Annotated in this window: 61 protein-coding genes and 1 pseudogene (1 of these 62 cut by a window edge); 25 read left to right on the plus strand and 37 right to left on the minus strand. The window is 32.9% G+C overall.

The window, feature by feature from the left end:
- The first annotated feature begins 62 nt into the window (after positions 1-62).
- On the plus strand, positions 63-575 hold the full coding sequence (locus ACFSSE_RS14475) for a site-specific integrase (RefSeq protein ID WP_379047854.1): 513 nt from the start codon (positions 63-65) through the stop codon (positions 573-575).
- A gap of 91 nt (positions 576-666) precedes the next feature.
- Here the strand turns inward: ACFSSE_RS14475 and ACFSSE_RS14480 are convergent, their stop codons facing one another.
- The 5 genes and pseudogenes from ACFSSE_RS14480 to ACFSSE_RS14500 form a co-directional block, all read right to left on the minus strand.
- Positions 667-1,146 carry a nucleotidyltransferase gene (locus ACFSSE_RS14480; RefSeq protein ID WP_379047857.1) on the minus strand — a complete coding sequence of 160 codons (480 nt, stop codon included), beginning with the start codon at positions 1,144-1,146 and terminating at the stop codon, positions 667-669.
- A 493-nt stretch (positions 1,147-1,639) separates the two neighbouring features.
- Positions 1,640-1,891: pseudogene (locus ACFSSE_RS14485) on the minus strand (YWFCY domain-containing protein); the annotation flags it as partial.
- 469 nt (positions 1,892-2,360) lie between these two features.
- Positions 2,361-3,284 carry a HipA domain-containing protein gene (locus ACFSSE_RS14490; RefSeq protein ID WP_379047860.1) on the minus strand — a complete coding sequence of 308 codons (924 nt, stop codon included), beginning with the start codon at positions 3,282-3,284 and terminating at the stop codon, positions 2,361-2,363.
- A 2-nt stretch (positions 3,285-3,286) separates the two neighbouring features.
- The gene (locus ACFSSE_RS14495) at positions 3,287-3,610 is read right to left on the minus strand and encodes a HipA N-terminal domain-containing protein (protein WP_379047863.1); all 324 of its coding nucleotides are present in this window, start codon (positions 3,608-3,610) and stop codon (positions 3,287-3,289) included.
- Positions 3,603-3,806 (minus strand): helix-turn-helix transcriptional regulator, encoded by a 204-nt coding sequence (locus ACFSSE_RS14500; RefSeq protein ID WP_379047866.1) that lies wholly within the window; start codon positions 3,804-3,806, stop codon positions 3,603-3,605. Before ACFSSE_RS14500 ends, ACFSSE_RS14495 begins: the two co-directional genes overlap by 8 nt.
- Before the next feature lie 507 nt (positions 3,807-4,313).
- On the opposite strand from ACFSSE_RS14500, the gene ACFSSE_RS14505 reads away from it, so the two are divergent.
- Together ACFSSE_RS14505 and ACFSSE_RS14510 are read left to right on the plus strand one after the other, a co-directional pair.
- Positions 4,314-5,261 (plus strand): Smr/MutS family protein, encoded by a 948-nt coding sequence (locus ACFSSE_RS14505; protein ID WP_379047868.1) that lies wholly within the window; start codon positions 4,314-4,316, stop codon positions 5,259-5,261.
- A gap of 45 nt (positions 5,262-5,306) precedes the next feature.
- Positions 5,307-6,083, plus strand: coding sequence for a TerC family protein (locus ACFSSE_RS14510; protein ID WP_379047870.1), 777 nt, complete (start codon positions 5,307-5,309; stop codon positions 6,081-6,083).
- Between the two features lie 38 nt (positions 6,084-6,121).
- Here the strand turns inward: ACFSSE_RS14510 and ACFSSE_RS14515 are convergent, their stop codons facing one another.
- Complete coding sequence (locus ACFSSE_RS14515; protein ID WP_379047873.1) at positions 6,122-7,192, minus strand: DNA topoisomerase IB; 1,071 nt, start codon at positions 7,190-7,192, stop codon at positions 6,122-6,124.
- 53 nt (positions 7,193-7,245) lie between these two features.
- Entirely contained in the window at positions 7,246-7,449 is a 204-nt protein-coding gene (locus tag ACFSSE_RS14520) for a hypothetical protein (RefSeq protein ID WP_379047876.1), read from the minus strand.
- 191 nt (positions 7,450-7,640) lie between these two features.
- Here ACFSSE_RS14520 and ACFSSE_RS14525 point away from each other — a divergent pair, with 191 nt between their 5' ends.
- Positions 7,641-8,666, plus strand: coding sequence for a sensor histidine kinase (locus tag ACFSSE_RS14525; RefSeq protein ID WP_379047879.1), 1,026 nt, complete (start codon positions 7,641-7,643; stop codon positions 8,664-8,666).
- Position 8,667: 1 nt separating this feature from the next.
- A complete protein-coding gene (locus ACFSSE_RS14530) occupies positions 8,668-9,396 on the plus strand; it encodes a LytR/AlgR family response regulator transcription factor (RefSeq protein WP_379047882.1) in 729 nt (242 codons plus the stop codon).
- 57 nt (positions 9,397-9,453) lie between these two features.
- Here the strand turns inward: ACFSSE_RS14530 and ACFSSE_RS14535 are convergent, their stop codons facing one another.
- Genes ACFSSE_RS14535 through ACFSSE_RS14560 form a run of 6 tightly spaced genes read right to left on the minus strand, consistent with a single transcriptional unit; the run spans position 9,454 to position 14,700 of the window.
- Positions 9,454-10,188: a lysophospholipid acyltransferase family protein gene (locus ACFSSE_RS14535; RefSeq protein ID WP_379047885.1), complete on the minus strand. Its 735-nt coding sequence runs from the start codon at positions 10,186-10,188 to the stop codon at positions 9,454-9,456.
- A gap of 16 nt (positions 10,189-10,204) precedes the next feature.
- The gene (locus ACFSSE_RS14540; protein ID WP_379047888.1) at positions 10,205-10,753 is read right to left on the minus strand and encodes an NUDIX domain-containing protein; all 549 of its coding nucleotides are present in this window, start codon (positions 10,751-10,753) and stop codon (positions 10,205-10,207) included.
- 5 nt (positions 10,754-10,758) lie between these two features.
- Positions 10,759-11,664, minus strand: coding sequence for a prohibitin family protein (locus tag ACFSSE_RS14545; protein ID WP_379047891.1), 906 nt, complete (start codon positions 11,662-11,664; stop codon positions 10,759-10,761).
- A gap of 10 nt (positions 11,665-11,674) precedes the next feature.
- Complete coding sequence (locus ACFSSE_RS14550) at positions 11,675-11,902, minus strand: DUF6358 family protein (RefSeq protein WP_379047894.1); 228 nt, start codon at positions 11,900-11,902, stop codon at positions 11,675-11,677.
- On the minus strand, positions 11,902-12,219 hold the full coding sequence (locus ACFSSE_RS14555; RefSeq protein WP_379047897.1) for a rhodanese-like domain-containing protein: 318 nt from the start codon (positions 12,217-12,219) through the stop codon (positions 11,902-11,904). Before ACFSSE_RS14555 ends, ACFSSE_RS14550 begins: the two co-directional genes overlap by 1 nt.
- Before the next feature lie 39 nt (positions 12,220-12,258).
- A complete protein-coding gene (locus tag ACFSSE_RS14560; protein WP_379047900.1) occupies positions 12,259-14,700 on the minus strand; it encodes a PIG-L family deacetylase in 2,442 nt (813 codons plus the stop codon).
- Positions 14,701-14,896: 196 nt separating this feature from the next.
- Between ACFSSE_RS14560 and ACFSSE_RS14565 the strand changes: the two genes are divergently transcribed.
- The 3 genes from ACFSSE_RS14565 to ACFSSE_RS14575 all read left to right on the plus strand — a co-directional run bounded on the left by ACFSSE_RS14565 (position 14,897) and on the right by ACFSSE_RS14575 (position 18,983).
- A complete protein-coding gene (locus tag ACFSSE_RS14565) occupies positions 14,897-15,619 on the plus strand; it encodes a DUF6503 family protein (protein ID WP_379047903.1) in 723 nt (240 codons plus the stop codon).
- A gap of 143 nt (positions 15,620-15,762) precedes the next feature.
- Positions 15,763-17,691 carry a DUF1800 domain-containing protein gene (locus tag ACFSSE_RS14570; protein ID WP_379047906.1) on the plus strand — a complete coding sequence of 643 codons (1,929 nt, stop codon included), beginning with the start codon at positions 15,763-15,765 and terminating at the stop codon, positions 17,689-17,691.
- Between the two features lie 23 nt (positions 17,692-17,714).
- The gene (locus tag ACFSSE_RS14575) at positions 17,715-18,983 is read left to right on the plus strand and encodes a DUF1501 domain-containing protein (protein WP_379047909.1); all 1,269 of its coding nucleotides are present in this window, start codon (positions 17,715-17,717) and stop codon (positions 18,981-18,983) included.
- Positions 18,984-19,054: 71 nt separating this feature from the next.
- On the opposite strand, the gene ACFSSE_RS14580 is transcribed toward ACFSSE_RS14575, so the two are convergent.
- Both ACFSSE_RS14580 and ACFSSE_RS14585 read right to left on the minus strand, forming a co-directional pair.
- A complete protein-coding gene (locus tag ACFSSE_RS14580) occupies positions 19,055-20,758 on the minus strand; it encodes a S41 family peptidase (RefSeq protein WP_379047912.1) in 1,704 nt (567 codons plus the stop codon).
- Positions 20,759-20,907: 149 nt separating this feature from the next.
- Positions 20,908-21,123, minus strand: a complete 216-nt coding sequence (locus ACFSSE_RS14585) for a hypothetical protein (RefSeq protein WP_379047915.1) — start codon at positions 21,121-21,123, stop codon at positions 20,908-20,910.
- A gap of 133 nt (positions 21,124-21,256) precedes the next feature.
- Between ACFSSE_RS14585 and ACFSSE_RS14590 the strand changes: the two genes are divergently transcribed.
- Positions 21,257-21,838, plus strand: coding sequence for a porin family protein (locus tag ACFSSE_RS14590; RefSeq protein ID WP_379047918.1), 582 nt, complete (start codon positions 21,257-21,259; stop codon positions 21,836-21,838).
- Positions 21,839-22,124: 286 nt separating this feature from the next.
- Here the strand turns inward: ACFSSE_RS14590 and moaA are convergent, their stop codons facing one another.
- The 7 genes from moaA to ACFSSE_RS14625 are packed head-to-tail and all read right to left on the minus strand — an operon-like array spanning position 22,125 to position 27,079.
- Complete coding sequence (gene moaA / locus ACFSSE_RS14595) at positions 22,125-23,144, minus strand: GTP 3',8-cyclase MoaA (protein ID WP_379047921.1); 1,020 nt, start codon at positions 23,142-23,144, stop codon at positions 22,125-22,127.
- Positions 23,122-24,036, minus strand: a complete 915-nt coding sequence (gene moaCB, locus ACFSSE_RS14600) for a bifunctional molybdenum cofactor biosynthesis protein MoaC/MoaB (protein WP_379047924.1) — start codon at positions 24,034-24,036, stop codon at positions 23,122-23,124. The genes moaA and moaCB overlap by 23 nt, the downstream gene beginning before the upstream one ends.
- Positions 24,037-24,038: 2 nt before the next feature.
- Positions 24,039-24,485 carry a molybdenum cofactor biosynthesis protein MoaE gene (locus ACFSSE_RS14605; protein ID WP_379047927.1) on the minus strand — a complete coding sequence of 149 codons (447 nt, stop codon included), beginning with the start codon at positions 24,483-24,485 and terminating at the stop codon, positions 24,039-24,041.
- Between the two features lie 16 nt (positions 24,486-24,501).
- Complete coding sequence (locus ACFSSE_RS14610) at positions 24,502-24,744, minus strand: MoaD/ThiS family protein (protein ID WP_379047930.1); 243 nt, start codon at positions 24,742-24,744, stop codon at positions 24,502-24,504.
- A gap of 45 nt (positions 24,745-24,789) precedes the next feature.
- A complete protein-coding gene (locus tag ACFSSE_RS14615; protein WP_379047933.1) occupies positions 24,790-25,536 on the minus strand; it encodes a sulfite exporter TauE/SafE family protein in 747 nt (248 codons plus the stop codon).
- Positions 25,533-25,862, minus strand: coding sequence for a winged helix-turn-helix domain-containing protein (locus tag ACFSSE_RS14620; protein ID WP_379047935.1), 330 nt, complete (start codon positions 25,860-25,862; stop codon positions 25,533-25,535). The genes ACFSSE_RS14615 and ACFSSE_RS14620 overlap by 4 nt, the downstream gene beginning before the upstream one ends.
- A gap of 47 nt (positions 25,863-25,909) precedes the next feature.
- Positions 25,910-27,079: a molybdopterin molybdotransferase MoeA gene (locus ACFSSE_RS14625; protein ID WP_379047938.1), complete on the minus strand. Its 1,170-nt coding sequence runs from the start codon at positions 27,077-27,079 to the stop codon at positions 25,910-25,912.
- A 182-nt stretch (positions 27,080-27,261) separates the two neighbouring features.
- On the opposite strand from ACFSSE_RS14625, the gene ACFSSE_RS14630 reads away from it, so the two are divergent.
- Positions 27,262-28,197: a hypothetical protein gene (locus ACFSSE_RS14630; RefSeq protein ID WP_379047941.1), complete on the plus strand. Its 936-nt coding sequence runs from the start codon at positions 27,262-27,264 to the stop codon at positions 28,195-28,197.
- Between the two features lie 182 nt (positions 28,198-28,379).
- On the opposite strand, the gene rsgA is transcribed toward ACFSSE_RS14630, so the two are convergent.
- On the minus strand, positions 28,380-29,300 hold the full coding sequence (rsgA, locus tag ACFSSE_RS14635) for a ribosome small subunit-dependent GTPase A (protein ID WP_379047944.1): 921 nt from the start codon (positions 29,298-29,300) through the stop codon (positions 28,380-28,382).
- A 110-nt stretch (positions 29,301-29,410) separates the two neighbouring features.
- On the opposite strand from rsgA, the gene ACFSSE_RS14640 reads away from it, so the two are divergent.
- Positions 29,411-30,328 carry a hypothetical protein gene (locus ACFSSE_RS14640; protein WP_379047946.1) on the plus strand — a complete coding sequence of 306 codons (918 nt, stop codon included), beginning with the start codon at positions 29,411-29,413 and terminating at the stop codon, positions 30,326-30,328.
- 114 nt (positions 30,329-30,442) lie between these two features.
- On the opposite strand, the gene ACFSSE_RS14645 is transcribed toward ACFSSE_RS14640, so the two are convergent.
- From ACFSSE_RS14645 to ACFSSE_RS14660, 4 genes are read right to left on the minus strand one after another with little or no spacing between them, the layout of a single operon-like run.
- On the minus strand, positions 30,443-33,880 hold the full coding sequence (locus tag ACFSSE_RS14645) for a T9SS type A sorting domain-containing protein (protein ID WP_379047949.1): 3,438 nt from the start codon (positions 33,878-33,880) through the stop codon (positions 30,443-30,445).
- Positions 33,881-33,892: 12 nt separating this feature from the next.
- Positions 33,893-34,420, minus strand: a complete 528-nt coding sequence (locus tag ACFSSE_RS14650; RefSeq protein ID WP_379047952.1) for a hypothetical protein — start codon at positions 34,418-34,420, stop codon at positions 33,893-33,895.
- 11 nt (positions 34,421-34,431) lie between these two features.
- Positions 34,432-34,959, minus strand: coding sequence for a DUF6252 family protein (locus ACFSSE_RS14655; RefSeq protein ID WP_379047955.1), 528 nt, complete (start codon positions 34,957-34,959; stop codon positions 34,432-34,434).
- Positions 34,960-34,979: 20 nt separating this feature from the next.
- Entirely contained in the window at positions 34,980-35,306 is a 327-nt protein-coding gene (locus ACFSSE_RS14660; protein WP_379047958.1) for a hypothetical protein, read from the minus strand.
- Between the two features lie 277 nt (positions 35,307-35,583).
- Here ACFSSE_RS14660 and ACFSSE_RS14665 point away from each other — a divergent pair, with 277 nt between their 5' ends.
- A complete protein-coding gene (locus ACFSSE_RS14665; protein WP_379047961.1) occupies positions 35,584-35,754 on the plus strand; it encodes a hypothetical protein in 171 nt (56 codons plus the stop codon).
- An 11-nt stretch (positions 35,755-35,765) separates the two neighbouring features.
- Here the strand turns inward: ACFSSE_RS14665 and ACFSSE_RS14670 are convergent, their stop codons facing one another.
- On the minus strand, positions 35,766-36,053 hold the full coding sequence (locus ACFSSE_RS14670; protein ID WP_379047964.1) for a YtxH domain-containing protein: 288 nt from the start codon (positions 36,051-36,053) through the stop codon (positions 35,766-35,768).
- 335 nt (positions 36,054-36,388) lie between these two features.
- Positions 36,389-37,084: a hypothetical protein gene (locus ACFSSE_RS14675; protein WP_379047967.1), complete on the minus strand. Its 696-nt coding sequence runs from the start codon at positions 37,082-37,084 to the stop codon at positions 36,389-36,391.
- Between the two features lie 156 nt (positions 37,085-37,240).
- On the opposite strand from ACFSSE_RS14675, the gene ACFSSE_RS14680 reads away from it, so the two are divergent.
- From ACFSSE_RS14680 to ACFSSE_RS14710, 7 genes are all read left to right on the plus strand, one after another.
- Positions 37,241-38,512, plus strand: a complete 1,272-nt coding sequence (locus ACFSSE_RS14680; protein ID WP_379047970.1) for an FAD-dependent oxidoreductase — start codon at positions 37,241-37,243, stop codon at positions 38,510-38,512.
- A gap of 172 nt (positions 38,513-38,684) precedes the next feature.
- Positions 38,685-39,425 carry an MlaE family ABC transporter permease gene (locus tag ACFSSE_RS14685; RefSeq protein WP_379047973.1) on the plus strand — a complete coding sequence of 247 codons (741 nt, stop codon included), beginning with the start codon at positions 38,685-38,687 and terminating at the stop codon, positions 39,423-39,425.
- A gap of 4 nt (positions 39,426-39,429) precedes the next feature.
- Positions 39,430-40,200: an ABC transporter ATP-binding protein gene (locus ACFSSE_RS14690; protein ID WP_379047976.1), complete on the plus strand. Its 771-nt coding sequence runs from the start codon at positions 39,430-39,432 to the stop codon at positions 40,198-40,200.
- A 6-nt stretch (positions 40,201-40,206) separates the two neighbouring features.
- Positions 40,207-41,193: an MlaD family protein gene (locus tag ACFSSE_RS14695; protein WP_379047979.1), complete on the plus strand. Its 987-nt coding sequence runs from the start codon at positions 40,207-40,209 to the stop codon at positions 41,191-41,193.
- 3 nt (positions 41,194-41,196) lie between these two features.
- Positions 41,197-41,685 carry a cupin domain-containing protein gene (locus ACFSSE_RS14700; protein WP_379047982.1) on the plus strand — a complete coding sequence of 163 codons (489 nt, stop codon included), beginning with the start codon at positions 41,197-41,199 and terminating at the stop codon, positions 41,683-41,685.
- Between the two features lie 88 nt (positions 41,686-41,773).
- A complete protein-coding gene (locus ACFSSE_RS14705; protein ID WP_379047985.1) occupies positions 41,774-42,748 on the plus strand; it encodes an NAD-dependent epimerase/dehydratase family protein in 975 nt (324 codons plus the stop codon).
- Between the two features lie 63 nt (positions 42,749-42,811).
- A complete protein-coding gene (locus ACFSSE_RS14710; protein WP_379047988.1) occupies positions 42,812-44,101 on the plus strand; it encodes an HAD-IB family phosphatase in 1,290 nt (429 codons plus the stop codon).
- A 181-nt stretch (positions 44,102-44,282) separates the two neighbouring features.
- Here the strand turns inward: ACFSSE_RS14710 and ACFSSE_RS14715 are convergent, their stop codons facing one another.
- Positions 44,283-45,284, minus strand: coding sequence for a hypothetical protein (locus tag ACFSSE_RS14715; RefSeq protein WP_379047991.1), 1,002 nt, complete (start codon positions 45,282-45,284; stop codon positions 44,283-44,285).
- On the minus strand, positions 45,281-45,994 hold the full coding sequence (locus ACFSSE_RS14720; RefSeq protein ID WP_379048119.1) for an SAM-dependent methyltransferase: 714 nt from the start codon (positions 45,992-45,994) through the stop codon (positions 45,281-45,283). Before ACFSSE_RS14720 ends, ACFSSE_RS14715 begins: the two co-directional genes overlap by 4 nt.
- Before the next feature lie 239 nt (positions 45,995-46,233).
- On the opposite strand from ACFSSE_RS14720, the gene ACFSSE_RS14725 reads away from it, so the two are divergent.
- The 5 genes from ACFSSE_RS14725 (at position 46,234) to ACFSSE_RS14745 (ending at position 52,198) form a co-directional block, all read left to right on the plus strand.
- Positions 46,234-47,613 carry a DUF6600 domain-containing protein gene (locus ACFSSE_RS14725; protein ID WP_379047994.1) on the plus strand — a complete coding sequence of 460 codons (1,380 nt, stop codon included), beginning with the start codon at positions 46,234-46,236 and terminating at the stop codon, positions 47,611-47,613.
- 322 nt (positions 47,614-47,935) lie between these two features.
- Positions 47,936-49,381: an SDR family oxidoreductase gene (locus ACFSSE_RS14730; protein ID WP_379047997.1), complete on the plus strand. Its 1,446-nt coding sequence runs from the start codon at positions 47,936-47,938 to the stop codon at positions 49,379-49,381.
- An 85-nt stretch (positions 49,382-49,466) separates the two neighbouring features.
- Positions 49,467-49,895 carry a CBS domain-containing protein gene (locus ACFSSE_RS14735; RefSeq protein WP_379048000.1) on the plus strand — a complete coding sequence of 143 codons (429 nt, stop codon included), beginning with the start codon at positions 49,467-49,469 and terminating at the stop codon, positions 49,893-49,895.
- Positions 49,896-49,986: 91 nt separating this feature from the next.
- Positions 49,987-50,892 carry a TIGR01777 family oxidoreductase gene (locus tag ACFSSE_RS14740; protein ID WP_379048003.1) on the plus strand — a complete coding sequence of 302 codons (906 nt, stop codon included), beginning with the start codon at positions 49,987-49,989 and terminating at the stop codon, positions 50,890-50,892.
- Positions 50,885-52,198, plus strand: coding sequence for a cryptochrome/photolyase family protein (locus ACFSSE_RS14745; protein WP_379048006.1), 1,314 nt, complete (start codon positions 50,885-50,887; stop codon positions 52,196-52,198). The genes ACFSSE_RS14740 and ACFSSE_RS14745 overlap by 8 nt, the downstream gene beginning before the upstream one ends.
- Before the next feature lie 37 nt (positions 52,199-52,235).
- On the opposite strand, the gene ACFSSE_RS14750 is transcribed toward ACFSSE_RS14745, so the two are convergent.
- The 6 genes from ACFSSE_RS14750 to ACFSSE_RS14775 form a co-directional block, all read right to left on the minus strand.
- Complete coding sequence (locus ACFSSE_RS14750) at positions 52,236-53,081, minus strand: FKBP-type peptidyl-prolyl cis-trans isomerase (RefSeq protein WP_379048009.1); 846 nt, start codon at positions 53,079-53,081, stop codon at positions 52,236-52,238.
- Positions 53,082-53,561: an FKBP-type peptidyl-prolyl cis-trans isomerase gene (locus tag ACFSSE_RS14755; protein ID WP_379048012.1), complete on the minus strand. Its 480-nt coding sequence runs from the start codon at positions 53,559-53,561 to the stop codon at positions 53,082-53,084. It abuts the gene before it with no gap.
- A gap of 357 nt (positions 53,562-53,918) precedes the next feature.
- Entirely contained in the window at positions 53,919-54,344 is a 426-nt protein-coding gene (locus ACFSSE_RS14760) for a transposase (protein ID WP_379048015.1), read from the minus strand.
- Positions 54,345-54,555: 211 nt separating this feature from the next.
- Complete coding sequence (locus ACFSSE_RS14765; RefSeq protein ID WP_379048018.1) at positions 54,556-54,831, minus strand: hypothetical protein; 276 nt, start codon at positions 54,829-54,831, stop codon at positions 54,556-54,558.
- Between the two features lie 2 nt (positions 54,832-54,833).
- The gene (gene lipB / locus ACFSSE_RS14770) at positions 54,834-55,538 is read right to left on the minus strand and encodes a lipoyl(octanoyl) transferase LipB (protein WP_379048021.1); all 705 of its coding nucleotides are present in this window, start codon (positions 55,536-55,538) and stop codon (positions 54,834-54,836) included.
- Positions 55,538-56,176: a 4'-phosphopantetheinyl transferase family protein gene (locus ACFSSE_RS14775; RefSeq protein ID WP_379048024.1), complete on the minus strand. Its 639-nt coding sequence runs from the start codon at positions 56,174-56,176 to the stop codon at positions 55,538-55,540. The genes lipB and ACFSSE_RS14775 overlap by 1 nt, the downstream gene beginning before the upstream one ends.
- 72 nt (positions 56,177-56,248) lie before the next feature.
- Here ACFSSE_RS14775 and dcd point away from each other — a divergent pair, with 72 nt between their 5' ends.
- Positions 56,249-56,416: the start of a dCTP deaminase gene (gene dcd / locus ACFSSE_RS14780; protein WP_379048027.1), read on the plus strand. 369 nt of this gene lie beyond the right edge of the window; the window shows 168 of its 537 coding nt (coding positions 1-168); it begins with the start codon at positions 56,249-56,251; its stop codon lies beyond the right edge, outside the window.

The raw sequence follows: 56,416 nt of genomic DNA on the forward strand, positions 1-56,416 counted from the left end.
ATAACTGTAAATCAATTAGTTAATAATTCCGTTTTACGAAATCGGAAATTGTTCGGACAGATATGTTTTCAATTGAAAGATTAAATCAGGTGAGGGATATATTTTTATTTAGTTGTTATACCGGTCTTGCATACGTAGATGCCAAAAAATTGAAGCGTTCTGAAATAGAAAAAGGCATCGATGGAAAATTATGGATACATACTTATAGACAAAAAACAGATAGCCTATCTAGAATACCATTGCTTCCAACTGCCTTGTCGATTATTCAAAAATACGAACACCATCCGCAATGTATTGCTGATGATTTATTGCTTCCAGTAATCAGCAACCAGAAGATGAATGCTTATTTAAAAGAAATTGCTGAGGTATGTGGGATTGATGAGCTTTTGACATTCCATATTGCAAGGCATACTTTTGCTACAACTGTGACGCTTAATAACGGAGTTTCTATAGAGACGGTGGCAAAGATGATGAGGCATTCGAGCATTAAGACAACGCAGATTTATGCTAAAGTTCTAGATCATAAAATTAGTGATGATATGGAGGTTTTGAGAGGTAAATTAAGTATTACATAAAATCATATTTAACCTCCTGAACATATCTCAGGAGGCTTTTTATGCAAATTATATTACAAGCTTTAAATAAGGATTTACAATCAAAGACCACCTAAATCCTTGGTTTCTTCTTTACAAATTTCTTTTCTGCCTTTTTTAAACTTTCAATGTCTCCTAGATCTTTTGCCCTGCCTGTAGCTTGCTTGTTTTTGATAAAATCATTCGCACTGATGAACGCTATCTTTAAATCATCTACCTCAGTTTCCAGTTTTTCTAAATAAGCTTGGTCAAAATCTACTCCTGATATTGAATTGAGAATATCAATACGTAAGGGTGGGTAACCGAGTTGGGTCACGTAATTTTCCTGTAGAAAATCCTGCTCCACTAATCCGAGGGCTCCAAATCCGAAGTCGTTGATCACTTTGACCATTTTTAAAGCGTTCTCTTCGTCAGGTTTTATCCAGATATCCAAATCACCAGTGTGTCTTGGTCTTCCGTAAAAGGAAAGAGCATGAGCACCAACAATCATATATTTAACACCATGGTCATTCAACAACTGCACAAAATCTACAAAATCCTGCTCGAAAATCATATTTTCCTCCTCAATACCGTTTTCTCAATTTGGCATGGGAATTCTCCTAGAAGCCAACTATAATACTCATTCCTCAGCCTAGTCACTTCAGCTATCCTTGCTGATGCTGGTTGCTCCAACCAAAACTGAACATCCAAAAAATCTTCGTCTTCCATTTTCACTTTATTGGCGACAATTTGCATTTTACGTTCCTTCATTGGTTAGTTTTTAACTCCTTAATGATTATTGTAAAGATAACAAATTCGTTTGTCATTCTTTAATTTGAGACGATTGAAGCATTCCGGGAAATAAATGAGTTGAAAATGCAATTTTAAATTTCAGTCTGTTTACTTAGTTAAATTCTATTTTGTTGCTTTGTGAAACTAATAGTTTTTATGTTGTGTATTTCTCTCTTAATAATGTTTATGCCTAAACTTATACTTAAGTTTCCTTTTAAATTCATGATCTACTCCATACTCTCATCAAGTCTGATAATAAAATTGCAATCTGCTTTTCAACGCTTAAACGATAGTTTATTATCTTTCTTTCCTTTCACTCCCATCAAAGAAATCAGCAAAAACAAGACAGCCCAATATTTTGAATAATTGAATTTAGCGAACAATCCAGTATTGCTGATGTGCAATATCAGTTTATCTGTGAATAATACTATCAGTCCCCAGCTCACAAAAACTCCATAGCAGTAAAAGTAGAAATGAATCATTAATAAAGTGATTGCAATCAAGTGACTCATGTCTGCTATTTTCCGTAAAGCCTGTTCACTTTATCCTGTTTGCATAGTGGTTGATTTTAAATTTTATAATGTGTGTGGTGTTTTCTTCGTCTCTTTTGCGTGATTTCTTTAATTGGTAGGGCAGAGCGTCATAACAGTTTTCAGCCTGTAACAATACTTCTAGAAAAGTACTTTGAAAATTATTTGATGGTAGGAAGCTCTCATTGTTCGAGTTATGATAGGGTTTTAAAGTGGTATTTTTAGTCGCCTTAAAACTTTATTTTGTATCCATCTCAAAAGTTTCTTGAATAGCTTTTGCACTGTACGCCTTACCCAACTTATTGCCGTTGAACACGTATTTATTTTGATGGTCGATATACGTTAAACCATAGATAATCCCTTCGACATTTGTCCTACATACCAGCTGAATTTTTTGTTCTTCAAGTTTTTCCTTTAGCTCGTTTATTGACATCAAGGCACTAAGTATATGGCGAAAATTGACTCGTTAATTAAAAATTTGTTGCTTTTTATTCCAAATCTCTAGATATAATTCTTTTTTCTCAGCGCTTAAGAATGATAACTCGATCATTTCTTCAACTTGTTTATTGTTAGAGGAAAATTTTTTATATATGTTCCTTAAGGCGGTCTCGGGTATGTTCAAACTTTTAGCCAACACATCGAAATCAGATAGATGAATCCTTTTCTTTTTGCCATTTAGTGTCAGAGCCAGTTCTTCATCATCTTGTGCATTAATAAGGTTCACATTCAGCAAGTCATAGGCAGGACTTAGATTTACTCCTTGATCTGTATGTAGGACAGAAAAATTCTTTAAGTGCATATCATTGTTCCCTGTTAAAAAAGAAAACAATACCAGCTCAAAATAGGTCAAAGCATCAAAACCTGTTTGAGTGCAGTATTTCAGGATGAGCTTGCCTATTTTTTCATAGGATCCTTTATATTTATTTTCTGTTAAAAATTCAGATAGTTGACAGAAGTCTTCCATGTGGACCTTCTTTCCATTCACCCTGTCAAAGCGCTTGGCCAGATAAACCAAACTGCCGTCTGATGCTTCAATTAAAGTGTGATCACAAACCGGCATTTTAAATACGCTCGCCAAATGCATGGTCAAATCTTCTGATTGCGGCATTTCCTGAAAGTCAGGATGTTGGGGTTTAAGAATATATTCTCCCCAAAGGCCTACTATAGTCAACCGGTTCTGTTCTTTCTTCTTTTCCAGTGTAACAGAGAGTTTAGGCTGAACTCCGGTAACGGTAATCCTTTCGTTGATTGTCTGGTCAGCTAACGATTTCAATAGCTTACTGTTCAATTCTAGTTCAGGTACTTTGGTAGTACCAAAAAAACGCTTTGAACATTTTTCATGATAGGAGGATGTCCCAGCATCCTGATAGCAAAACCAACAATTTGCCATAATTAGTCTTTTTCAGGAATAACTGTCACCGACCCAATTGTATCCCTGCATGTCAAAAGCAACAGTTCAAACCGGTCATTGCTTTTGACCTTCCAATGTGTTGTTGCCAAATCCAATAACCAACCCTCAGGTATTAAACCATCAAAAAAAGCGAAAAGAACTTTGCTCTCATATTTCTGTGAAGAAAATGGAAGTGTTAAGCTAACAGGTCGAGCATTCTTATTCTCCAAGTAATCAACCTGATAACTAAATTGGTAGCCCTCGTCTGTTTCCGAAAGTACACCAGCCAACATGTCTTGAAAATAAACTAAACCTTTCTTACTCATCTTCTTTTACTTTTGATACCACTCCTAGTTCTGCGCCAAACAACAATAAAACTTGATTGACTTTATCCATCCTTAATGTCGGCTTTCCTTGTTCCATCTCACGGACAACTCTTAGACCAACCCCAGCTTTTAAAGCGAGATCCTCTTGAGTGAGATTTAAAGCTTTTCTTTTGCTCTTTAAATATTCTGACAACATATCTATACCCTTTCGGGTACAAATATAAAGTAAATTATTTAATTATACCCTATCGGGATTATATTGATTCCACATGCTGTAATTATACCCTATCGGGACGATTTCAAAAATAAAAGATTTTGTTTATTCATATAGTATGCTTGGTTTAATTATCAATCACAGACAATTAGTTGCAGAAAAAAGGCGAGCATTTGGTGAGCATCAATTTCCTAATCATAAAATACTGGTTTAGAAAGATATAGCGTAAAAGTTCGAGTCCCGTCCATTCCGCTAAGAAAACATTATTAACAAGAAAATCCTTTAAATTAAACATTTACAGGATTTTTTGTTCTACGAAAAACAAAAAATTATTCAAATATTCGCTCAGAAAATCTGTAAAAAGCATCAAAGTTTGGCAAAAACTATTTAGCATTTAAAAAACAGTAAACTCTTCGTTATTTTATACGATGTATTTGTCCCAAAATTTTGAACCCATAATCAATCCTAAAATTTAATTAAATTAGCAATATGAAATACCAATTAGGAGAATTTGTACGCTTTATTGACGAGAAAAGAGAAGGCTTTATTACTAAAATAATTGCTGATGATATGGTGGGTGTAACCGGTGATGATGATTTTGAAATACCGGTGATGATTACAAATATTACCCGAGTTCACGGGCATGCTACAAACCCAACTACAAAAGACAGTACAACGCAAGAAAACCTAGTGCCAACAACTTTTGTAGAAAAAGGCATTTTTATAGCCGCAGTTACTGATGCAAACAAAGGTTCTATTGTACATTTTTATGCCATAAATGAAACGTCTTATCAATTAAGTTTAAGCTTAAAAACCTTATTAAAAGACAATTATAAAGGAGAGTTTTTTGGAGAGTTAGGAAGTGGTAAATCTGTAAAATTACACTCGGCATCTTTAGCCGAATTAGATTTATGGCCAAGTTTTAACGTACAGGTTTTATATTATACGCCACTAAACAAACCATTGGTAAAACCATTAGAATATAACATTAAGTTTAAATCAAAAGATTTTGCAGGCAGCAAGCAAAACATCAATTTAATAAAATTAAACGGTTGGCTTTTTAGAATAGACGAACCCGAATTAATTTTGGATGCTCAAAAAATTAAAGAAAGTTTTTTTAAACCATCAGAACCTGAAAAACCAATTATTGGCAAACCCGCTAAAGAAATTGATTTACACATAGAAAAATTAAGAGACGACCATCTGTTTCTGAACAAAAATGAAATTTTAGATATTCAACTCAATTTTTTTAACAAAAATTTAGAAGCTGCATTGGTTCATAATTTTGAAAGTATTGTTTTTATACATGGTGCAGGCAATGGTATATTGCAACATCACATCCATAAAGTGGTGAGTAAACACCCGCAAGTAAAAACATTTATGGATGCACAAAAAGAGAAATTTGGCTATGGTGCAACTAAACTAATTTTTAAATAAATAATTGGTATCCCTTTTGCTATTTTCTAAAAAAATTTTTAACGTATGGAATGGTTAAGTAACCCGGAAATTTGGATTTCCTTATTAACATTAACAGTCTTAGAGATTGTTTTAGGTATAGATAATATTGTATTTATCTCCATTTTATCGGGTAAATTACCGCAAGAGCAACAAGCCAAAGCCCGTAATTTAGGTTTGGCTTTAGCAATGATAACCAGAGTTTTACTGTTACTATCTTTAAGTTGGATAATGACTTTAACTGCTCCAATTTTTAATGCAGGTAACTGGGTTGGAATCCAAAGCGAAGCTTTATTAGAAAAACTGGCAATAAGTGGGCGGGATTTAATACTGCTAATTGGTGGTTTATTTTTAATTTACAAAAGTACTACCGAAATTCATAATAAATTAGAAGGCGAGGGGGAGGATAGTACAGTTAAAAAAGTTCATTCTTTTGGTAGCGTAATTTTTCAAATACTAATTTTAGATGTTGTTTTCTCTTTAGATTCTGTAATTACAGCAGTTGGCATGGCCGATGAAATTTGGGTAATGGTAACCGCGGTTATAGTTGCTGTAATTGTAATGATGTTCTCTGCATCTTCTATTTCAAGCTTTGTAAATGACCATCCTACTGTTAAAATACTGGCATTATCTTTTTTATTATTAATTGGGGTTTCGCTTTTAGCAGAAGGATTTGAACAACATATCCCTAAAGGTTATATTTATTTTGCAATGGCGTTCTCTGTTTTGGTAGAGTATTTGAATCTAAAAATGAAAAAGAAAACTAAACCAGTTTCACTCAAACAAACTCCAAATCAACTTTAAAATAAAAGGAGTTTCATTTGCTTGAAACTCCTTTTTATTTACAACACATTCGTTATTTTTTCATTCTCCAAAATCTTAACCAATAAGCGCTCTTCATTAGTTAAGCTATGTTTAGGGTTGTCTTTTACTTTATATTTAACTAAAGCCCCATTTTGGTAACAATTAATTACCGATGGATGCACATAATACTTTTTACATACCGTTCTTGTATTTCCCAATTTACTGGCTACATGGTCTATTACATCTACTATTTGCTTTTTAGTGTCTTGCTGACTTTCAAAATTATCTAATTCTTTAAAAGCACATAAAGCATGTACGCTACCAGCCCAAGTTCTAAAATCTTTTGCTGTAAAGTCTTCTCCGCTTATTTCTTTTAAGTAGCTGTTTACATCTCCGCTATCAATAGAATAGTGCTTACCATCTTCATCGTAATATTGAAAAAGCTCTTTCCCTGGTATGTCTCTACATTTTTTCACCAAATTAGCTAGTTGTTTACTTTGCAATTCAATATCGTGGTAAACACCTTTTTTCCCTTTAAAAGAAAATTTAACTTTTGCTTTATCAAATTTTACATGCCTGTCCTTTAATGTGCTTAAACCAAAAGAGCCGTATAGTTTACTGTAACTTTGGTTACCAATACGTATATGGGTAAGTTCAATTAGTTTCACAACCAAAGCCACCACTTTTCTAAAAGGCAATCCTTGTAATTTTAAATCTTTTTCAATCTCTGTTCTAATTTTTGGGAGACATTTAGCAAACTCTCTTAGCTTGTAAAATTTAGCTTGGTTGCGTATGTTATTCCATTCGGCATGGTAACGGTATTGCTTTCTACCTTTAACATCAAAACCGGTAAATTGTAGGTGATTGTTTGGATAAGGAGCTATCCACACGTTATCGTAAGCTGGCGGAATTACCAGTTTTTTAAACCTTTCTAAAAGTTCTGGGTCTTTTACAGGCTGGCCTTCGTAATCAGCATAGCTAAATCCTTTTCCGGCTTTTTTTCTGTAATAACCTTTTTTGCGGTCTTCTGTGTAACGTAAGCCTACAGCTTTTGCTGTTATTTTAGCATCGCTACCTATTTTCTGTAATTTGTTTTCTAATCTGGTCATATAAGCTTAAAACAAAAAGCCTTCTAAAACCAGACCAGTTTATTACTGAGGTATTATTTCTTTAATAAGAATTTCACAAAAGATTTTTGCCCGCCCTTAACAATTACCTGTGTAGCATTTTTAGTAATAGTTGTAGTGGTTAAACCTTCTTCACTTATAAATTTATCTGCTGGTATAGTAAAAGATAAACCTACAATAAACAATACAGGAATAATCATCATTAAAAAAGGCGATACTGAAGTAGTTAATTTTTTCATCTTATTTTTGTTTGATGATCAAATATTCAACTAATAATTTGGCTGCTAAAATGTATTAGACCAATTGCATTTATTTAAAGATGAACTCCTTTTTATGACGATGATTTGCCAAAAGCCAGTTGGTAGATAAAAATTACCAGTTGGTCTAAACATGCCTTCTTTATAAATTCTTTGCCTATTTTTAAAACATTATGACAAGGCTAAAAAAATTTATGCTCCATTTTATGGTGTGGGTTTTCCTCATTACCTTATTTACTTTTGTAGCTACAGCCGGTTTTGAAGCAAGTAAAGGTATTTATGTGCTTTTTATAAGCTTATCCATCATTAATATTTCCATTTTTTACAGTAACCTTTATTTACTTATTCCGCTAACGTTAGATAAGCGCAAGTTTTTTATGTGGATGCTGGGCTGTTTTGCCATCATCATTTTCTTTTTGGCCATTAGGTACGGATTTACATTTTACATGTATAAGCTAAGTGGTTTAAAAATGATTGCCAAAGAAAAAGAAATGTTTTTTAGTGAGCCCGAGAAGGTGATTTTCTCCAGCTTTATGATCAACGGCTTTTTCATTTTTTTAAGTACTGTTTATAAATTTACCGTAGATTGGTTTTTTAACGAGAGAGAAAAATCTGATTTAGAAAAACAAAGTTTAACAGCCGAATTGGCATTTTTAAAATCGCAGATAAACCCGCATTTTTTGTTTAACTCTTTAAACAACATCTATTCTTTAGCTTACCAAAAATCAGACGCTACGCCAGATGCCATCTTAAAACTATCGGAAATTATGCGCTATATGCTTTATGAAAGTAATGATAATAGAGTTTCTTTAGAAAAAGAGATTGTTTACTTAAATAGCTTTATTGAACTACAAAAATTACGTTTTAAAGGCAAAGCTTATGTTATTTTAGAGGTAGAAGGAAATATTTCTGAACTTAATATTGTACCTTTAATTTTGATTTCTTTTGTAGAAAATGCTTTTAAACATGGTTTAGCAACCGATGAAAACAACCCTATTTATATTAATATTGCCGTTTTTGAAAGTAATTTGTTGTTTACTATAAAAAATAAAAAGAATACTTTAAATAAAGACCAAACCGGTGGAATTGGAATGGCAAATGTTCAGAGAAGATTGGAACTTACCTACCCAGATAATTATAAATTGACTGTAGAAAACAGAGAACACGAATATTATTCTGAATTATACCTAAATTTATAACATGATTAATTGTTTAGTTGTTGACGACGAACCTTTGGCTTTAGATATTATTGAAGATTATATTTCTAAAATTCCTTTTTTAACCCTATATAAAAGCTTTCAAAATCCTATTGAAGCACTAAGTGTTGTGCAAGAAGGAATAATAGACCTTGTTTTTTTAGATGTGCAAATGCCCGAACTTACTGGTATACAGTTTTTAAAAATTGCTAACAGTAAATGCAAAGTTATTTTAACTACCGCTTACCCAGAATATGCAATTGAAGGTTTTGAACACAATGTAGTTGACTATTTATTAAAACCCATTGCTTTTGATAGATTCTACAAAGCAGCACAAAAAGCGCAAGATTTGCTTTGTAATATTCCAAAACAGCCAGAGCCTTTAATAGCAGAAGTGCCTGTTAACAATTTCACCAACACCTTTATTTTTGTTAAAACGGAATATAAAATCCAAAAAATATATTTGGATGATATTTTATTTATTGAAGGGTTAAAAGATTATATATCTATCTACACTAAAACAGAACGTATTATCACTTTACAAAGCATGAAAAAAATTGATGAAGCATTGCCAAATCATCAGTTCGTAAGGGTTCATAAATCGTACATTATAGCTTTAGATAAAATTGAAAGCATAGAACGTAGCCGTATTGTTATTGGCGATAAAATAATCCCTATTGGTGATACCCACCGAGATAATTTTTTTAAAATGATAGATGATAAGAATGTTTAGGTATTAAAATAATTTTAACATTAAAAATAGCGAGATTTCATTAAAATCTCGCTATTTTTAGTTTTCCACTATCGCCTGAACAGCTGTTTGCGCTTCTTTTAATACACTTTCAATGTCCTTTCCGGCTGGCTCAATTGGAGCTAAAACTGTAAATTTAATTGGCACAAAAGCGTGTAACCAAAACAAACCTTTTTTTACCACTTTCCAAGAGTTTTCTATAGCTATAGGAACAATAAGAGCGTTTGGTGCTTTTTTTAATAAAGTGGCAACACCGCCTATTTGAAAATCTTTCATCATTCCGTTTTTAGAACGAGTACCTTCTGGAAATATAACCGCCGACCAGTTATTATCATACATTCTTTGCCCTAATTTTATAATCTCTGTTAAAGATTGCTTTCTATCAGAACGGTCTATGTTTGCACCACCGCCATATTTTAGGTTAAAAGATATGGATGGGATATTTTTTGTTAACTCAATTTTTGAAATGAACTTAGCGTGATATTTCCTTAGAAACCAAATTAGTGGAGGAATATCATACATGCTTTGGTGATTAGCAACAAAAATGATTGGTCTATTGGTGGGCAAATTTTGATGGTTGGTAAACTTAACGGTACATCCTAAAACGTAAAAAGTTCCCACCAAAAAAAAGTTCATTACATCAACTGATTTTTTGTGTGCTTTATATCCACCCAATTTTAAACTTAACCATTGTATAGGCTGAAAAATGATTAAAAAAGAAAAGAAAGCGATGTGATGAAAGGGGCTAAGTATAAATCCAAAAAAACGTCTCATTTTGCAAATATAAATCTTAAAAACCTGCTCTTAATAATTTTACCCTTAATATACCAGCAACTGTTAAAGAGTCTGTTATTTCTCCATTAATAATCATTTGATAAACAGCCTCAAAAGGCATTTTTTTTACTTCCAATTGTTCTGTTTCTTCGGGTTGTGAGGCAAATTGTTCAAAATCTGAAGCTAAATATAAAATACCCAACTCATCACTTACCGAATTTGAAAGGTGCATTTTTAGTACTTCTTGCCAGTTTTTGGCAACCAAACCAGTTTCTTCTAATAACTCCCTTTTGGCAGAAGCTAAAGGGTGTTCATTTAAAGGTCCGCCGCCCTCTGGTATTTCCCAACTGTATTGTTTTAAAGGAAATCGATATTGTCCCACCATAAAAATATAGTCGTCAGTATCAATGGCAATAATACCAATGGCGTAATTTTTAAAATGCACTTCGCCATAAATGCCTTTACCACCAGATGGGTTAAGCACTTGGTGTTCTGTTAAACTAATCCAAGGATTATCGTAAATTTTTTCACTACTTAGAGTAGTCCACGGATTAATATCACTCATAAAAATTAATTACCACCAATAATTACTGGGTTTTTACCACTTCCCATTATAATTACTTTTGCATTTGCCGATGTAGCAATAGCTTGTTGTGCTTTTATACTTTCGTATTGTAATTGCCTATCAGATAAACCTGTAGATAATATTTTTTGATAATCTGCAATACCTTGTGCTTCAACTCTTTTACGCTCAGCTTCTTGTTTCTCCTTTTGAAGTACAAATGTCATTTTTTGCGCATCCTGTTCGGCATTAATTTTAGACTCAATACTCGCTCTAACAGATGCCGGAAGCGTAATATTTCTGATTAATAATTGTTGCAATTGTAAACCACTTGACGCAAAGCTAGTTTCAATTGTTTTAAATATTTTGTTTTGAAATTCATCTCTTTTTGTGGAATATAAAGCAACAGCATCATAAGATACCGCATTATCTCTAATGGCAGTACGGGCAACTGGGCGTACAATTTTATCTAAATAATCTGTACCAATCTCTTTTAAGATATTTGGTGCTTCGGCGCTTTTAACATTAAATAAAACAGATAAATCTATCACCACCTCCAAACCATCGGCTGTTAAAATTCTAATGGCATCATCACCTTTAATTGTACCTTCTTCGTTTGAACCAGACATGGTGTAATTTTGAGTTCTTACATCAAAATCTGTAATTTTTACTAATGGATTAATAAAATTTAATCCGCTGTAAAGCACATCATCATTAACTTTTCCGAAAAGAGTTTTTACGCCAACTTGCCCTGGTTCTACTGTTTTAAAACAGGAAGTAAGAACACCAGCAATTAATAATAAAGGCCCAACCACATAAAATATTTTTCCTAAACCGCTGGTTTGTGGCTGCGGCTGCTTAGATAAAACAGTCCCTATTAAAAGTGCAAAAACGCCTAAAACAATTAATATCATAATTTATAGTTTATTTTTTCTTGTTACCTTTAGCTTTCAAGTTTTGCTCAGCTTTAAGCTTCATTTCTTCTCTTACAACTTTTAAATGTTTCCATTTATAAAATACACTTAAACCAAAAGCCGCTGCGCATAATATAGGAATAAATAGGTTACCCAAATTAAAGCCCCAGTACCCAATAGCTACAGATGCTATAATGAGTACGTTCAATATGGTACTAAAAACGATGTGCTTTACCATTAGTAAACCTGCATATCGCTATCAAACTCGGCTGCCCAAGCTAAAATACCGCCCTTTAAATTGTATAAATTATTATAGCCAAAATTGTTTTCTAACTGCATACACGCATTAGCACTTCTTGCTCCGCTTCTGCATTGCATTACTACTGGAATATCTTTAGCAATTTTTTCTGCTTCTATTACCACACCGGCTAAAGGAATATTTTCACCTTCTATGTTAGACATTTCATATTCAAAAGGCTCACGTACATCAATTAATTGAAACTTTTTACCTTCTTCTTTCCATTGTTTTAATTCCGATACGCTTATTTCTTTCATCTTGTTTATATTTTAATAGTATTCAAATTTATAAAAAAATTATTGCTTACTTGTAGGGCTAGCGGCAAGCAAATTCATTAATAACCTGTATGCACCAGGCACTCCAGCAGGTAACTCTCTAAAAAAAACCAATCCTGTATAAACAAATTTACCCTTACCGTAATTGGCAATTAACAAAGCTCCATCTGTTTCTCTTTCGTCAGTATCCTTCATTAATAAAGGTTTTTCGTACTCTTTAGCTGCATCAGATGCAAAGTAAATACCTCTTTCCTGTATCCAATCATCAAAATCAGCAGCGCTAATTTTATTGGGGTAATTGAGTGCTGTACTTTGCGGATTTGCGAACGTAATTTTCGCATCCTCTTCTGTAACTCTATCCCTACTTATAGTAAATGGAAAAGGGCCAATATTGTTTACCACTAAAGAACGATTTACATTATACTGCACCAAATATACTCCGCCATCTTCAACATATCTTAAAAGTTTGTCTTGCACAAACTTCAATCTCTCGTTTACATTATAAGCTCTTACACCTGCAATAATTGCATCATACTGGTTTAAGTTTCCATTAATTAAATCATTTTCTGATAGTAAAGTAACGTTTAAACCAATTTCTTTTAAAGATTCTGGGACTAAATCTCCTGCACCAACTATATAACCAATATTTTTAACAGTGCTTTTTAAATCAAGCTTAACCAGCTTTGCTTCCGCCTTTGGAAAATAGGTAATTGTTGGTATATGTTCATAATCAATTGTTCTTATACCCTCATTAAAAGTTTTTCCATCCATCAAAACATTTGCTTTTAAAACTCCATTAACAGCATCTTTATTGGCTCCCAAACTAAAAACTATTGTTTGTTCTTCATCTTTATTTTTAAGATTAAACGCCACCATTTCTGGAGTAATTTTCCATCCTTTTGGTATAGAAACACTTAAATTCCCTTTTGCATTTGCTTTAAAAGCTTTTAGTTTGATACTGATAGTTTTCGGTTTATCATTATTAAAAACAAATGCTTTTGTATTAATATTTACTGTAACAGGTGGTGCAATGGCTAAAGGCTGATAGATTTCTCCACGCACTTGGTCTGTGTATTTATAAACTATTGGTCGTTCAAAATTTAAACCTACGCCGTTAATGTTTACCTCAAAATTGATGTAATCTGCGGCCCTTCCATCGGGGAAATTTAAAAGATTTTGACTGGCTATAGGATACCTGCCAATTTCATGATCTTTTTGTAACCAATAAGGCTGACTGTTTTTTGAAGTAATTTTTACTCCATTTATAGTGCTTAATTTATTTGGACTAAGGTTTACGCTTTTGTCAAAATCTTTAATTTTTATAGCAACACCTTCCATTTGCGATATCATATCAACGCGAATTTTATACTCCGTATTTACTGCATTAAAGGCATTATCAGCGTAAGCTTCAAACCAAGTACCACTGCAAGCCAAAATTATGTTTTCAATTTCTTCGGTTTTACTAGCAGTTAAAGCAGAAGGGCTTAACTTTTTAATATTTTGATATAAGGATAACAATGCTGGAATACTTTTGCTAGGTTCTTGTTGCTTAAAGTTTGTTGCTATGTTTTCTATAGCTGCATCAATACCTTCGGCCCCTTTTATTTTTGTCCAATTACTGCTAATGCCTTCCATCAACTCGTTTTTTGGCAAATTACCTTGCCAAGCACTAAAATATTCTGTGTTTGCACCTCTCTGTTTTGAACTTCCAAAACCTTGGCTTTTGTGCATAGATCTGCTTTCGGCTGCTATTTCTCCGTAACTTCTTCCTAATAAATTATTGTAAACACCTACATCAATTTTGAGTTGTGTTTCTGCTGTATTATCATTACCTCCAAAATTATAGTTGTTCCATAATATACGTTTGGCTTGCCATACTTCTACTTCTTTTAACTGTTCTGGAACCATTTTTGGATTTGCTGCAGCACTAAAAGCTTCTTGTGCTAAAATAGATGAAGCAGCATGGTGCCCATGTCCGGCTCTTTCATCTGGCGGGAAACGGGTAATAATTACATCGGGTTTAAACTTTCTGATGATGTAAACTACATCTGCCAAAATAGAATCTTTGTTCCAAATTTTAAGAGTTTCATCTGCAGTTTTAGAGTAGCCAAAATCATTTGCTCGGGTAAAAAACTGCATTGCGCCATCATTACGGCGGGCAGCTAAAAGTTCTTGTGTTCTTATCAAACCCAAATCCTCGGCTTGTTCATTACCTATTAAATTTTGTCCTCCATCGCCTCTGGTTAAAGCTAAATAACCTGTTTTATATTGTTTTTCTTTAGCTAAATAAGCCAATAAACGAGTGTTTTCATCATCAGGATGAGCGGCAACATACAATACATTGGCGGTTACACCCAATTTTTTTATAGCTAATAAAATTTCTGATGAATTTAGTTGAGGCGATGTTTGTGCTTTTAATATAAAAGGAATAAAAAGTAAAAGCAGACTGATTTTTAATTTCATGTTTGAGCAAATATTCTTTTAAAAGATGATAGCAATTTACTAAAGTAAAACTGCTTACAGCTTTAGCGATGAAAAAATTACTTCATAAATATAAATTGAAACTGGAATTTTTGTTAGTATTAATAAGCGAAAATTTCAAAATAAGCTCTTTACATAAATTAACATCTGTATTAAAAATCATTTCATAAATTAGCGAATGCAAAAAAAACAACTCCTTATTATTGCCATCAGCTTATTATTAAGTGCCTGTTCTTTTGAGCCCAATGCAGATAAAATCATTAAAAAATCTGTTGCTTTTTATGGTATGGATAAGTTAGACGGAAAAACCGTTTCGTTTGATTTTAGAGAAAAACATTTTGAAATTAAGATTGATGATGACGATTTCTTTTATGAAAGTACTTACAAAGATAGTTTAGGAGTAATAAAAGACCAGCTAAGCAACCATGGTTTTGTGAGAGAATTAAATGGTTTAGTAACTCCTTTAAGCGCAAAAGATTCTTTAAAATATGCCGAATCTTTAAACTCTGTAGTTTATTTTGCTTTTTTACCCCTTAAATTACAAGATGATGCTGTTGAAGCTACTTTTTTAAGAACAGTACAAGTTAAAGGTACAGAATATAGCCAAATAGAAGTTTCATTTAAAAAAGAAGATGGCGGTAGCCACCATAATGATGTTTACTATTTTTGGTTTGATACAAAAGATAGCAGTATGGATTATTTTGCATACAGCGCTGGTGGAAATAGATTTAGAGCAATTAATGGTTTGGTAAAAGTTGGTAATATTTACTTACAGAATTACTATAATTTAGAAAACAAAGGAAATGATAAACGCCCACTTAAAGATTATCACATACTTTTTGAACAAGATAAACTAAGCTTATTATCAGAAATAAAAATGGAAAATGTTAAAATAAATTAACAAGTTTAGTTGTTAACTATAAAGCTCAGCTCACTTTGTGATCTGGGCTTTTTTATTAAAATATATTTTGAATCAAAAAATATACGTACCTCATTAATCCTTTAGGCTTAAGTATCAGTCATAGTAGTATAAACTTCCAAAAAATGAAAGCAGTAATCAAATATTTTTATGTTCCGTTTTGTGCTATTGGAATAATTTTTTTCTTAAGTTCTTTTTTAGCAAAAGACAACGATATTACAAAAGCTTACCAAAAAGCTGGATTAACTGAAAAGCATGCAGCACTGCATTTGCTAAGCAGGTTTACTTACGGCGCTAAGCCTAATGAAATTGATGAAATTCTAAAGATGGGCTTAGATAATTGGTTTAACAATCAATTGAATGCTAAAATCGCTGATGAAGAACTCAGTAGTAAACTAAAAAGTTACGACGCAATAAATTTAAGCAATTTGGAAGTTAGTGAGACCTTTCCTCAAGGTGCTAAAGTGTTACGTATGGCCATTAAAGATGGTTTTATTGATAAAGATTCTGTGAAGGTTGGGGATAATAAAAAAGAATACCGTGACAAAATACTTTCTTATATGGAAACGAAAGGATTAAGGCCGCAACAAGAACTTTTCAGACAATTTATAAGTCAAAAAATACTGAGAGCAACTTATAGCAATAACCAATTACAAGAAGTACTCACAGATTTTTGGTTTAATCATTTTAATGTATCGCTTACTAAAAATGAGTGTGCCATGTATATTCCGGCTTATGAGCGAGATGTGATAAGACCAAATGTTTTGGGGAAATTTAAAACCATGTTATTGGCATCAGCAAAATCGCCAGCAATGCTTTTTTACCTTGATAATTTTAGCAGTGCTAGCAATAACCAAAGCGATGGCGCAATAATGGAAATGATGGGTATGAATGCTAAATCTGAGAAAGCTAAAGCAGCAATCCAAAAAATTAAAGCCAATAAAAAGAACCAAGGGTTAAATGAAAATTACGCCCGCGAAGTAATGGAATTACATACATTAGGTGTTGATGGTGGTTACACACAAGATGATGTTACCCAAGCTGCCCGTGTTTTAACAGGATGGACAATTTATCCGTTTGATGATTATGGCGGTGGCGCAGCCTTAAAGAAAATGATTGATAAAATAGGAGAAGGTAATTTAGTAAAGCGTGGTTTTGTACATGATGGAGATTTTTTATTCGCTATTAATAGACATGACACCGGGGACAAAGTGGTTTTAGGTAAAAAATTTGATGGCAGTTTAGGCTACCAAGAAGGGGTTGATTTGTTAAATATGTTAGCCCAACATCCATCAACAGCTAAATTTATTTCTAAAAAATTAGCTACAAAGTTTGTTAACGATAACCCCGCACAAAGCCTTATTAATAAAATGGCTAAAACATTTTCTGATACAAACGGAGATATAAAAGCTGTTTTAAAAACCATGACTGCATCACCAGAGTTTTGGAATAAAGAGGCATTGGGAGAAAAAACAAAATCGCCCTTTGAACTGGCTATAAGTGCAGTTAGAGCTTTAGATGCAGATGTTGTTCAACCCTATCAATTATATTCTTGGATAAACAAAATGGGGCAAAAAATATATTATTACCAAGCTCCAACTGGCTTCCCAGATAAAGGCCAATATTGGATAAATACTGGAGCCTTGTTAAACCGAATGAATTTTGGTTTAGCACTAGCCTCACAAAAAATACCCGGTGTAAGAATCAACTTATCAAAATTAAATGATAACCACGAACCAGAAAGTAGCGAGGCAGCATTAAAAACATATAGCAAAATAATTTTACCCGAAAGAGATTTAACAAAAACGGTAGAACGCTTAACTCCGTTTTTAAACGACCCAAATTTGTTAAACAAGGTTGAGCAAGCGGCAAATAAAAATAAGCCCGCTACCAGTATGGCTAATACAGAAGATGAAGATACGATGATGGCTGTTGGAGCAGTAAAAAAACCACAAACTGTTCAAAAAAATAAGCAAAATAACATGGCAAATAATACCATGCTTGCACAAGTTGTAGGTGTAATTATTGGCGCACCAGAGTTTCAAAAAAGGTAATTATCTATTAAAAAATATTTGTTATGACATCAAGAAGAGGATTTTTAAAAGCAGGTGGTTTAGCTTTATTTGGGATTGGTTTAGGTGGTTTACCTTCATTTGTTGCGCAAGCGGCTAATCAAATTAAAGCACCTGGCTTATTTAAAAGAAGAAAAACTTTGGTTTGCATTTTTCAGCGTGGTGCAATGGATGGTTTAATGGCAGTTACTCCCTTTACAGACCAACATCTAAAAGCCGCCAGACCAACTTTATTTATGTCGGCAGCAAAAAACGCTACTGGTAAATCTTTAATAGATTTGGACGGAAGGTTTGGTTTACATCCTTCAATGGCGGGTTTCGAATCTGTTTTTAAGGAAGGAAGATTGGGAATTGTACATGGTATTGGTTCTCCAAACACTACCCGTTCGCATTTTGACGCACAAGATTACATGGAAGCCGGTACTCCTTTTAGAAAAGGAACAGATAGCGGTTGGTTAAACAGAGCAGTTGGTTTATTAGGCCATGAAGCTGCCACACCTTTTCAGGCCGTTAGTTTAACTTCTTCTTTACCACGTTCATTTTATGGCGAAAACCCATCATTAGCTATTAATAATTTGCAAGATTTTGCCATACAAATGAAAGGCAACGCCAGTGGTGCTAACATGGCAGCAAAAAGTTTTGAGGATTTGTACGATCAAACTGCACAAGGCTTGTTAAAAGATACTGGTAAAGAAAGTTTTGAGGCAATGAAAATGCTCAACAAAATTGATACTAAAAACTACAAACCAGCAAACAATGCACAATATCCAAACTCGTCTTTAGGCAACGCACTAAAGCAAATTGCCCAATTAATTAAAATGGATATGGGTTTAGAAGTAGCTTTTGCAGAATCTGGTGGTTGGGACACCCATTTTAACCAAGGTACAAGCACTGGCATCTTTGCCAGAAATGTAAATGATTTAAGCGAAAGTATGATGGCTTTTTGGGCAGATATGGGTACGTTACAAGATGATGTTACCATAATGACCATGACCGAGTTTGGACGTACAGTAAAACAAAATGGCACTGGCGGAACTGACCACGGAAGGGCATCATGTAATTTTATTTTAGGGAATGATGTTTTTGGAGGAAAAGTACATGGAAGCATGGCCGAACTGGCAAAAGAAAATTTAGAAGATGGCAGAGATTTAGCTGTTACTACAGATTTTAGAAGCGTATTTAGTGAAGTTGCCGATAAACATTTAGGAATAAATAAAGACAGTGTTTTATTTCCGGACTGGGACGGGAAACATATTGGGATGATGAGGGGGTAGAAACTAAAAAAACTCGAAGCTAAAACTTCGAGTTTTTTAATTTAAGATATTTAGTGAGCTATTTCCATTAACTATTCCACCTGCGCACTCACCAACTTAGGCTTTCCTATAGTTTTATACTCTCCAGTTCCTTTTAAAACATTTACCATTAATGGTTTGTCTTTTAACAAATCTGTTGCTTTTTTAAGCTCATTATCATACTTAAATGCCTGTAAAGTTCTACCCTTTTCAAAATAATATCTTTGTACAATTTCACTTTCTAAAATTTTCTTAATTTCTGCCTTATTTGCTATTATCTCGCTTTTTTTAGAGGTATAAATTTTACTTTTAAGAGTTTCGTAATCTGCTTTTATTTGATCCCATTTCTTCTCGTTCTCGGCATCAAACTTTAAATCGGCTAAAGTTTTTTCGGTGGCCGTTTGGTAGTTATAGTCTTTATCAGACAAATAATTAATAAACTCATCATAATCAGCATCGCTTAAGGCAAAATCTTTTGCTGGTGCAATGCTTTGATGTTTTTTAACAAACGTTGTTGCATAATCAAAAATGTAATATTTGCTTACTAAAATTTGAGTAATTTGATGATATTTTAAAGCATCGATATAAAAATCCGGGTAAATACCACTTCCATTATATACAGATCTTCCGCCCTTTGTTTTAAAAGCTGTTAATAAAGAATCGGGTAATTTCTCAACAGAACCATCATCATTCCGGTTTGCATAGTCTAAAGTTTGAATACATCTGCCAGAAGGCGTATAATATTTAGCTACTGTAATTTTAACCAAGCTATTGTATGGCAAATTAAATGTTTGTTGTACCAAGCCTTTACCAAAACTACGCTGCCCAACAATTACTGCTCTATCCAAATCTTGTAAAGAACCAGCCACAATTTCTGAAGCAGAAGCAGACCTTCCGTTTACTAAAACTACAATAGGGATATCTTCTGCAATTGGGCTAGTGTAAGTTTTATAGCTTATGGTTTTATCGGGATTTTTTCCTTTTTGCACCACAACTTCCACATCTCTACCCACAAAAAGATTTACAATTTTCACTGCTTCTTGTAAAATACCTCCGCCGTTAAACCTTAAATCTAAAATTAAACCTTGTGGGTTGTTTTTTTGAATATTTACCAACGCGTCTTTAACTTCCTGACCAGAATTTTCTAAAAATCTATCGAGTTTAATGTAGCCAATATTATTATCCAACATGCCAGAATAACTTACATTTGGTTGGCTAATATCTGCTCTAAACAATCGTTTTTCAATCATTGTTCCATCTCTTAAAATCACAATTTTTAAAGGTGTTTCTTTTGGTCCTTTTAAAAGTTGGCTAATTTGATCGTTCGTTTTGTTTAAAATCTTTTCGTCATCAATGCTTATCACCTCGTCTCCAGCTCTTATATCAGCCTTTTGCGCTGGGTAACCTTCAAATGGGTCTGAAATAAAAACTCTACCTTCTCTGTGTATTACGCCTGCACCAATACCACCATATTGGGTACTTACATATTTCATTTTATAATCCTCAATTTCCGATTCGGGTACGTATTCTGTATAAGGATCTAAATTCTCTAGCATTGCATCTATTCCTGTGCGCAATAACTTGGCAGAGTTTACATCGTCAACATAATTAATATTAAGCTCTTTATATACAGATGCAAAAATATCGAGGTTTTTAGATATCTGAAACAGATCTTCTTTAAAAGAAAAGCTAAGCGTAGTTAGCAGCAATAATGCAATACTCAACTTCAGCTTTATATTGTTTTTCAAAATTTTCATAGCAACACAAATCAAACTTAAATGTACAATTTTGATTTTATTTAATGGGTTTTCAATCCAAATAATCAAATAGAAATGGCTTTAAAAGAAAAAAAGCATTAAATTCTGTAAAAGATTTAATGCTTTTTTAATAATTCAGTTAAAATGAATTATAGTCTATTATTTTCTATGTTTAACAAGCCCTTTTTTAGCGTAAAAACAACATATTCTCTTTTACGTTTTAAGCGTTCTTGTAAATGTGTAATCAATTTTTCTTCTTGCCCAGCTTCAAAAGCCAAATCCTCATCACTTAAATGATTGTATTTTCTTTTAAGCTTAATTTTTAACCTGTCCCAGTTTTGATTGCTAATGGTAATTTCTGCCATAATATTTATTTGCCGTAAAAATAGCACATTGCTGCCAAATTAGAAAATTAATCCTTTTTAAATATTATTGAATAATAATTTCCATAATATTTTGTTTATTTAGGCAATATTATTAATGTAAAATTATAAAAACATGAAAAAATTATTATTGGCCGTTTGTTTTGTGATGATAAGTACTGTGGTAACTTTTGCACAATTTAATCTAGGATTGAAAGCGGGATTAAACTATACCACCATTAAAGCTCAAAATAATGAGTTTGATGAAAGTGGCGTTTTGGGCTATCAAGTTGGTGCTTGGAGCCGATTTGGAAATAAATTTTATTTACAACCAGAGCTTTATGTGGGCACTAAAGGTTCTGATCTTCAATTCCAATCTGCTGGAAATAATGTTGAAGTAAAACAAAAATTTACAGTTTTAGATGTTCCGCTTTTATTAGGTACTAAAATTGGTTCAGAGAAATTTAATTTCAGAATAATGGCAGGTCCTTCTTTTCAGTTTAATTTGGACGATGATGACACCGCTTTTAACCAAGCAATTAATCCCGATTTTTACAAATACAAAAGTTTTATTACCAACGCTCAAATTGGTGCAGGGATAGATTTTGGAGATTTATCTATAGACGCAAGGTATGAGACAGGTTTGCAAGACATTAATAAAAATGATGGGCAAAAACAAAGCCTATTACATTTAAGTGTTGGCTTTAAGCTTTTCTAAATTTCAATACCAAAAAAGAGGCTGTCTCAAAATTCAGTCTCTTTTTTATGCACTTCTATTTCCTTTTGGTAAGTATTATAACCAGCCAAAATCAATTAAAAACGATATTAACAATGCGATGAATGCTACAATCAAAATCTCTTTGTTATTATCTAAAGCATCGTAAGGAAAGGTTCTGAACCATTTGCTTTTTTACCTCTATAAACATCTTGAAGCGTTTCCCAATTAAGCATTAATTTTGCCTAAAAATATTTGTTTATTCATCTATGATAAAAATAAGATGATACTATCCTCCAATTTTTATCATGCTCCTATTCTTTGAAAATAGTTCGGGATTTTGAAACTCTGCATCACTCTTCATTCCGCCTCTAACAGGAAATTTAGATGCTATGTTTTTTTGGATTAAAGGAAGGATGCTTTCTCCTTTTCTAAAGGTTTCTAAAAGAGCAGTTTCGGAATTAGAAAATAAGCAGTTTTTCAATTTACCATCGGCGGTAAGCCTAATTCTGTTACAAGTACTACAAAACGGATTGGTAACTGAGCTGATAACAGAAAAACTTCCTTTAAAAGATTTTATCTGATGGTTTTTAGCGGTATCGTTAGGTTTATCTTTTATGCGAAGAATATTTTCTGGCTTAAAACTGTGACTCAATAATTCTAAAATCTCAGCATAAGTTACCAATTTAAATTGATCCCATTGGTTACCATTAAAAGGCATAAATTCTATAAATCTAATTTGTATATTTAGTTCTTTTGTGATATTGATAAAATCTATAATCTCACAATCGTTAAAACCTTTTATCAGCACCACGTTTATTTTAACAATAAATTTATGATGCAACAAAAGCTCAATGTTTTTCCACAAAGCATGAAAATAATCTCTACGAGTAATTTGCAGGTATTTATCTTTTTGTAAAGTATCTAAACTAACATTAAGCGATTTAATGCCTGCCGCTTTAAAAGTATCTATATACTCGTGAACCAGCAAACCGTTTGTGGTTAAGGTCAATTCCACACCTAATTTCCCTAAGCGCTCTATAATATCTTTAGCATCTTTTCTTACCAAAGGTTCGCCGCCGGTTAAACGTATTTTCTTCACGCCAAGCGATACAAATGTTTTGGCAATTTCTTCAATTTCATTAGCCGTCATAATATGAGCTTTTGGAGTTAAATTAATTCCTTCGGCAGGCATACAATAAGTACATCTCAAATTACAAGTTTCAGTGATAGAAATTCGTAAATAATCATGCACTCGGCCATGTAAATCTTCAATTTTTAACATGCTATTTTCCGTGGTTAAAGCCATTTAGTATTTTAAACAAATGCAATACAGATGGAAAAATAGCATCCATAGATTCGCTTGCCCCATTTGTTGAACCAGGTAAAGCAATCACTAAAGTGCTACCAATAAAACCCACTACACTTCTTGATAGCATGGCATAAGGTGTTCTATTTTGTCCGTAAGACCTGATGGATTCTTCTATCCCCGGTATTCGTCTATCAAGCATCGGAATTAATGCCTCTGGTGTAACATCTCTATCAGACAAACCCGTACCACCAGTTAAAATAACCAAGTCTGTTTTGCTTTTACATAAATCCTTTATCGTTTTTTGAATCTCTATTATTTCATCTGGTATAATCAAATAATTAGCAACGTCTAAACCTAAAATATTCAATTTTGAACTAATTACTTTGCCAGCACTATCTTGCTTTTTCCCTTGCGAAACACTATCAGAACAAACAATTACAGCCGTAACAAGGTTTAAATTTTTAGCATCATTAAAATCAGATTTTCCTCCCTTTTTATGCAGCAATTTTACAGTAGCTATTTCTACATTTTTATCAATTGGTTTCAGCATATCGTACATGGTTAAGGCAACAATACTTGCGCCATGCATCGCTTCAACTTCAACACCGGTTTTATAAATGGTTTTTACAGTAATTTCAATAACAATTTCTTGTTCTTTTATTTCGTATTGAATAGCGGTAAACTCAATCGGGATTGGATGACAATCTGGAATTACACTAAATGTATTTTTAACTGCAAATAATCCAGCAGTTCTGGCAACTTCTAAAACATCGCCTTTAGGTACGGTTTTGTTTTTTATAGCCTCAATGGTAGCTGGCGTTCCCACTTTCACAATTGCTTGTGCAGTTGCGGTACGTTGTGTGATGATTTTATGCGTAATATCTACCATGATTAATTATTTGTTTTCCACTGATAGGAATCGTCTTCAAATAGTTCTTTTCCAAAAATTGCTACTTTCTCTTTAATCTCTTCAACCAAATATTCTAAAGCTTCGTAAACCAATTTTCTTTTTGTTGCCGATACAAAAACGAATAAACAGATTTCGCCAGCTTTTACTAATCCTAAACTGTGGTAAATATGTAAACAGGTTAAATTATATTTTTCAAAAGCAGCTTCTCTAATTTGATGGAAACTTTGCTCAGCCATTTCTTCATAAGCGGAATATTCTATTGCTGTAACTATTTTTCCGTCTATTTCATCGGCCCGCACCTGACCTAAAAAAATATTATGAGCACCAATAGATGTTTTGCTTTGGTGTTTAGCTATTGAATTTCCGATAAAATTGGCAGTTATTGGGCCTTGTACGAAAGACTTTTTAATGGGTTTTTCTGATGACATGTTTTACGTTTTAAAATTATCCACCCGCAAAAGGCGGCAATAAAGCTATGGTGTCATTATTGTTTAATGCTAAATCATTTGTTGCTATGCTGGTATTAACAGCAACTATAAATGAGGTTTTGCTTAAATTGTTGTATTGTTGTAGTAAGTTTTTTACTAAATTTTCAACTGTTAGCAAAGCTGATATTGAAGTATAAACTTCTTCTTTCTTCTGAGTGATATCGGCTATCAATCCCAGATATTTTATGGTTATGGTCATTTAAATGATATTAATAATGATTAAACTGTTAAAGCTTCAAGCCTGTTAAATAGTATAAAGTTTTATAATGGCAATAATCAAAACCAAAGCAAGAATATTTCGCAAAACCAAAGTATTAAACTTTTTACTACCATAGTATGCACCCAAAAAACCACCTATAAACACAATTCCAATTAGTGCTGTTGATGAGCTTGGTAGTTCGCCACCTTTTGAAATAAAACCAAAAATGCCCGAAATAGAATTTACAAAAATAAACAACGCCGAAACCGCGGCTGTTTGTTTTATGTTTGCCCAGCCTAATAATAGTAAAACCGGACTTAAAACTATACCGCCACCAATTCCAATTAAGCCCGATAAAAATCCAATAATAGCACCAATTAATAATGCCATTGGGATGTTTATTTCTTTCAATTTTATTTTTTCTTTCCCAAATAAGCCTAGCAATCTAAATACAGCAAAGATTAATAATGTGCCTAAAGTTATTTTGTAAAGCTTAGTATCTACGGTTAAAAATCCTCCTAAAAAAGAAAAAGGAATAGAGGTTATTGCAAACGGATAAAACAGCTTCCATGTAAAGTTTTTTTCTCTGTAATAAAAATAGAAGGAAATGCCCGAAACCAAAATATTTAGGATTAAAGCAGTGGGTTTTATAAAAGTAATTGGCAATGCAAATAAGCTCATTAAAGCTAAATAACCACTTGCCCCACCATGCCCAACACTAGCGTATAGAAAGGCAACAATTGGCAAAAGCAATAATAGTAAAGGGCTGCTTAAAACATCTGAGACTATCATAAAGCGTGTTTCTTTAGTTGTTCGTCCAAAAAATTCCAACAATCTTTATTTATGGTTTCAAAAATATTGATGAGTGATTTGCCGTAAGGAGTTAAAGAAGTTCCTCCACCTTTTGCGCCTCCAATTTTTGTTGCAATTACAGGCTCTTTGGCAGATTTACTAACATCGTCTATTAACCGCCAAGCTTTTTGGTAAGAGATATTTAACGCTTTTGATGCTTTATTTAAAGAGCTAGTTTCGTCAATTTTTTTTAGTAATTGCACCCTGCCCTCACTTAAAAGAATTCCGTTATTAGCTTCTATCCAAATTTTACTTTTAATTTTCAAAACAGTTTTCGTTGTACTTTTACAAGTATAACGAAAAATCAGATTTATTAGATAGGATAAATATCAACTTTTGAATTTTTTGCTAAATGATAATCGCCTTCGGGAACAAAAACCAGACAATTTGCTACTGCGAAAGTATTTAACATAGATGAGTTTTGATGTGTTGAAATAGTTACTTCATCATCAGTAAATACAGCTTTTAAAAACTGACTACGGGTGTTTTTTACGATGAGTTCTTCAGTAAGTTTTTTCTGAGTTATAGGTTTATTCGCTTCAGTTTCGCCAAACAAAGTTTTTAATAGGGGTTGTACATAAATATAGTAACAAGTTAAACTTGCAGCCGGATTACCTGGAAGCGCAAAAACCAGTTTATCATTAATTTTACCTGCGAATAATGGCTTTCCAGGTTTTTGGTTCACCTTATAAAACAAGGTTTCTACTTGCAATTCTTCTAAAGCTGCTTTTACAAAATCGTAATCACCTACAGAGATTCCTCCAGAAATTAATAAAATATCATTTTCATGGATTGCTTTTTCAATGCTATTTTTGGTATTTATAAAATCATCATTTACTTCATAAGTGTTAATGTTTTTTGTACCCGTTTCTGTTAATGCCGTTTGCAACATAATGGCATTACTTTCGTAAATTTTACCATGTTTTAAAATGTTGCCTGGTTTTACCAATTCATTACCTGTAATTAAAATACCAACAGTAGGTTTTTTATAAACAGAGACAGTAGTGATGCCCAAACCAGCTAAAAAACCAATTGCGGCAGCATTTAACTTAGTTCCTTTTAAAAGAGCTTTTTCATTTACTTTAATTTGTTCGCCAATTGGTCTTATATTGGTGCTTTCTTTAACACTTTCAGTTAAAATTAAATCATCATTTTTAACAGCAGCCTTTTCTATTTGCATCACAGCATTAGCCGAATCGGGAACTGCTGCACCAGTGAAAATCCTCACCGCTTCCCCGGCTTTTAACTCTATTTTATGCGCATCGCCAGCTTTTATTTCTCCTATTATTTTATAGGTTAAACTATCGTAAATATGCAACGCAAAACCATCCATTGCCGATTGCCTAAAAGGCGGCATATTGATAGGAGAATTTACATCTTTTGAAAGAATATGCTGGTGAACTTCTGTAAGCAGAATTTGTACTTCCTTTTTTTGTGGAATATTATTTTTTAATAAAGCTAAGGCTTGCTCAACAGAAATCATGTGATATGCTTATTTAGAAAATCAAATCTAAAACAAAAACTGTTAAATGCTGTTAAATCAAATCCGAAACAAAGTCTTTGACAAAACTCCTACGATTCGGTTTGTTAAGTCGGTAAATAATAAGCTTATATTTGCAGAAGGTCTATACAAAACCTCAAAAATTATAGTTCATATCAAAACAAATGCGTTTATATCTTTTTATATTCTTACTATTTATTGTAAGCAAAAAAACTTTTAGCCAAGCAATACCACGCTTTAATCCTGATACTATTTTAACCATGAAAATGGATAAAGATGCTGTTGTTAAAGTTGGAAAAGCAGGTTTAGATATAGAAGATTTTATACATGAAATTGTAACAGATAGCAGTTTTTACGAGGCATTTAAAAACATGGCTAAATACACTTATAATGCCCAAAATAGTATTTACACTTTTGATAAAAAGAATAAAGTAACTGGAAGTATTTCCAGAAAACTTATTCATAACCCAAAAGGAAATCATCTAAAAATAGTTGAAGAAACAACAACAGGCGATTTATTTAAGCGCAACGGAAATTACCAGTTAATTACTTTAGAATTGTTTGATCATATTTTTATGAACGCCTATAAATCCGCATATAGTCCAGCAAGCGAAGAAATTAATGATGGCAGCAAAAACGATTCGTACAAAGACAAGCTAAAAACACTTATTTTTTCGCCTGGTAAACCTGTAAAAGGAGTTCCGCTAATATCAAGTAAAACGGAGATTTTTACTGCCAATAATAGGCAATATTATAACTATGCTTTCGCAAAAGGTATGTATTTAGATTCTATCCCGGTTTATCGTTTTAAAGTTACGGTTAAGCCTGATTTAGGTAGTTGGACCGCTGACGGAATAATGATAAAAGAATTAACCACTATTTTTGACCAACGTAATTTTCAAATTTTAGGTAGGTATATGGATATGAAACTTGATAACCTCGCTTTTAGTTTTGATGTACAAATGAATATTGAAATGAGTTATTTTGGGGAGGATTTATTGCCTACAAAAGTGAGTTACCAAGGTAATTGGGATGTTCCTTTCAAAAAGCAGGAACGAGCTAGCTTTTTAGTTTTGCATAAGGGGTATAATTTGAATTAATTTTCTTTGGATTTTTAATTTGAAATCTTAAAAAAATCATTCAGCTATCTGGACTTTAATTGGTTAGATTTTTTTCTTTCGCAGATTAACGCAGATGTTGAATTTGTAATTCCGCTAATTACTTTAGCTCTTTAGCGTTTTGATGAAGAACATTTTTTCTCTTATCTAACGAAATTCCTCAATTAATGTCTCGTATCATTCCCAAAATAAATACTCTGGTAACTATCATACCTAGTTGGCTCTAAATCTCCTTCATCTAAAGCTTTTAAAACTGCACAACCCGGTTCATTAATGTGTACACAATTGTTAAACTTACAATCATTCATTAATGCCCGCATTTCTGGAAAAAAATGACCCAATTCGTATTTCTCAATATCTGTAATTCCTAATTCTCTAATTCCGGGTGTGTCAATTAATTTTCCACCAGAAGGTAAATCAAATAACTCGGCAAAAGTAGTGGTGTGTTTTCCCATATCGCTCCAATCGGATATTTGCCCAGTACGCAATTCTTTTCCAGGAATCAATCGATTTATTAAACTTGATTTACCAACACCAGAATGTCCAGAAAACAAAGAAATTTTATCTTTTAGTAGCGCCTCTAAAGTTTCAATATTTGTTCCTTTTATGGCAGAAACCGAATAGCATGGATAACCTATCCGCTGGTATAAATCAATATAATTATCTAAAATCTCTAAACCTTCTTGATTAAATAAGTCGAGTTTATTAAAAACTAAAACTGCGGGTACGCCATAAGCTTCGGCGGTAACCAAAAACCGATCTATAAAGCCTAAAGAAGTTCTTGGAGATGCTAAGGTTACCACCAAGCAAGCTAAATCTAAATTTGCGGCTATAATTTGTACTTGTTTAGATAGGTTGATAGATTTGCGGATAATATAATTTTTACGATCATGAACTTTGGAGATAACACCAGTTTGTAATTCTGGCTCTAATTCAAAATCAACAATATCGCCTACAGCAACAGGATTGGTACTTACCAAACCCTTCATCCTTAACTTACCTTTAATTCTACACTCGTATCGTTGCTGGTTTTTACCTTCAACTGTGTACCAACTCCCGGTAGATTTTATGACTAATCCTTCCATCTAAGCAGTAAAGATAAGGATTAACACAATTGCAGCTTTAAATATTTTGTATCATTTTGCTTTAAATTAAAAGCGATTACAACATTTCTGTTAATTTCGCATTTATATTAATGATGCGATACAGTTTTTTAATCTTATTTTTTATTGTTGGTTTACTGAGCTGCCAACGCTCAACTCCTAAAACAGATCCCTTAAAAAGAGATTTTAGGTTCGAAAGTATTAAAGGCATCAAATATTATGAAGTAAGGCGCACTTTCGCCAGCGGCATTTCTTTTAACGAATTGGGTTTTCAGCAAACGCCAGAATGGGCAATTCGTTTTTTATCAGATACTACGGTACAAGCTTACAGCCCAACAAAAGATAAAATGCTGAATTTTGATTTAATATTTAGCCATGATGGGGTTTATAATTTTGCCAGAGAATGGTTTAGGATTAAAGCTATTGGTAAAGACAGTTTGCTTTTACAACGATTAGAAGTGAACGCTAAAAAAATTGCCAGTGATGTGCGTTCAGAAGTTTACATGACTTATTATTCGGAAGATTATCTTAAAAAAATTAATAAATCTGTTGATGAATTGCGTAAACCCAGAAAAATTGATTCAGTTTTCGTGAAACAAAGAGTAGATTTAATTAATGCAAACATTACAGATAGCAGTGCTTTTTTTGCAGCCAGAAACCCCGTTGAGTTTTCATCAAAAAGTGAGATTGTTGATATTAAAAAATTGAATACCGTTGATAAGTTGCAAAACCGTAGCGCATCTTATGATTATTTATACCCCGAATACACCGTTAATATACAACCTGCTTATAAAGATTTTGCCTACAGCATATCAGCAATTGTAGATAAAAACGGAAGAATATTAGTTTACAGATTTAACGCCCAAGAAGATTACAAGGAAAACCGTAGAAAGGTTTTACAAGGAATTTTGGATGTTTATTTAGCAAAATTGGTGACCGTAAAACCTGGCAGTACATTAGGTTTTAAGCATAGTTCTGTAATTGTGCTAAATTTGATTGGGAAGAAATAAGATTTAAGAAATAATTTTCTGGCGAAATACTAGTTAAGGTTTATGCGTATATTAAACACTCAATCCTAATACTTTTTTACGAGTATTAGGATTGAGTGTTTGTTTACTTAAAATTTAATGTTGAATAATAATTTGCTTCTTAATGGTTTCTTTTCCTTCGATTAAATGTAGATAATATGTTCCATTTGGTATTTCTTTTGTCTCTAAAATAGTACTATTTTCTCCAGATTTTATTGATGTTGATTTTACGATAATACCTTGTGAATTTAAAAGGTTAATTTGTTTTAAGATAGTAGGATTTTTTTCAAGGTCTTCAGAAACAATGTTTACTTCATTATTTGCTGGATTTGGATAAAGTTGAAAATTCGATACAGCCCTATTAAAACCACCCAAACAATTAGTCACATTAACAGTGAAAAAATAATACCCCATGGAGCCACATTCGTCGGATCCGAACTCTGCATAAAAACTAGCAGGAGAATTACCTACATTCCCAGAGGGAGGATAAATATCTATCAATTGTCCGTAAGTATCTAAAGTGCCAACTCCCCAGCCTGGTGTGTCACTCCCCCACTGAAAATAAATATTACTTATATCTTGACCGTTGCTCGTAACTTGAATTTTAGTGGTTCTATCCTTACAGATAATACCACCATAATCAAGCGAGGTTGGCTCTAAAACAGCGTACAAAATTTGGTTAACATCTATATTTGTAGTTACAAACTTTTTAATTGGCTGGCTTGTGGAATAGCAACCACCTAACGTAGCTTCTATTGAACTATTCGGGTCATTAACTGCTGTATTCCTAGTTACTTCGATACTATTATTAGTTGATGAAACGATTGATAAACCATTGCTAACAGACCATGTTACTGCCACATTTGGAGAATTAATCAGATTAAAAGTAGTGTTTGAACAGACGGAAGAATTGCCCACTATTTCACCGTTGTAGCCATAAGTATTAACAGATGGCAATTGTGGATTACCATTTATTTCCTCTGTTATCCAATCAACAGCTTCTGACCATAACTCCACATGTTCTCTATTTGTATTAAATGACCCAAAATAACTATCAAAAGGTGTTTCCAATGTACACACTAAGTTTCTTGCACTAACATTTTCTGATAGATTTTGATTTGAACCAGAAAATGCTAAGGCACTTTTTGTATTAATAAAGCTATGGTCTCGAACAACAGAGTAAAATCGAGCTTCAAAATCAAAAGCAAAATTCAAAAGAAGACTAGAAACAGATTTATTACCTTCATCATATAAAATTCCCTGTGTATTATAGGTGCCACCTGGCGCTACATCATAACCAGACGAATTAGGAGGATTAGATGCTTTGTAATTAGAAGATGAATTGCCTATCATTGATGATTCCAACACAGTTTTACTTGTATTTCCATAACTTGGGGTAAAATACATTTTAGCCGAACCTGCGGTCCAAGTCCTCCACCTTATACCTAAGAAACCAATCGATTTTCGCCTTCGTATATCAAAAGTGAATGCTTTTTGCTCAGGAGAATTTGTTTCTGTTCCACCTAAACTTCCATCTATTAACGCAATTTTTCTGAATTGAGTGCCAACATCACCTTCTGGAAATCCTAAATTGTTTATCGTAGTCAAAAATTGATTTCTAAAATTTGGCGCTCCGGCAGGAGCCTCAGAATTTGACAAGAAATGATGAACTAACATTTGCTTTGCGGCAATAGAACTAATTTTGTCGTCTCGATTTGCTATTAGTTCTTCACTCCCAGTATTTCTTGCGTAGTAATCTAAAAACCATTGATCTCCTATTGGGATATTCGCTCCTTGATGGGGAGAATCAAATGATATCCATAATTTAGTTTGATGTGGTGTATTAAGAACTTGTTCCATATAGGTTAATGCATATCTGCTGATTAAACCTCCCATACTTGGTCCAATAATAATAAGTTTTTCGTTTCCCTCTTTTAAAGTATTGATTTTATTAATCAATGTCATCAAAACCCGAGCGTTTCTTTCTATAAAATCAGCACCTCCGTCTCTACTAACAGGAATAATTCTACCGTTTGAAAGCCGAGTACCGACCTTATATTCTGGGAAATTCAAAACTATAATATCGTGACCATTAGCTCTTAATGAAGTAGCAAACGACGGAGTTCCAGGAATATCTCTGTCTAAATATGTTTTATATAATTTGTCAGCATCTTGTTTATCTCCTGGATCAAAGCCATCAACAACAATAATAGGTTTTCTGATAACTCCATCACAACTACCATTAGTTGCATAATAGATGGTGGCTTCGCCATATCCTTTTGTTGCGGTAGTTTCGTCATAACCTTGAAAAGTTAAATCGCTCCAAAATTTAAGTTGAGTATTAGGGCTACTACATAAAGTTGTAAGCGTTGAGTTAGCTTTAAGATAAACTTGTGGCTCTCCTATTACTTTAACTGTTCCATAAGTTATTATTGATGAGTTATCGCTAAAATTCGCAATAAATTTCAAATATTTGTATCCAGATGAGGTATAATTTATAGAAATACTGTCATTTAAAGCAACATTTATCAAACCATTTCCATCTCCAAAATCAACTTGAAGGGAATTCAGGGCTATATTTCCTATATTAATAACATAGTTAGAAGAAAAATCATACTTGACACTTAGCGTTTTAACACTATCAACCAATGGACTAGCAATAAATGAGTGTATGCTAAGGTATGGATGATTAGATCTCCCAGGCACATCATAATACATACTGTCAATCATCTGAATTAATCCGTTGGAAATTGCATTTGAATCTATAACATTAAATTGATAGTTACCTAAACCGATTGCAATTTTACTCTCAATTTTTGCTGAAGTGGCTAAATCTTTTAAATCATTCACAGTTAGCCAAGTATTAGATGGATTATAGGTTGCTCTAATTATTTCACTGTAAGACTGTATAAAATGCCAATGAGAACTAGTATCAGAATTAGAAAAATTAAAATCTTGCAGACTGGCAATTGGTAATACTCTATCATAAAGTATTCCTGTGCTAGCCCCTGTTTTGTCTAAATGTTGAAAAAGACTATCTACCGTTTCGGTATAGCTCAAATTTGAATTATTTTGAGTTGACATTGCTATAGTAGTAGTAATGTTGCCTGAATTTGAACCATAACCTTCTGAGACTAAAAAATAAGTTCCAGCAGCGAGAGAAATAGATATTGATGACTTTAATCCACTACATAAAGGACCATTATCATCGTTAGATGCTATGGTATTTCCATTAACATCCAGCAAGTGCATGTAGGTATCAAAACCAGAAGCACAATGAGAAAGATTGACTTTGGCGGCAACTGGAAGAGTGAATTTATAAAAAATATCATCTGATGGTTGTCCAATATTATTACCAAAACCATTGGTGGTTGAATTGCTCTTTGTATCGTTATAAGAATTACCCACATTAAGCGATCCCACATTAACTGGATTGTACATATTTGAGCCAATAGGTTGTGCTAAAACTATTGTTTTTAGACATAAAAAAAGGATAACCGTAATGAGTATCCTTAATATATTTTGTTTTTTCATAGCATTAAATTTTTAATTATATTTTATGTCGAACCATCCATCGGTTATGTTGATTACATCATTTGGGCTATTTTCGTTTTCAGCTTTTAATTCGAAAATCCCTGCTATTATTTTTTTATTAGGGTCAAATTTTGTGATAGTGACTGTCCCTATATTATTTTCAGTAGTAACATAAAATTTATTGCTTTGATAATCCTGAATTTTAGCGACACTATTTGTCGAAGGATTTCCATTTGAATCACGCAATTGCACTTTGGCGTTTGCGGATATGTTTAGAAGTAATAAGTTAATGGTTATGTTTTGACTTTCATCATTTTGTTCTGCAACTATTGACAAACCATTACTGTTATATACTACACTAATCCCGCTACCTCCTCCTAAACAGCCGAAACAGCCCTTTCTTTGCCAAACTTTTCCATTTATTTTGGCTACCATATTATTTGAACCACTTTGAGTAGCTTTGAGTAAATCATCCTTTTTACAGGAAATTGTCAATAAAAGGATAATAGAGGCGAGAATTATTTTTTTTAATGTTTTCATATTATTTAAGTTTAAATATATTTTACGTCGAACCAACCATCAGTTAAAGTGATTACATCATTGGGGTCATTCTCATTTTCTGCTATAAATTCAAAGGTTCCAGCTACTATCTTATTTGTGGTATCCAATTTTGTTATTGTGACTTTTCCTATAAGACCCTCTGTAGTGTAATAATTAATATAATTAGTGAAATCTGACGAAACTTTGGCATAATTTGTGGCCTTATTATTTCCAATTCCATTGCCTAGCGTACATGTGGTCTTACTTTTTAAATTTTCTATTATTAATGTCACTGTGTACTTTAGGTCTCTGTTTTGCGCTGAAATTCCAAAAAAAGTTTGATCATCATAATTTATACTAATCCCACTGCCCCCGCCGATACAACCGAAACATCCCTTCCTTTGCCAAACTTTTCCATTTATTTTTGCTGCTATATTGTTAGAGCCAGTTTGTGTGGCTTTAGGCAAATCATCTTTTTTACAGGAGATAGTAAATAATAAGATAATAGAGGCGAGAATTATTTTTTTTAATGTTTTCATAATTTAAAGATTTAGCAAAATTATTCTTTCTTTTTTTCTGTGGTGGGTAATAGCTTATCTAGCTGTTCTTCAGTAAGAATTTTTTTAAGTTTGGCATTTTTTTCTTCTATTAAAGCATCTATCTTAATTCTCATTTCTTCAGGATTTAGTTTTTTACTTTCCATTACTTTGCTGGCACTGGCTTTATAAGTCGCCATAATATTTTCAACTTGTGAAGCAAGCGAATCTGTAATGTTAATTTGCTTACTTAAATAGTTGCTTTGCTTGCTTTTTAAACTTTCCATTTGCGCTTGGGCAAATGTTGCTGTTAGTATAACAGCAAAAAATGTGGTAGTAATTTTTTTCACTTTTTTTAGTATTAGTTGAATAAATAAATGTAAGTAATTTAGGCTCCTTGTTAAAATTTTAAAAAGTAATAAAATATATTAAACTTTCAATTAATTAATAGACGCTAAATTATAATTGATGATATTGTAATTTAATCGATTAAAAAAATTTAAGAGAGAAAAGGTATATAATTGAAGATAAGCGTTTTATATTAGGCTTAGTTTAAAATTATTTTAAGATAAATTGATGTTATAGGCGATTGTTATACCTTCTGCAATTATAGATAAAAACGGTAAGATGTTAGTTTACAGATTTAACGCACAAGAAGACTACAAGGAAAACCGAAGAAAGGTTTTGCAAGGAATTTTGGATGTTTATTTAGCAAAATTGGTGACTGTAAAACCTGGCAGTACTTTAGGTTTTAAGCATAGTTCTGTAATTGTGCTAAATTTGATTGGGAAAAAATAAAGCAAATAGGATTAACCTATTTGCTCTACTTGACTTTTAGCTGATTCAGCAAGTCTAGATGTAACATCTGAAGCTTTTGAAGCTAATTTAGACGATGTATTTGCTGCTTGTTCTGCTAATCTTGAAGATTGTTCTATAGCTGTGTTTTTAGCTTTATCGCTAAAATCTTTAACTGCATCAATAACATCGCTCAATTGTTGTTTTCCGTTTTCGTTGGTCATAAAATAATATACCGCAGCACCTGCAGCTACTCCTAAAATTAAACCTAACGCTATTTTTGATTTTGTTGAATTTTCCATGATTTTAATTTTTAATGGTTTAATAATTAATTACCAATACCTTGCCAATTTTCACTCGTCATTAAAAAAAATAATATTAACATGAGTTCTAATATTATTGGTCATAATTTTTACTCATTATTTGATTAAGGAAAAACATTAACTACCGTTAATTCGCCCTTGTCTGGTGCGGAATAGATGAAGAAGCCAAAGCACTTCAATTCATAGCATCAGGCGCAGGCGAGAGTTTTTTGGATACTTTTTTGCGGAAAAAAAGTATCTGCCATTGCCCGGCATGAAGGCAGGAAAGCCTGTGCGGTTGCTGTCAAATATAATTATTAATCTAATTCTGGTTATTAACCACCAAAATTCATTTTTAAAACATGGCTTCCTAAATCCCTATCTCCTAAAATTTGATAATATTGGTTAGCCTCTATCAAATTAACACCTCTTGTTAGCAATAACCAAGCAATTTGTTGATCAATATATATTAATGCATTTGGAGTTTTTTCTTCCATATCAGTAAAATCCCAACCAGTAACTGTCTTTTTTATTGTCCACACGCCACCAGCATTTCCAACAACTTCCACCTTAATTACAGTATTTAATTCGGCTTCTACAAATTCGTAATGTTTAGCCAAAGCCAACATATTATAATTTAAAAAAGGAAAGTAAAATTGTTTTTGCATTAAATCTTGATTGAAAACCGCATACCTAATATGCTGCTGTTTTAACCATAGTTCGTTATAAAGTTGAGGAATATTTGATTGTTTAAAGTTTTCAATATTTTGAAGCATTAAATCCAATTCAGGGAGCAGTAATTTAAAGCTTTCTAAATTACTTAGCTTTTCTTTAGGCATATCAATAGCCGAATTTAACTGGCTGTTTTCTGCTAAAATATGGATCATATCCTTAAATAAATCTAAAGCTATAATACTTACACTTTCATTTTTATAATAAGTAGTTTTATCCCAATCAATTGTTTTTAAGTCTTTTATAAGTTGGACATAAGCTTTAACTAAATCTAAAACTGGGTATAAAACGTTTATCATTTTTTTAATATTTGATGTTATTTAACTGATTAATTTTACAGATTTTATGATAAATCATCTTATATCAATAACAAATATGATATTTACTGAAGTTAAGAAATGTTAAATTACAATTTTCGGAAATATAATTACCTTATATATCGTTATTTTACAAATATGATAAAGACTTTCACCTGGCTTTTTTTACTGCTATTTAGTTTAAATATTAATGCCCAATATAAACCAGATGTTATTATTATGGGAGGAAGTGCTGCCGGAACAGCTGCAGCAATACAAGCCGCAAGAAGTGGTGTAAAAGCACTATTAATTGAGCCAAGTTATAATTTAATTGGCGAGTTAAATCCTAATATGGATATCCCAAGTGTGGATATGAGTTTATGGAAAGAATGGCGAGACGCTTTTTATAAAGCCAATGACAGTAGCAGAACCACCCCACAAGTAGTTTTAGAAAACATTGTTAAAAACACAAAAAACCTTCAATTCTTAAAAGAAACCATCATTCAAGAAATTAAAGAAAAAAATAATGGTTGGGAACTTCAAGTTTTGATTAACGGAAAACCAGAAAAAATTAAGTGTAAAGTTTTGTTGGATGCTGGCACAAATAGTAAAGCATCTTTGCTACAAAAAAATGGTATCTTAAAATTAGACAGTGCGGGTAAATACATAAGCTTAGTGAATTACGATAAGGCCCAACAAAACACACCTTACCAACAATTACAAAAATTATACAGAACAAGTGCCGCTTCGGGTTTCGGAAAAGATAGCATCCGCCATTACATTCCATTAGGCGTATTTATCCCTCAAGAAAAAGACAACTTATTATTAGTTTCCATGTCAAGTTTTAAGGATTTTGATACAGAAGATTTAAGAAATATAGCTTTATGGGTTAATATGGGGCAAGCCGCTGGTGCATTAGCAGCTTATGGTCCGTTTTTCGATGTGAGTCCGTCAAAAGCAAACATTCGTTTAACCCAGGGAGAAATGTTTACTTACAAAAGCTTTTTATACGCCGTACAAGACATTCAAAAATCTGATTTTGCTTGGACGCCTGTTCAAAAAATTATAGCAAGCGGTATTTTACTTCTCGATTTTAAAACAGGTTTTTTTAATCCGACCGAAATTGTAAACACAAAAGATATAAAAGGAGTACTGGCGGAACTTTATCCACGATCAAGAATATGGTTTATAGAAAACAAAACCGAGCAATTATCTGTAGCTCAACTAGTTTCACTCATAAGCTTCATTACCGGCCGCGACCCAATTTCTATTCAACAAGAAATAGAGGCTGATTGGGTAAATAAGTATCAGTTTACTTCAACATATTCCCAAGAAAAAAATATTTCTAAAATAGAGTTAGCATGTTTATTTGATAATTATATCACCCCGTTTAATGTAAATGTGGACTTTAACGGCTATTTTTTAAGATAGAATACATAATAAACTTACATTAGCTTTACCTAAATAAACAACTACGGACATTTTATTTTAATACTTTTGTCAAATTATTAGTTCTACTGGAATAGTTGTTGCTTATTCGAGTAAATGAAATTGTAAAATTTTGGAAAAAGCAAAATCGCGGTTAGCGCAAAAATTCAATAATATGTTCCTAGAATTATACCGGGTTCATATTTTTGTAATGAAGTTTTTTAAAGAAGCTGTTACACCACCTTACGAAGGAAAAGAAATTTTAAAGCAGTGTTACCAAGTTGGTTACAAGTCTTTAGCTTTAATATCTTTAACAGGTTTTATCACTGGTATCGTTTTCACTAAACAATCTCGTCCGTCTTTAGCAGAGTTTGGCGCAACATCTTGGTTGCCATCTTTAGTAGGTATTGCATTATTAAGAACATTAGCACCTTTACTTACTTCTTTAATATCTGCTGGTAAGGTAGGTTCAAGCATTGGTGCCGAGTTAGCATCTATGAAAGTAACAGAACAAATTGATGCCATGGAAGTTTCTGCAACAAACCCATTTAGTTATTTAGTAGTAACCCGAGTTTTAGCAACTACCATTACCATTCCTATTCTTACTTTTTATACCGCATTTGTAGCTTTATTAGGTGCTTATTTAAATGTTGCCATGGCAGAAAGCACCAGTTTTTTTGCTTTTGTACAAGCTTTTTTAGAGTCAATTACTTTTTTAGATATTACAGCATCAACTATTAAAGCCATTATTTTTGGTTTTACCATAGGTATTGTAGGTTGTTACCAAGGTTATAACGCTTCAAAAGGAACAGAAGGAGTCGGAAGATCTGCAAACTCTGCCGTTGTTGTTGGTATGTTTTTAGTATTTGTTGAAGAGGTTATTGCTACGCAAATCACTTTCTTATTTAGAACTTAAGGTTATGCTACAAAAATCAAAAACAGAAACTTTAGATAAGGTAATTACTATTAAAGATGTTCAAAAATCTTTTGGAGATTATCACGTTTTGCGTGGTGCCGATTTAGATTTATACAAAGGAGAAAATTTAGTAGTACTTGGCCGCTCTGGTACAGGTAAATCTGTATTAATAAAAATAATTTCCGGCTTGTTAACCCAAGATAGTGGCAGTGTAAAAGTTTTAGGAAAAGAAGTAAATTCTTTAACCGCAAAAGAATTATTACAAATCCGCTTAAGCATTGGTTTTTCTTTTCAAAACAGTGCTTTGTATGATAGTATGACGGTAAGAAAAAACTTAGAGTTTCCGTTAGTAAGAAATAAAAAGAAATTAACCAAAGCAGAGCTAGACCACGAAGTTGAAAGTGTGCTTGACGCAGTAGGTTTATCTCAAACCATAAACCAAATGCCATCAGAACTTTCTGGCGGCCAAAGAAAAAGAATTGGTATAGCCCGCACACTTATTTTACAACCAGAAATTATGTTGTACGATGAACCTACCGCAGGGTTAGACCCCATTACTTGTATAGAAATTAATAATTTAATTAATGATGTGCAAGAGAGATATAAAACAAGTTCAATAATTATTACACACGATTTAACCTGTGCAAAAGCAGTTGGTAACCGTATTGCCATGCTTTTAGACGGGCAATTTCAAAGGGTTGGTACTTTTGAGGAAGTATTTGAAACAACAGATGAACGTGTAACCCCATTTTTCGATTATAATTTTATTCAATAATATAACATGAGCCAACCAACAGATAATAAAAAGGCGATAACAGTAGGTATATTTTTATTTATAGGTTTAGTGATTTTTTTACTAGGTGTTTTTACCCTTGGCGGACAAAAGAAAACTTTTGTAAAAAGCTTTACATTAAAAGTGGTTTTTGATGATATACAAGGCCTTAAAGTAGGAAATAACGTTTGGTTTTCTGGAGTTAAAGTAGGTACTATTAAGAAAATACAGTTTTACGGTACGTCACAAGTTCAGGTAATTTTAAGTATAGAAGAAGAGGCTCATAAATACATTCATACCGACTCTAAAGCAAGCATCGGGTCTGATGGTTTAATAGGAAACAAAATTGTAGTCATTGATGGAGGTTCTCCAAAATTTCCTTTTGTAGAAGATGGTGATGTTATAGCGGTAAACACCACTTTATCTACCGATGATATTATGAAAACTTTGCAAGTAAATAATAAGAATTTGGTAGATATTACCACTGATTTTAAAATATTGGCTCGCAATATGGTTGAGGGAAAAGGTACTGTAGGCACTTTACTAACAGACCAACAATTGGCAGATGATTTTAAAGCAATTGTTAAAAATTTAGAAACTACCACAGCATCTGCAAACAGAATGGCCAAGGAGTTAAATGCTTTTAGTAATAAATTAAATACCAAAGGTGGCTTAGCCGATGACCTTTTAACAGATACCGCTGTATTTGCAAAATTAAAATCATCTGTTGCTGAGTTACAAAAAACAGCTGCCTCTGCAGCGGTAATGACGGAAAACTTAAATAAAGCGTCAGGAAAATTAAATCAATCAGATAATGCTGCTGGTTTATTATTAAATGATGCCGCTACTGCAAACCAGGTTAGAGGTATTATGAAGAATTTAGAAACCAGTAGTAAAAAATTAGATGAAAACATGGAGGCTTTACAAAGTAATTTTTTACTAAGAGGTTTTTTTAAGAAAAAGGCTAAAGAAGAGGCTGAAGAAAACAAACAATAAATAATGACTGTTACTGCTGAATATTATATAGAAAAATTAAATCTTAAAACCCACCCAGAAGGTGGGTTTTATGCTGAAACCTACCGTTGTGAGCAAACCGTAATTAATAGTGAAGGCAAAACCAGAAATACAAGTACCGCTATATATTTTCTATTAAAGGAAGAACAAAAATCTCACCTTCATCGTATTAAATCTGATGAATTATGGTTTCACCACCAAGGCGAAAGTTTAGCCATTACAGTTATTATTGATGATAAGATTGAGGTAATTTATTTAGGCTCAAATTTGGAAGCTGGAGAAGTTCTACAAGCTACCATCCCGGCAAATTGTTGGTTTGCTTCGCAAGTCAAAAATAAAAAGGGCTTTGCTTTGGTAAGTTGTACGGTTGCCCCTGGGTTTGATTTTCAAGATTTTGAAATGGCTAAAAAACAGGATTTAATTAATCAATATCCGCAATATAAAACAGTTTTAGAAGATTTATGTTTAAGCTAACAAAACAATGATCTAATGCATCTATTTGCCTCATAAATATGATTAGATTCGCAGCAATTAGATTTAAATAAATCACACTATAAAAAGAATGATTTTAGTAACAGGAGCTACAGGTTTTTTAGGTGCCGAATTGGTTGTACAGCTTTTACAAACCGAAGATAAAGTGAGGTGCACTAAAAAAGAAAACTCCGTAATTCCTCAAAAATTAATTCCTTTTGCCCATAAAATTGAATGGGTATTTGCCAATATTTTAGATTATTCAGATTTTGAATTGGCTTTTGAAAATATAACCCAAGTTTACCACTGTGCAGCTTTGGTTTCTTTTGATAAAAATTTAAAAGAAAAAATGCTTTTAGTAAATGCAGAAGGAACTGCTAATGTAGTAAACCTATGTATTCAATTTAACATTGATAAACTATTACATGTAAGCTCTATTGCTGCATTAGGTAGTGCTAAACACAGCGAGGCAATTAACGAAACCTATTTTTGGGAAGGTTTTGAAACACATGATGCTTACGCTGTTTCTAAATACCGCGGAGAAATGGAAGTTTGGAGAGGCATAAACGAAGGTTTAAATGCCGTTATCGTAAATCCATCTGTAATTATTGGTGTCGATGCAGGTACAGAATGCAGCGGTGCTTTGTTTGAAACCATAAAAAATGGCTTTAGTTATTATACACAAGGTGCTACCGGCTTTGTTGATGTTAAAGATGTAGCAAAATGCATGATTTTGTTAATGCAAAACGAAGTAAATAACCAACGCTTCATCATTAATTCCGAAAATTTAAGCTATAAAGAATTGTTTAGCCTTACTGCTGAAGAATTTGGCAGAAAAACACCATTAAAATTAGCTAAACCTTGGATGCTTAATATTGCTTGGCGATTAAATTCTATAAAAAATACATTAACTGGAGGCAAAGGTGGTTTAAACAAAACCGTTGCAAATACAGCCTCTAAAACCACTGAGTACGATAATCAAAAAATAAAAACGCTTTTAAATTTTCAGTTTTTCCCTATCAAAAAAACAATTACCGAAATAGTAAATAGTCTAAAATCTGCCTAATTATCAAATAATTTAGCTTTTTAAAAATGATTTGTGCAATTTTGAGACTTAAAAACAATTACTTTGAAACCATTTTTTATTATAGATTTTGACAGCACTTTTACGCAAGTAGAAGCTTTAGATGAATTAGCCCGTATTTCCTTGAAAAATCATCCTGATAGAGAGGCTATTTATCAAGAAATTGAAAATTTAACCAATTTATCTATGGAAGGCAAACTTTCTTTTACAGAAAGCTTAGCTGCAAGGGTAAAATTGTTGAACGCTAACAAAGGACATTTAGATTTACTGATTAAGCATTTAAAGAAAAAAGTTTCCTCTTCTTTTCAGCGTAATAAAGCTTTTTTTAAAAAACATGCTGATGAGGTTTTGATAGTTTCTGGAGGTTTTAAAGAGTTTATAACACCTGTTGTAAGCGCTTACCATATTAAAAAACATAATATTTATGCCAACACATTTATTTTTGATGTGGATGGAAATATTATAGGGTATGATACTGAAAACCCATTATCGCAAGAAAACGGTAAAGTAAAACTGTTAAAGCAAATGCCTTTAATGGGCGATATTTATGGTATTGGCGATGGCCATTCGGATTTTCAACTGAAAGAATCTGGAATGATTAAAAAGTTTTTCGCTTATACAGAAAATATTGAGCGTAAAACCGTTGCAGAAAAAGCGGATCATGTTGCGCCAAGTTTTGACGAGTTTTTGTATGTGAGCAATTTACCACAAGCCATATCTTACCCTAAAAACAGAATTCTTTGTTTGTTAGTTGGCGATATTCCGCAAGAATCTATTGATTTTTTAAAGAAGGACGGTTTTTCTATCCGCCATAAAACTTCTTTGGAAGAAAAATATGTGAAAGATATTGGCATGTTACTTTTAGGTGAAGGTGAAACTGTATGTAACGAGCAATTGAGCAAAGCGGTTAAACTAAAAACAATAGGTTATTTAGGAAGCGCAAAAGATAAAATTGATTTTTCTATTTGTACAGAAATGGGCATGGTGGTTTTTGATAGCTTAAAAAACCCAAGCAATAAAACATTAATTGCTAAACGTATGGCCGATTTTATCAATACCGGAACTACGTTTAGAAGCTCTAATTTCCCAAATTTACAGTTGCCAAAAATAGCAGAATCTCACCGTTTAGTGCATATCCATAAAAACGTACCGGGTATTATGTCTAAAATTACCAAAGTATTGGCAAAGCATAATATAAATATTGTTGGGCAGTTTTTAATGACAAATCCACAAATTGGTTATGTAATTACAGATATAGACACAACCTATGCAAAAGGATTGTTAAAAGAACTGCGTAAAATAGAAAACACCATTAAGTTTAGAGTGCTGTATTAAAGAGAAATTTTGAGTCATTAGGAGGAACGAAGCAATCTAATGTTAAATATATTGATTTTTGCCATCTTCCATGGTCTGTGTCCTCACAGACCGTAATTACTATGTTTCTTTTCGTTATGTGAGAAACATAAACCGAGAAGAAAGATTGCAATGACACATCATATTAAAAAAACAAACATCATCACTCTGCCTTAGCTTTCATCAGCAAAACAGATCTCAAATAATTATCTAAAATATCGGTGTCTATGGCATCATGTAAAAACCCAATATACCTATCAGGTCTTATAATTAAGGTACGCTGTTTACCTTCTTCTAATCCTAAAGTTTCAAAAAAATCCTTATTTTTTTCGCTGTAAGGTAGGTAAAACAGCTGAATTTGATAATTTAATTGCACCCATTTTGCAATGTTAAACAAGAAATTTGAATGAATACGACCAATAATTATCAAAGAAAAAAAATGGTAGTTGCACCATTTGTAAAGTGAAATTTGCTCTTTTATTTTTTCATTATAAAATGGTAAATCTGGTAAAAGATTGCCAGCTGCTAAGTCTCTTTGATGGCTAAGGTGTAAATTAACGGAGCTATCAGTATAATTTATTTCCTTTTTGTTTGGAATCCAGTTTTTAAAAAGTTTAGCGAAAAACCCTGTTTCAATTGGCTCATCAGAAAATGAAACTAATAAATTCTTTTCTTCGGTATAACCATTTAAAACCAAAGAATTTAAGCGCTCATTTACAATACCAATTACTCGCCACGCTAGTAAAAAAACATTTCTAAAGTTTAAATCGTGATTTTTTGAGCTAATAATTAAATCCTTTTCAAAAAAAACGAAAGAGGAAGCATATTTATATTGAATGCCATTATGAATTAAATTATAATTATCAACAGTCTTGAATTCAATTTTGGTTTCCCAAATTACGCTACATAAATAATGTGCTAAAAGTTTAAAACTCTGGTTTATAAAACTGTTAGCTTCCAAATTCTCACCAATTTCAAAACCAGTATCTACTAATAAATTTTGGCAGTAGTTGCTTAATTGCAAACTGTCAAAATTTGTTTTAGGGCTTATGCTTTCATCAATAACTAAAACTTTTAATCCGCTTTTAGCTAATACTGTAGCCAATGCTAAAGTAACTGGGCTTACACCAACTATTAAAATATCTGATGGTGCAGGAATTCTCATCGGCTACGGTAAAGCAGAAATATGGTAGGTATTTTGTGTAATTCTGGTTGTTCTTTTTTCCAATCGGCAATGGTTTTTGTTTTTAAAAATTCATCTTCAGCAGTTAAATTACTGGCAATACATAGCTTTGTATCGTTTTTACAACTTGCTAAAATATCGTTTAGCATAGGGTTGTTTCTAAACGGAGTTTCTATAAATAGTTGCGTTTGTTTAAAACGTTCAGAAAAACCTTCTAAATCTCTAATCCTTTTTACCCTATCCATTTTATCAATAGGTAAGTATCCATGAAAAGCAAAACTTTGTCCATTAAAACCAGAACCCATTAATGCTAGCAGTAAAGAACTTGGCCCAACTAAAGGCACCACTTTTATTCCTCTTTTATGTGCTTCTGCAACTATATCAGCACCTGGGTCTGCTACACCAGGGCAACCAGCTTCACTCATTAAACCCACATCGTTTCCAGCTTCTAAACCCTGAAAGTAAGGCTTTAAACTTCCACCTCTTTCATGTTTGCCGTAATCATGAATAATTAATTCACTTTGTGGTGTAGTTAAACCCGCAGCTTTTAAACAGCGTCTTGCTGTTTTTTCGTTTTCAACAATGTATTCTTTAATCTGATTAACGGTTTGAGACAAAAACGGAGTCAAAGATTTCTCTTCTGCTCCTTCTGCCATCACTACTGGGACGAGGTATAATGTGCCTTTTAACATATTACAAATTAAACCATTTGCTTTTAAAATCCTCTTACCTATATTATTTATTTTATCTGACACCTTTTTGCAAAGTTACTCGTCTTATAAATAGAAGCCTGTTTTATAGGGTTTTCAACCAGTTCTTATATCAATATATTTATCGTGTATTATAATTGTAACATTTAGTATTAAACACATGAAAAACAATATTGAAGCGTTAATAAATTAAATAGCAACCAATTTAAATATTAGAAATCATGGGCAACGGCATTAAAAAAACAGCATTGGCTTTTGGAATATTCTTTTTAACAATAGGCCTAGGTATTAATAAAACACAGGCTAATCCTAACAGAGGAATAAGTTTACAAGTTTTTTACGACGAGTTATCTTACCATGGAGATTGGATTAACAATCCAGATTATGGCTACGTATGGCGCCCAAACGTTGGACGAGACTTTAGGCCATACTACACAAACGGACGTTGGGTAATGACCGAGTATGGAAATACTTGGGTATCTGACTACGAGTGGGGTTGGGCTCCGTTTCATTATGGAAGATGGTTTTATGATGATTATGATGGATGGATTTGGACACCAGATACCGAATGGGGACCAGCTTGGGTAACTTGGAGAACGGGTGGCGGTTATTACGGATGGGCACCTTTAGCTCCCAGAATTAGTGTAAACATAAATATTGGTAGAAGGTATTTTGTACCTAATAACCATTGGGTGTTTATCCCACAAAGATGTATTTATTACCCATCATACGGAAGGTATTGGGAACCACGCAGAAATGTTTACATTATTAACAATACAACCATTATTAATAATGTTTACACCAACAGAAATGTAAATTATTACAGTGGCCCTGGCAGAGACGATGTTAGAAGAGCTACCAGACAAAATGTACCAGTTTACAGAGTTGCCGATGGCACAAGACCAGGTTCTGATAGAATTAGTAGAGATGCTGTAAATATTTACAGACCAAATGTGAGTAGAGGTGATAACGCATCTGCACCAAGAAGCATTGCCAGCAACAGTCCACGCCCTACTAGAGCGGACAATGCTACCAATAACAATAGAACAGATGTAAATAGAGTAACTTCTTCTAATTCTAGAACCGAAAATGGTAGTGCTGTAAATTCAGATTTAAGACCATCAAGATCTGATAGTAATTATGGAACTACAAACAGCGCAAGACCTGATGTAAATAGAGGAACTACTTCTAGTACAAGAACCGAAAATGGTGGCTCAGTTGGTACTGATGCTCGTCCGTCGAGATCAGAAAATCCTAGCGGAAATAGAGAAGCTTCACCAAATACAAGGGTAGAGCGAACTCAACCTAGCCAACCAGCTGTAAGCCCAGAAAGTAGTTCTAGCAGAAGCGAAAGTAGCAGACCATCTAATTCTGGTTCAAGTAGAACAGAAAGAAGTACGCCAAATCAATCTACGCCGGCACCTTCACCAAGAACTCAATCTAGCAATAGCAGCCGTTCTGAAAGAAGTGCGACAAGTAGTAATACACCAACAAGAAGTGTAGAACGTTCTCAACCATCTTCAAAATCATCATCTTCCTCTTCAAGAGGTGGTGGAAGTTCATCTTCTAGCAGTGGAAGACCAACTAGAGGTGGTAATTAAAATTTTTAGCTTAAAATATAATGAGGTAATCAATGTAATGTTGGTTACCTTTTTTTTTATTAAATTTTGTTGATATAATAATAAGCTGCATTATAATGTCTTGCAGAATGTGGAGTCAACATATCGGAAGGCAATTTTGCTTGTAGAATAGGAAGAACGTTTATGTCAATCTTGAGTTCCTTCAAAAAAAATAATGCCTTGAAAAAAATTAACGAAGTTGTAGCCCAAAAGCATAAACAATTTATTAGATAAATTTTAAACAAGCTCATAATTCCTTAAAACCGCTAAAAAAACCTAAATTCAATAAATTTGTTAACAAACTATGAAGATTCTTTTAACAGGCGCAAACGGATACATTGGCACAAGGCTTTTGCCTATTTTACAGGCAGCCGGCCATGAAATATATTGTTTAGTTAGAGATAAAAGGAGGGTAAAAGAGGCTTTAATTTCAGATAAAAATACTCACATCATCATCGGCGATTTATTAGATGAAGAATCTTTAAAAAACATCCCTAAAGATATTGATGCTGCCTATTACTTAGTACATAGCATGGGAAACTCAAAAGCAGATTTTTCCTCACTAGAGCTACTATCTTCCCAAAATTTTGTTACTGCTTTAGAAAAAACAAGCTGCCAGCAAATTATTTATTTAACAGGTATTGTTAATGATGAAGAGTTATCAACGCATTTAAAATCTCGCTTAGCGGTAGAAGATATTCTTAAAAAAAGCAAAATTGCACACACTTGCTTAAGGGCGGCAATAATTATTGGCTCTGGCAGTGCCTCTTTCGAAATTATAAGAGATTTAACCGAAAAACTTCCATTTATGGTTGCTCCAAAATGGTTACATACCAAATGCCAACCGATAGCTATTAGGGATGTTTTATTTTACTTAGAAAATATTTTAGGGAATGCAAAAACCTATCATCAAACTTTTGATATTGGTGGGCCAGATATTTTAACCTATAAAGCAATGTTATTGGGTTACGCTAAAGCTCGAAACCTTAAACGCTACATCCTAACCATTCCTGTTTTAACACCTAAGCTTTCATCTTATTGGTTAAACATAGTTACATCTGTAAATTATAATATTGCCAGCAGCTTGGTAGAAAGTATGCGTAACGAAGTAGTTTGTAGCAATCATCATATTAAAGAAATTATTCCGCATGAATGTGTGAGCTACCAACAAGCTTTAAATTATGCGTTTGTTAAAATTGAGCAAAATTCTATTGTTTCTAGCTGGCGAGATGCATTAAATAAAGGTTATTTAACCACAAGTTTTATGGATCAGGTTGAAGTGCCACAAAACGGGACATTAAATTATACCGTAAAGTTAGAGTTTAAAAAAGATGTTGACAGGGTTTTAGAAAATATATGGTCTATTGGTGGCAAAAGAGGCTGGTATTATTTAGATTGGTTGTGGGGATTAAGGGGCTTTATAGATCAGTTAGTTGGAGGCGTGGGCACCAGAAGAGGCAGAAGAAACGGAAACGAAATTGTTGCTGGCGATGCTTTAGATTTTTGGAGAGTAATTTTAGCCGATAAAAAAAATAAAAGGTTAATGCTTTACGCAGAAATGAAACTGCCAGGCGAAGCTTGGTTAGAATTTTTTATAATAGAAAGAAGCAATAAATTATACTTAAAGCAAACCGCAACTTTTAGACCCAGCGGCCTATGGGGCCGTTTGTATTGGTGGTTAATGTGGCCATTTCATCTATTTATTTTTAATGGTATGGCTCGTAACATTGTTAATTTTAAACCCTTATAAAATATCATCCTTAAATAAATACCCATTAACATTTTGTTTTAAGAAATTTTTTTAGGTATTTTTAGTAACACCAAAAACCAAATTTATGATAACTGTACACCAAATTTTAAGCATTAAAGAAAGCAGAATAATAACAGTTTCGCCAAATACTTTGGTTTACGAAGCATTAGAAATTATGAATAGCCATAATATTAGTGCTATCCTAATAACAGAAAATGATGCCTTAGTGGGTATTTTTACTGAACGTGATTACGCTCGTAAAGTGGTTTTAAAAGGAAAATCATCTAAAGAAGTACAAATTAGTACTGTAATGACACCTGCACCTATCGTTATTAATCCAAAACAAAGTTTAGATCATTGCATGCAAGTGATGACAGAAAAACACATTAGGCACTTACCCGTTGAAGAAAACAACAAACTTACAGGTATTATTTCTATTGGTGATGTGGTTAAATTTATCATTCAAGATCAAAAACAAACCATCCAAAACCTTCAAGATTATATTAGCAGTTAATACATTTTTTACATAAATATTTAAGCTTTAACATATTAGGCATCATTTTGTAGTTATTAAAACCAAATGACAAATGTTTGGTTTATATATTATGAGTAAAAAAGTTTTAATAACGGGTGGCACAGGTACTGTAGGCAAGCATCTTAGTCAATTGTTAACTCAAAAAGGTTACAAGGTTCAACACTTAAGTAGAAATCCCGAACAGCAATCAGTATATAAAACCTTTAAGTGGGATATAGAAAAAAAGGAAATTGATGCCGAATGTATAAAAGGTGTTGATGTTATAGTACACTTAGCGGGTGCAGGTATTGCAGATAAACGTTGGACCGACGAAAGAAAAGAAGTTTTAATTAATAGCCGCACAGATTCTATTACTTTAATTTACGATTTGTTAAAAAAGTATCCTCATCAGGTGGAAACCGTGGTTTCTGCTTCTGCAGCTGGTTTTTATAGTGATAGAGGAAACCAATTGATGGTAGAAAAAGATTTGCCAGCAAATGATTTTTTAGCAGATTGCTGTATTAAATGGGAAGATGCTGTTGATAAAGCAAAAGGTTTGGGTTTAAGGGTTGTTAAATTTAGAACAGGTGTAATTTTAGATAAAGAATCTGGTGCATTACAAAAAATTGCCCAACCTATAAAGTTTGGAGTTGGCGCACCGCTTGGCAGTGGCAACCAATGGATTTCTTGGATTCATTTGCAAGATGTAATAGATATGTATGTTTACGGGATTGAGAATGAGAACTTACATGGTGCATATAATATGTGTAGCCCATATCCTTTAACCAATAAAGCACTCACAAAAGCCATTGCAAAACAACTAAAAAAACCTTTATGGTTACCTAATGTCCCTACCTTTGCTCTTAATTTGGCTTTGGGAGAAATGAGTGCTGTAGTTTTAGGAAGCACTAAAATGAGTACTCAAAAAATTGAAGATGCCGGGTTTAGATTTAAGTTTGCCGATATTAAAAACGCCCTGAATTACATTTATGCCTAAAGAAAACATTGCAATATTTTGGTTTAGAAGAGATTTAAGGTTAACGGACAATGCAGGTTTATACCATGCTTTAAAAAGTGATTTTAAAGTATTACCTATCTTCATATTTGATAGCCAAATATTGGATAAATTAGAAGATAAAAAAGATGCAAGAGTAAGTTTTATCCATCAAGAGTTAGGCTTGATGAAACAAGATTTGGAGGACAAATTTGAATCCTCATTATTGATTGAATACGGGCAGCCTTCAAAAATATGGAATAAGTTAATAACTAATTATGATGTTAAGGCGGTTTATACCAACCATGATTATGAACCTTACGCTATACAAAGAGATGAAGAAATTAAAGATTTTTTAGCATCTAAAAACATAGATTTTTTTAGTTTTAAAGACCAGTGTATTTTTGAGAAAAACGAGGTTTTAAAAGATAATGGAGAGCCTTATGTAGTTTTTACGCCCTACAAAAACAAATATTTAGCTCAACTAAAGCCTTTTTACTATAAATCCTATCCAACAGAAAAATACGCCACAACTTATTTAAGAACCCAACCATTTAAAAATTTAAGTTTAAACGATATTGGTTTTGAGAAAACTGATTTAGAATTTCCGGATAAAAGCTTTAAACAAGCGTTAGCAAATTATGCAGATGACAGAGACTTCCCTGCTAAAGATGCTACTTCTAGAATAAGTTTGCATTTACGTTTTGGCACAGTTAGCATTAGAGCATTATTTAAAAAAGCAATTGAAGTTAAAAGTAATGTTTGGTTAAGCGAATTAATTTGGCGAGATTTTTATTTTACCATTGTATATCATTTTCCACACTCGGCAAAAGATAGTTTTAGAAAAGAATACGATAAAATACCTTGGAGAAACAACGAACAAGAGTTTAAAGCTTGGTGCGAAGGAAAAACGGGCTATCCAATTGTGGATGCTGGTATGCGAGAGTTAAACCAAACAGGTTTTATGCACAACCGAGTGCGTATGATTGTTGCCAGCTTTTTAACCAAACATTTATTGATTGATTGGCGTTGGGGAGAAGACTATTTTGCAGCAAAACTATTAGACTTTGAACTATCTAGTAATGTTGGCGGTTGGCAATGGGCAGCTGGCTGCGGTGTTGATGCTGCACCCTATTTTAGAATTTTTAATCCTTACGAACAGGTTAAAAAGTTTGATAAAAATTTAGCCTATATTAAAAAATGGGTGCCAGAATTTAGTGATCCTTTTAAATATCCGCAACCTATTGTGGACCATAAAATGGCTAGAGAAAGATGTTTGGCTGTTTACAAAGAAGCCTTAAAACAATAAAAGCAGCTTAAGAGCTGCTTTTATTGTTTTTGGATTATTATTCTATAACCTGAATCTCGAATTCTAAAATTGAATTGGCAGGTATTGTAGATTGGGCATTTGCTCCATATCCAAACCTTGACGGGATGTAAATTTTTATTTTTCCACCGACTTTAATTAGCGGTACAGCTAATTTCCATCCTTCAATTGTATTTGCTAAAGAAATTGTTAACGGATTAGCCGGTAATGCTTGGTCAAATATTGCTCCTGTTAATAATTTACCAGTATAAGCAACTTTTATTGAAGATGTTGGAGTTATTGCTGCCCCAGTGCCTAAGGTTTCGATGTTGTAATAAATTCCGTTTGCATCTTTGGTAGCTGTTAAATTATTTTCAGTTAAATATTCTCTTATTAAAGCATCTTCATAAGAAGGTCTATCGGCATCATTAGCAACCGATAATTTAGTGTCTAAAATTGCATTTCCTGGTAAGGTAGATCCAGATCCATCTTTTCCAAAAGCCAGATAAGATGGGGTGATAATTCTTAGTTCTCCACCTTTTCTAATATTCAACATAGATTCTCTCCAAGAGGTTGGTGTAATGTAACCTACATAATTAAACTGAGGGTTATATTTAGAAAACTCATAATTCACACTCTTATTAATAGATGTTGTAGTTTGTGATACACCTACAAAAGTAGGGTAACCAATAACATCGCCAGTTCCTAAACTAATAACTTTAAAGTAAAAGCCTGTAGAGTCTTTAGTAAAACCTGTTAAATTATTTGTTCTTAGATAAGACTGTATTGTCTCGTCTTCTATTTCTTTCAAAGACCTTGTTTCTTTTTCGCAAGCACTTAAAAAAACTACTGCTAAAATTAACAGGCTTAAATATTTCTTTATCATTTATTGTACGTCTATTAATTCTATATCAAAATCTAAAACAGAATTTGCTGGTATTGGACCTTGCGGCCGTGAGCCATAAGCATAACCACTAGGGATAAGTAATCTTATTTTACCACCTTTCTGTATCAATTGTATGCCAATTTGCCAACCTGTAATAACACCACCTAACGCAGTTTTAAAATTAGGTTTCCCTACAGAGGTATCAAAAACGGTCCCGTTTAAAAGTCTGCCTGTATATATAGCTTCTACTTGGGTGTTTGCGGCATAGGTAACATTTCCTACTCCTGGATCTAAAATTTGGTAATATAAGCCAGATGAATGTTTGATTGCTGGAATATTATTGGCAGCAATAAATTCTTTAATAATTGTAGTGTCTTTTCCAAACTGCACATTAGGGTCAACAAATTCTGCATTATCATCTTTTATACAAGAACTTAAGCCCAAAACTGCAACAAATAATATGATAAGGTAATTCTTCATTTTTTTATTCAATTTGCAAATTTATCTAACTTTTTCTCAAAACCTAAATATTAACGTTATTTAACTTAATATAGTTTGTAATAAAGTTATTTTTGATGTTATCAAAGATAAAAACGGTAAAAACTCTATTCAAAACTTACTAGCAACCAACGGTGCCAAAAGTTTAACCCATTTACCCTGTGGTCGGTGTTATCACCGCACCACCTAAGAATCTTTAATCTGTGGCCAGTGTTATCAATTTACCTCCCAAAGTATTAAAATCTTACTTGTGGTGGGTAATTAAAAGTGGCTGGTGATAACACCAACCACAAGTAATAGCTCTTGTTTACCCTGTGGTCGGTGTTGTCACCGCACCACCTATATGTGTTCCATATAATGAGTAAGTAAAGGATTAGGAATATTCAAAAGGTAAAACTGAGCAGAAGAGTAAAGATATTCTTCAGGTATGAGGCATAAGTTTGCCTTAGTTGGGTTGTAATGAATGTAATCGAGTTTTTGCTCCAATACTCTACGGGAAAGCATCGTTGCATTATATGGTCTTCTTTCCCAAAAATGATATTGCCTATCGGCTTGCGTACTTTTGTAATTCTGTAATACTATAGGGTTGTTTTTTAATAAATTAAATTTCATCTGCTGTGCAGTAAATTTTAAGAAATGCTGTTGAACGTTTTTCTCTATCCAAGCATCTTGCTTTCTCCATAGGATATGGATGTGATTTGGCATAATTACATATCCGTAAATCCAAACTCTTTTTTCTGCAACTAAAAACTTCAAACTATCCATTAAGATCTCTTTGTGTATGGGAAAAGAGAGAAGTGGTTGCCAATTGAGACAAGTTGCGGTAAAAAATTCTATACCTGGATACATTAAATAAATATAGGAATAAACGATTTAATTATAGATGAAATAAAAGAGAACGTAAAAGGTTTCTACCTTTAATCGGTGTTAATATTTAAAGTGGTTGGTGATAACACCTACCACAAGTAAAAATTTATTAAATCATCTGTTGCCCAACCAGTTTATGCAATAATTTTCCGCTAACATTAGACCTAGTGCTTTTTAACTGATCAATTAATTGGTTTGGGAAGCTTTGAAAAACCTCCACAGATTGCCCAATTGTATAAGAATCTCCTAAAGCCAAATAAGTTAAATTTCCTGATTTAATTGTTTCAATTGGTGGCTTAGTATCAAGTAGAACGACATCTGTTTTTTTATTACAGCCCCCACAAACTAAAAAAGTACTTAATTTAATAAAGCATAAAATTTTCATGGCTACACATATTGCATATCAAAAAGTGCGGCAATATGACGTTTTAGGTTTTCTTTAACTTCTTTAATATCTACTTTATGCCCTAATTCACGCTCCATGGAGGTTACGTCTTTATCATCAATCCCGCAGGGGACTATGTTTTTAAAATAATCTAAATTGGCATTTACATTAAAAGCAAAACCATGCATGGTAACCCAACGGCTACAGCGTACACCCATTGCGCAAATTTTACGGGCTTTATGGTTATCACCATCTATCCAAACACCTGTAAAGCCTTCGTAACGCCCGGCTGTAATGCCATAATCCTTCAAGGTTAAAATAACGGCTTCTTCTAAAGTTCTTAGGTAAAGGTGTATATCAGTAAAAAAATTATCTAAATCTAAAATAGGGTAACCAACAATTTGGCCTGGGCCATGATAAGTAATATCGCCGCCACGGTTAATTTTATAGTAAACCGCCTCTTTTTCTTTAAGCTCTTTTTCGTTTAATAATAAGTTTTCTGGCTTGCCGCTTTTACCTAAAGTATAAACATGCGGATGTTCTACAAAAGCCAAATAATTAGTAGTTGCTTTTTCTTCTTCGGGGTGGTTTCTATTAAATATTTTTACAGCCACTGTTTCAGAAAATAATTGCTCTTGTTTATCCCAAGCTTGCTGGTAGTCTAATAATCCCCAATCTTCAAACCTTACTTCTTTATTTTTCATCATCACTCGCTAACATAACCCAACATATAGTTATCAAACTTTTTATAATTAACAGTATAAGCCTCTTTTAAGTTTTGCTTCTCAATTTTAGCAATCAAAGATCCGTTTTCTTCATAATTGAAACTTTTTAAATGAATATGGTCTTTAAAAGAAATTTCCTTTTCACCGTTTAGCTTATACAAAGCTTCCTTAGCGCACCAACAAACGTAAAGTTTTTCAATTCTATCTTCATCACCAATAAAACTTAACTCCTCGCTATTCATAAATTTGTTTTGCACCCTTTCTATTTTTGATTTAATGATTTCTATATCTATCCCTACTTTTTTTGTTTTGCTTACCATTACAGCTGCATAATCATAAGAATGGCTTAAAGAAATATGGTGTGGATGGTTCATTAAAATAGGTTTCCCGTTTTCATTTGCTTGGCAATCTATATACTCTTGGGTGTTTAGCATTTTACGTAAAAGCACCCTTGTTGCTAACCAATGTAAATTTCTTTTTTCTTTACTTAAAGAACGTAAAAGTTTTAACTCATGTTCTTTAAGTTGTAATTGTGCCTCTAAAACTTCGGGAGATTCCTCTATTTTCCACATTGCTATGGAGGTGTTGTCGTCTATGTTTTCAAAAAAAGTGATGGGCATTTTTTAAATTTCTAATTTGATGACAAAATTATTTTAAAATAATCATAATTTAGGCAAACGCAAAAATAAAACATGATACTTTCTGACCAACTGATATTAAAAGAGATTGAAGCAGGCTCCATTGTTATTGAACCTTTTAAAAGAGAATGCTTAGGCACAAATTCTTACGATGTACATTTAGGTAAACATTTAGCTTGTTATACCAACCGCGAACTTGACGCTAAAAAACACAACACCATT

The sequence above is a fragment of the Pedobacter alpinus genome (assembly GCF_042684645.1).
GTDB lineage: Bacteria > Bacteroidota > Bacteroidia > Sphingobacteriales > Sphingobacteriaceae > Pseudopedobacter > Pseudopedobacter alpinus.

Excerpts from the sequence above, each read along its gene's own strand:
- ACFSSE_RS14545 (WP_379047891.1), bottom strand. The coding sequence starts at position 11,664 with ATGATATTAATTGTTTTAGGCGTTTTTGCACTTTTAATAGGGACTGTT.
- ACFSSE_RS14535 (WP_379047885.1), bottom strand. The coding sequence starts at position 10,188 with ATGAGACGTTTTTTTGGATTTATACTTAGCCCCTTTCATCACATCGCT.
- ACFSSE_RS14655 (WP_379047955.1), bottom strand. The coding sequence starts at position 34,959 with ATGAAAACATTAAAAAAAATAATTCTCGCCTCTATTATCTTATTATTT.
- ACFSSE_RS14500 (WP_379047866.1), bottom strand. The coding sequence starts at position 3,806 with ATGTTGTCAGAATATTTAAAGAGCAAAAGAAAAGCTTTAAATCTCACT.
- ACFSSE_RS14490 (WP_379047860.1), bottom strand. The coding sequence starts at position 3,284 with ATGGCAAATTGTTGGTTTTGCTATCAGGATGCTGGGACATCCTCCTAT.
- ACFSSE_RS14550 (WP_379047894.1), bottom strand. The coding sequence starts at position 11,902 with ATGGTAAAGCACATCGTTTTTAGTACCATATTGAACGTACTCATTATA.
- ACFSSE_RS14675 (WP_379047967.1), bottom strand. The coding sequence starts at position 37,084 with ATGATAAACGTTTTATACCCAGTTTTAGATTTAGTTAAAGCTTATGTC.
- ACFSSE_RS14625 (WP_379047938.1), bottom strand. The coding sequence starts at position 27,079 with ATGATTTCTGTTGAGCAAGCCTTAGCTTTATTAAAAAATAATATTCCA.
- ACFSSE_RS14650 (WP_379047952.1), bottom strand. The coding sequence starts at position 34,420 with ATGAAAACATTAAAAAAAATAATTCTCGCCTCTATTATCCTTTTATTG.
- ACFSSE_RS14560 (WP_379047900.1), bottom strand. The coding sequence starts at position 14,700 with ATGAAATTAAAAATCAGTCTGCTTTTACTTTTTATTCCTTTTATATTA.
- ACFSSE_RS14530 (WP_379047882.1), top strand. The coding sequence starts at position 8,668 with ATGATTAATTGTTTAGTTGTTGACGACGAACCTTTGGCTTTAGATATT.
- ACFSSE_RS14505 (WP_379047868.1), top strand. The coding sequence starts at position 4,314 with ATGAAATACCAATTAGGAGAATTTGTACGCTTTATTGACGAGAAAAGA.
- ACFSSE_RS14585 (WP_379047915.1), bottom strand. The coding sequence starts at position 21,123 with ATGGCAGAAATTACCATTAGCAATCAAAACTGGGACAGGTTAAAAATT.
- ACFSSE_RS14695 (WP_379047979.1), top strand. The coding sequence starts at position 40,207 with ATGAGCCAACCAACAGATAATAAAAAGGCGATAACAGTAGGTATATTT.
- ACFSSE_RS14760 (WP_379048015.1), bottom strand. The coding sequence starts at position 54,344 with ATGGATAGTTTGAAGTTTTTAGTTGCAGAAAAAAGAGTTTGGATTTAC.
- ACFSSE_RS14745 (WP_379048006.1), top strand. The coding sequence starts at position 50,885 with ATGCCTAAAGAAAACATTGCAATATTTTGGTTTAGAAGAGATTTAAGG.
- ACFSSE_RS14685 (WP_379047973.1), top strand. The coding sequence starts at position 38,685 with ATGTTCCTAGAATTATACCGGGTTCATATTTTTGTAATGAAGTTTTTT.
- ACFSSE_RS14735 (WP_379048000.1), top strand. The coding sequence starts at position 49,467 with ATGATAACTGTACACCAAATTTTAAGCATTAAAGAAAGCAGAATAATA.
- moaCB (WP_379047924.1), bottom strand. The coding sequence starts at position 24,036 with ATGGTAGATATTACGCATAAAATCATCACACAACGTACCGCAACTGCA.
- ACFSSE_RS14605 (WP_379047927.1), bottom strand. The coding sequence starts at position 24,485 with ATGTCATCAGAAAAACCCATTAAAAAGTCTTTCGTACAAGGCCCAATA.
- ACFSSE_RS14740 (WP_379048003.1), top strand. The coding sequence starts at position 49,987 with ATGAGTAAAAAAGTTTTAATAACGGGTGGCACAGGTACTGTAGGCAAG.
- ACFSSE_RS14570 (WP_379047906.1), top strand. The coding sequence starts at position 15,763 with ATGAAAGCAGTAATCAAATATTTTTATGTTCCGTTTTGTGCTATTGGA.
- ACFSSE_RS14575 (WP_379047909.1), top strand. The coding sequence starts at position 17,715 with ATGACATCAAGAAGAGGATTTTTAAAAGCAGGTGGTTTAGCTTTATTT.
- ACFSSE_RS14515 (WP_379047873.1), bottom strand. The coding sequence starts at position 7,192 with ATGACCAGATTAGAAAACAAATTACAGAAAATAGGTAGCGATGCTAAA.
- rsgA (WP_379047944.1), bottom strand. The coding sequence starts at position 29,300 with ATGGAAGGATTAGTCATAAAATCTACCGGGAGTTGGTACACAGTTGAA.
- ACFSSE_RS14755 (WP_379048012.1), bottom strand. The coding sequence starts at position 53,561 with ATGAAGAATTACCTTATCATATTATTTGTTGCAGTTTTGGGCTTAAGT.
- moaA (WP_379047921.1), bottom strand. The coding sequence starts at position 23,144 with ATGGCTTTAACCACGGAAAATAGCATGTTAAAAATTGAAGATTTACAT.
- ACFSSE_RS14645 (WP_379047949.1), bottom strand. The coding sequence starts at position 33,880 with ATGAAAAAACAAAATATATTAAGGATACTCATTACGGTTATCCTTTTT.
- ACFSSE_RS14715 (WP_379047991.1), bottom strand. The coding sequence starts at position 45,284 with ATGAGAATTCCTGCACCATCAGATATTTTAATAGTTGGTGTAAGCCCA.
- ACFSSE_RS14750 (WP_379048009.1), bottom strand. The coding sequence starts at position 53,081 with ATGATAAAGAAATATTTAAGCCTGTTAATTTTAGCAGTAGTTTTTTTA.
- ACFSSE_RS14510 (WP_379047870.1), top strand. The coding sequence starts at position 5,307 with ATGGAATGGTTAAGTAACCCGGAAATTTGGATTTCCTTATTAACATTA.
- ACFSSE_RS14705 (WP_379047985.1), top strand. The coding sequence starts at position 41,774 with ATGATTTTAGTAACAGGAGCTACAGGTTTTTTAGGTGCCGAATTGGTT.
- ACFSSE_RS14480 (WP_379047857.1), bottom strand. The coding sequence starts at position 1,146 with ATGATTTTCGAGCAGGATTTTGTAGATTTTGTGCAGTTGTTGAATGAC.
- ACFSSE_RS14665 (WP_379047961.1), top strand. The coding sequence starts at position 35,584 with ATGTTAGTTTACAGATTTAACGCACAAGAAGACTACAAGGAAAACCGA.
- lipB (WP_379048021.1), bottom strand. The coding sequence starts at position 55,538 with ATGATGAAAAATAAAGAAGTAAGGTTTGAAGATTGGGGATTATTAGAC.
- ACFSSE_RS14690 (WP_379047976.1), top strand. The coding sequence starts at position 39,430 with ATGCTACAAAAATCAAAAACAGAAACTTTAGATAAGGTAATTACTATT.
- ACFSSE_RS14730 (WP_379047997.1), top strand. The coding sequence starts at position 47,936 with ATGAAGATTCTTTTAACAGGCGCAAACGGATACATTGGCACAAGGCTT.
- ACFSSE_RS14540 (WP_379047888.1), bottom strand. The coding sequence starts at position 10,753 with ATGAGTGATATTAATCCGTGGACTACTCTAAGTAGTGAAAAAATTTAC.
- ACFSSE_RS14525 (WP_379047879.1), top strand. The coding sequence starts at position 7,641 with ATGACAAGGCTAAAAAAATTTATGCTCCATTTTATGGTGTGGGTTTTC.
- ACFSSE_RS14555 (WP_379047897.1), bottom strand. The coding sequence starts at position 12,219 with ATGAAAGAAATAAGCGTATCGGAATTAAAACAATGGAAAGAAGAAGGT.
- ACFSSE_RS14765 (WP_379048018.1), bottom strand. The coding sequence starts at position 54,831 with ATGAAAATTTTATGCTTTATTAAATTAAGTACTTTTTTAGTTTGTGGG.
- ACFSSE_RS14615 (WP_379047933.1), bottom strand. The coding sequence starts at position 25,536 with ATGATAGTCTCAGATGTTTTAAGCAGCCCTTTACTATTATTGCTTTTG.
- ACFSSE_RS14725 (WP_379047994.1), top strand. The coding sequence starts at position 46,234 with ATGGGCAACGGCATTAAAAAAACAGCATTGGCTTTTGGAATATTCTTT.
- ACFSSE_RS14590 (WP_379047918.1), top strand. The coding sequence starts at position 21,257 with ATGAAAAAATTATTATTGGCCGTTTGTTTTGTGATGATAAGTACTGTG.
- ACFSSE_RS14640 (WP_379047946.1), top strand. The coding sequence starts at position 29,411 with ATGATGCGATACAGTTTTTTAATCTTATTTTTTATTGTTGGTTTACTG.
- ACFSSE_RS14670 (WP_379047964.1), bottom strand. The coding sequence starts at position 36,053 with ATGGAAAATTCAACAAAATCAAAAATAGCGTTAGGTTTAATTTTAGGA.
- ACFSSE_RS14720 (WP_379048119.1), bottom strand. The coding sequence starts at position 45,994 with ATGTTAAAAGGCACATTATACCTCGTCCCAGTAGTGATGGCAGAAGGA.
- ACFSSE_RS14475 (WP_379047854.1), top strand. The coding sequence starts at position 63 with ATGTTTTCAATTGAAAGATTAAATCAGGTGAGGGATATATTTTTATTT.
- ACFSSE_RS14565 (WP_379047903.1), top strand. The coding sequence starts at position 14,897 with ATGCAAAAAAAACAACTCCTTATTATTGCCATCAGCTTATTATTAAGT.
- ACFSSE_RS14520 (WP_379047876.1), bottom strand. The coding sequence starts at position 7,449 with ATGAAAAAATTAACTACTTCAGTATCGCCTTTTTTAATGATGATTATT.
- ACFSSE_RS14610 (WP_379047930.1), bottom strand. The coding sequence starts at position 24,744 with ATGACCATAACCATAAAATATCTGGGATTGATAGCCGATATCACTCAG.
- ACFSSE_RS14495 (WP_379047863.1), bottom strand. The coding sequence starts at position 3,610 with ATGAGTAAGAAAGGTTTAGTTTATTTTCAAGACATGTTGGCTGGTGTA.
- ACFSSE_RS14630 (WP_379047941.1), top strand. The coding sequence starts at position 27,262 with ATGCGTTTATATCTTTTTATATTCTTACTATTTATTGTAAGCAAAAAA.
- ACFSSE_RS14700 (WP_379047982.1), top strand. The coding sequence starts at position 41,197 with ATGACTGTTACTGCTGAATATTATATAGAAAAATTAAATCTTAAAACC.
- ACFSSE_RS14580 (WP_379047912.1), bottom strand. The coding sequence starts at position 20,758 with ATGAAAATTTTGAAAAACAATATAAAGCTGAAGTTGAGTATTGCATTA.
- ACFSSE_RS14775 (WP_379048024.1), bottom strand. The coding sequence starts at position 56,176 with ATGCCCATCACTTTTTTTGAAAACATAGACGACAACACCTCCATAGCA.
- ACFSSE_RS14680 (WP_379047970.1), top strand. The coding sequence starts at position 37,241 with ATGATAAAGACTTTCACCTGGCTTTTTTTACTGCTATTTAGTTTAAAT.